Below are 43,363 nucleotides of genomic sequence, written 5' to 3'. Positions count from 1 at the left end.
ACATTCCGAACCCGGAAGCTAAGCCTCACAGCGCCGATGGTACTGCAGGGGGGACCCTGTGGGAGAGTAGGACGCCGCCGAACAATCATTCCAAAAAGCCCCCTTCCCATCCGGGAAGGGGGCTTTTTGCGTTACCCTCTGCCAATGCAGAACCTGACCCTGACCTGGCAGTCCGCCGGGGGCGCCGCCGCCGGCCTCTACGCTGGCGCGTACGTCGCGTCGAGGGTCCGGAAGCCGTCGCTGTCGGCGCTGCTGCGGGAGGCCGGCACGCTGCTGGCGCTGTTCGCGCTGTGGCAGCTGGTCGGGCACCTGTCGGTGATGAGCGCGGACCACGCGTTGGACCGGGCGAGCTGGATCCACCACGCCGAGCAGGTGGTCGGGTTGCCCGACGAGGCCTCCTGGCAGGCGGCGATCACGCCGTACCCGGTGCTGGTGCGGCTGGCGAACTACTACTACGCGGTGATGCACTTCGCGGTGATGCTCGGCGTGCTGCTCTGGGTGTTCGTGCGGCACCGCGAGCGGTACGCGTGGGTGCGGAACACGGTGGTGATCACGACCGCGGTCTGCCTGCTGGTGCAGTTCATCCCGGTGGCACCGCCCCGGATGCTGCCCGAGAGCGGCTTCGTCGACGTGGCCGCGGTGTACGGGCAGTCGGTGTACGGGGGCGCGGTCGGCGGTGTCGTGGTGGCCGACCAGTTGTCGGCGATGCCCTCGGTGCACGTGGCCTGGTGCGTGTTGGCCGCGGTCGCGGTGATCCGGGTGTCGCGCAGTTCGCTGCGGTGGGTCATGGTGCTGCACCCGGTGCTGACGGTCGCGGTGGTCGTCGTGACGGCCAACCACTTCTGGGCGGACGGGATCGTCGCCGTCGTGATCCTCCTCTTCGCGTACGCCGTGCTGGCGTTGGCGGCACGCCGACGGGGTCGGGTCTCCGCCGGAACGGAGGCCCGACCCCGTCGCTCCGCCGAGGGGCGGTTGGAGCAGGTCCGTTGAGCCGTCTCGGGCTCCCCTGGCCGGGCAACCGGCCGGAAGCCCGGTCAGGGGCCCGGTCGGTTGCCCGAAGGATCGCCCGGCAGGTCACTTGACCGGCAGGGCGATCTTCCCCCAGGAGCCGTTGCTCAGGGCGGAGGTGGCCCAGTACCAGGCGGCGAGCCCGGAGAGGGCCGCGACCCAGCCGGCGAGCTTGCCCAGGCCGCTGTAGCCGCCGAAGGTGGCGATGGCGGAGAGCAGCAGGGAGAGCGTCAGCAGGCCGTAGACGGCACGGCTGAGCTGCCCACCGCCCCAGCCGGCCGCGGTGAGGGTGAGTGCGAGCAGGGCCCACAGCAGCAGGAACAGACCGGCGGCGTTCTTGCCCGCCCCGCCGGCCGCCGACCAGGTCGCCCAGAAGGCGCCGAGGCTGGTGAACGCGGTGCCGGTGAAGCCCTCGCCCCCGCGGAGCTGCCAGAGGCCCGCGATGAAGAGGGTGACGCCGCCGAGCAGATGGGCGAGGTGGGCCGCGTCCCCGGTGCCGGCGCCGTGCAGGATGCCGGTGGAGAGCAGACCGTAGGCGAGAAGTGTCAGGCCGAGGGCGAGGTAGCCGAGGTTACCCGCGTCGGCTCCGGTGGAACGGGCGTTCGTTGCCCCGGTAGCGTCGTTGCTCACCGGAGGCTCCTTTCACTCTGGGCGCGCGCAGGGCGCAGTGACGCTGTGGTGTGGTTTCGACGAGTGGATGCGCGCGACCGCGCCGAGGGCGCACGGCTCTGGGCGTGCGCGGGCTGCGGTCAGAATGATGGGCCAGCGGAGAGCCCGCTGGTCACGTCCCCTCCGGGTGGATTCCCCGGTGAGATCGGTCTACCCGGCGGCAGGCGCTTGTACCCTTGTGAAGATAACAATTTGTGACTGCGTCAGTTACCGTGCCAGCTACCGCGTCAGGCCCTGCGCGAGTTGCAGTGCCGGCCGGGGAGGCTCACGGCTGGCGCTGGTTGGGCACCCGCAGGGTCAGGATCGCCATGTCGTCGGACGGCGGCTCGGGGGCGAACCGCTCGACCGCGCGCTGGACGCGGGCGGCCACGGCGCCGGCGGTCAGGCCGGTGCAGCCGGTGAGCACCTCGGCGAGACCGTCGTCGCCCAGCATCCGCCGCCCCTCGCGGCGTTCGGTGACACCGTCGGTGACGCACAGCAGGACCTCGCCGGGGGCGAGTACCAGGGTCTCGGCGGTCAGGTCGAGGTCGTCCATGACACCGAGCAGCGGCTGCGGGGTGGCGGCGCGGTCGACCCGGCCGTCGGTGCGCAGCCGCAGCGGCAGCGGGTGGCCGGCGCAGACCAGGGACAGCTCGGTGCTGCCGTCCGGACGGGGCGTCAGCTCGCCGTAGAGCAGGGTCAGGAAGCGGCTGCGCGAACCCTCGTCCAGGATGGCGGCGTTGAGGCGGCGGAGCACCTGCGGGGCGTCCAGGCCCTCGCGGGCGAGCAGCCGCAGCGAGTGCCGCGCCAGGCCGGTGACCGAGGCGGCCTCGGGGCCGGTGCCGCAGACGTCGCCGATGGCGAAGCCGTAGGTGCCCTCGCGGATGGTGAACAGGTCGTAGAAGTCCCCGCCGACCTCGTTGCCCTCGCCGGCGGCCTGGTAGTACACGTCCACCTCGACGCCCGGGATCTCGGGCAGGTCCGGCGGCAGCAGGCTGCGCTGCAGGGCCTGGCTGGTGGCGGTGCGCTCGGAGTAGAGGCGGGAGTTGTCGAGGGCGAGCGCGGCGCGGCGGGAGAGGTCCTCGGCGAGTTCGAGGATCTCCTGGCGGAACCGGACGCCGGTCGGGACGCCGAGCGCCAGCAGGCCGATGACGCGGTTGCGGGCGGTCAGTGCGATGACGACGGTCTCGCCGAGCAGACCGGCGAGTTCCGGGCTGTTGGCCAGGCCGCCGACCGCGGCGGTCTCGGCGGGCGCCGTCCAGAACCGGACGCCGTGGGTGGGGCCGGCCTCGGGGACGGGGGCCTTGTCGAGGAGGTCGCGCAGGGGGTCGATGCGGTCCTCGTCCTCGTGCAGGACGAAGGCGAGCCGGGCCGGGGAGGTGTGGTCGGCGGTGGTGTAGACGGCGCACCAGGAGGCGAGGGTGGGGACGGCCATCTGGGCCATCAGCGCCAAGGTCTGCTCGTGTTCGAGCGTGCCGGCCAGCAGGTCGGAGGCTTCGACCAGGAAGGAGAGCGAGCCGCGGCGCAGCCGTTCGAGCTCGGTCAGCCGGGTGCTCTCGACGGCCAGGGCGACCCGGTCGGCGGCGAACTGGAGGCGCATCGCGTCCTCGTTGTCGTAGCGGCCGGGCGCGGTGGCGGCGATGCCGAGCGAGCCGATCAGGCGGCCCTCGACCTTGAGCGGGACGGTGAGCAGGGAGCGCATGCCGCTGTCGGAGAGCAGGGTCAGGCCGGTGGGACGGGCGGTGAGGTCCTCGTGGACGGAGGGCAGTCGGGCGGAGTCGTAGCGGTTGCCGGTCTCGACGGGGAAGCGGGCGTGCCGCCGGTGTCCGGTGGTGAGGCCGGTGGCGGCGCGGACCTCGAACTCCGTCTCGTCCTCGGTGGTCAGCAGCAGGTACGCGGCGTCGCCGTCGAGCAGGTCGCGGGCGCGTTCGACGGTGCGCTGCAGCAGGGTGTCGAGGTCGTCGGTGGCGACCGGGCCGGCCAGCAGGTCGAGCCGGGGGCCGGTCTGGTCGGGGCGCTCGCCGGGCAGGGCGCGGGCGGGGGAGCGCAGGACGGCGCGGTCGGGTTCGAGGACGAGCAGACAGAGGGTGGAGGGGACGCCCTCGGTGTCCCGCACGCGCACCTGGACGCCGTACACCTCGACCTCGTGGCCGTCCTGGCGGCGGATCCCGTAGCCGCCCTCCCAACGGGCCAGCCGCAGCGTGTCGGTCAGGCCCAGGCCGCGGTCCGGGGCTTGCGGCCAGACGGCGAGGTCGGCCCAGGGGCGGCCGAGGACGGCGCCGGCGGGGTAGCGGAAGAGGGCCTCGGCGTCCGGGTTCCAAGCCAGGACGCGGCCGTCCTCGTCGATCTGGACGACGGCGACGTGCACCGGGCCGGCGCTGCTCGGCAGGTCGCTGCCGGGGGTGGCGGGCACGGCGTAGCGGGTGCCGAGCACGTGTGCCGGCAGCTGGAGGCGGAACCAGACGGTCTTCCGGCCGGCCGCGTACTCGACGCCCCACCGTTCGGCGAGGGCGGAGCACATCAGCAGGCCGCGGCCGCCCTCGCCGTCGGGGTCGGCGTAGCGGTCGGAGGCGGTGACGGGTCCGTCGCCGAGGGAGGGCAGGCCGCGTTCCGGGTGGTGGTCGGTGACCTCGATCCGGACGGTCTCCTCCTCGCGCAGGCAGCAGACCTCGGCGGCGGTGCCGGCGTGCACGACGGCGTTCGTGACCAGCTCGCTGACCAGCACGACGGCGTCGTCGACGACCTCCGGCAGGCCCCAGCCGAGCAGCGCGTCCCGGACGAACCCCCGGGCGGCGGCCGCGGACCGGCCGTCGGGGTCGAAGGTGGCGGCTGCGCGCGCGGTGACCACGTTGCCACTTCTCCTCTGCTGCTCTTGCCCTGGCTGTCCGGGGTGCGGCGCCGACTTTCCCCGTGCGCGCCGTCGGGGTGAGCGGCGGCGCTGGGTCGGGTCGTGGCCCGGTGCAGCGCTCCACCCTACTTTCCGCTTGGTTCCCCGTGGGGGCGGGGAGCCGAAACAGGCACCAGAGGGTGATTCTGCCCACCTGTTTCGGACGGTGCGGCACCAACCGTGCGCAACCGGCCGTGCACCGGGCGCCGGTGCTGCCAGACTGGGGGGTCCGCGATGACCGGTACGAGCAGTACGGTCGTGTGGGTGCCGGTGCGCTGCAGAGGCCGCCGGTACGCAGCCCAGCCGGGCCGGTGCCCGGGCGCGTGCCGCACCGGCACGGGCGGTCACCGGACAGTTCACGATGTGGGAGGGGCCCGTTGAGTTCGGCCACCAAGGACGCAACCGGTACGACGCCGCCCGCCCAGCGCGGCGGCCGCTCCGGGACCGCGCCGCGGAACGCGGCCGGCCGGCGAGCGAGCCACAACCGCGGCGCGGAGCCCGCCGAGTTGCGCAAGCTGCTGTCCGCGCTGACCGCGATGCGGGACGGCAACTTCCGCCGCCGGTTGACGATTCCGGGCGACGGGCCGCTGGCGGAGATCGCCGCGGTGTTCAACGAGGTCGCCGAGCGCAACCAGCACCTGACCGGTGAACTGGCCCGGGTCCGCCGGGCGGTGGGCCGCGAGGGCCGGCTGAACGAGCGGCTGGAGACCGGTGCGGGCGAGGGCGCCTGGATGGCGGCGGTCGACAACTGCAACGCGCTGATCGACGACCTGGCCCGCCCGATGGCCGAGGTCGGCCGGGTGCTGACCTCGATCGCCGAGGGCGACCTGGACCAGAAGATGGAGCTGCGCTCGCTGCACAGCAACGGGGTGAGCCACCCGCTGCGCGGCGAGTACCTGAAGATCGGGCGGACCGTCAACGGGCTGGTGGACCAGCTCTCGGAGTTCACCGACGAGGTGACCCGGGTGGCCCGCGAGGTGGGCACCGAGGGCAAGCTCGGCGGCCAGGCCAAGGTCCGTAGCGTGTCGGGCAGTTGGAAGGACCTGGCGGACTCGGTCAACACCATGGCCGGCCGGCTGACCGCGCAGGTGCGCAACATCGCCCAGGTGACGACCGCGGTCGCCAAGGGCGACCTGTCCCGCAAGGTCACCGTCGAGGTGGCCGGCGAGATGCTGGAGCTGAAGAACACCGTCAACACCATGGTGGACCAGCTGAACGGCTTCGCCGCGCAGGTCACCGCGGTGGCCCGGGACGTCGGGACGGAGGGGCGGCTGGGCGGTCAGGCCCAGGTGCCGGGCGTGGCCGGGGTCTGGCGGGACCTCACCGACTCGGTGAACTTCATGGCCGACAACCTGACCGGCCAGGTCCGCAACATCGCCCAGGTGACGACGGCGGTGGCGCGGGGCGACCTCTCGCAGAAGATCGAGGTGGACGCGCGCGGCGAGATGCTGGAGCTGAAGAACACCATCAACACGATGGTGGACCAGCTCTCCGGCTTCGCCGAGCAGGTGACCCGGGTGGCCCGTCAGGTGGGCACCGAGGGCCGGCTGGGCGGGCAGGCGCAGGTGCCCTGGGCGGCCGGGGTGTGGCGGGACCTCACGGACAACGTCAACTTCATGGCGAACAACCTCACGGACCAGGTCCGCAACATCGCCCAGGTGACCACCGCGGTCGCCAAGGGCGACCTGTCGCAGAAGATCCAGGTGGACGCGCGCGGGGAGATCCTGGAGCTGAAGAACACCATCAACACGATGGTGGACCAGCTGGGCGCCTTCGCGGACGAGGTGACCCGGGTCGCCCGGGACGTCGGCACCGAGGGCATCCTCGGCGGGCAGGCCAGCGTGCCCGGCGTGGCCGGCATCTGGAAGGACCTGACCAACTCCGTCAACCTGATGGCCAACAACCTGACCAGCCAGGTCCGCAACATCGCCGAGGTGACCACGGCGGTGGCGCGCGGCGACGTGTCGAAGAAGATCACCGTCGACGCCCGGGGCGAGATCCTGGAGCTGGTGACCACCGTCAACACCATGGTCGACCAGCTGTCGGCGTTCGCCGACGAGGTCACCCGGGTGGCCCGCGAGGTGGGCACCGAAGGGATCCTGGGCGGCCAGGCGCGGGTGCGCGGGGTGTCGGGCATCTGGAAGGACCTGACCGACAACGTCAACTTCATGGCGTCCAACCTGACCGGTCAGGTGCGCAACATCGCCGAGGTCGCCGGTGCGGTGGCCCGCGGGGACCTCTCCAAGAAGATCTCCATCGACGCGCAGGGCGAGGTGGCGGCGCTCGCCGCGACCCTCAACACCATGGTCGACCAGCTCTCCTCCTTCGCGGTGGAGGTGACCCGGGTGGCCCGCGAGGTGGGCACCGACGGCACCCTGGGCGGCCAGGCCAGCGTGCCGGGGGTGGCCGGCATCTGGAAGGACCTGACCGACAACGTCAACCTGATGGCCAACAACCTCACCGGCCAGGTGCGGAACATCGCGCTGGTGATCACCGCGGTCGCCCGCGGCGACCTCTCGCAGAAGATCGACGTCGACGCGCGCGGCGAGATCCTCCAGCTCAAGACCAGCATCAACACCATGGTCGACCAGCTCTCCGCGTTCGCCGACGAGGTCACCCGGGTCGCCCGCGAGGTGGGCACCGACGGGCGGCTCGGCGGCCAGGCCCGGGTGCCGGGGGTCGACGGTACCTGGCAGGACCTGACCGAGTCGGTGAACGAACTGGCCAACAACCTGACCCGGCAGGTGCGCGCGATCGCCCAGGTCGCCACCGCCGTGACCAGGGGCGACCTGAGCCTGCGGATCGACGTGGACGCGGCGGGCGAGCTCGACGAGCTCAAGGACAACATCAACCAGATGATCGCCAACCTCCGCGAGACCACCCGCACCAACCAGGAGCAGGACTGGCTGAAGACCAACCTGGCCCGGATCTCCGGCCTGCTCCAGGGCCGCCGGGATCTGGAGGCGGTCGCCTCGCTGATCATGACCGAGCTGACCCCGGTGGTCTCCGCCCAGCACGGCGCCTTCTTCCTCGCCCAGCCGGCCGGCCGCACCGCCGAGCTGATCACCGAGGACGACGACGAGAACGACACCGTGCTGCGCCTGATCGGCAGCTACGGCTACCAGCGGCGGGCGATGCCGACCACCTTCCGCCCCGGCGAGTCGCTGATCGGTCAGGCCGCGGTGGAGAAGCGGGCGATCATCCTCAAGGAGGCGCCCCCCGGGTACCTCAAGATCGCCTCCGGCCTCGGCGAGGCCTCCCCGGCCCACATCGTGGTGCTGCCGGTGCTGTTCGAGGGCCGGCTGCTCGGGGTGATCGAGCTGGCCACCTTCAGCTCCTTCACCACCGTCGCGCTGGACTTCCTGAACCAGATCGCCGACCTGATCGGCGTCACGGTCAACACCATCAGCGTCAACACCAAGACCGAGGGCCTGCTGCTGGAGTCCCAGCGACTCACCGCCGAACTGTCCATGCGGTCGGCGGAGTTGGAGGCGCGCCAGGAGGAACTGGAGCGCACCAACGAGGAGTTGCAGGAGAAGGCCGAGCAACTCGCCCAGCAGAACCGCGACATCGAGATCAAGAACAGTGAGATCGAGGAGGCCCGCCAGGTCCTGGAGGAGCGCGCCGAACAGCTCGCCCTGGCCTCCCGGTACAAGAGCGAGTTCCTCGCCAACATGTCGCACGAGTTGCGCACCCCGCTCAACTCGCTGCTGATCCTGGCCAAGCTGCTCTCCGACAACAACGAGGGCAACCTCTCGCCCAAGCAGGTCGAGTTCGCCGACACCATCCACGGCGCCGGCTCCGACCTGCTCCAGCTGATCAACGACATCCTCGACCTGTCCAAGGTCGAGGCCGGCAAGATGGACGTCCGCCCGGCCCGGATCGCCCTGGTCCAGCTGGTCGACTACGTGGAGGCGACCTTCCAGCCGGTCGCGCTGGACAAGAACCTGGACTTCGCCGTCCGGGTCTCGCCCGCCCTGCCCGTCACCCTGCACACCGACGAGCAGCGGCTCCAGCAGGTGCTGCGCAACCTGATCTCCAACGCGGTCAAGTTCACCGACGCCGGCGCGGTGGACTTCGAGATCAGCCTGGCCGGTCCGGGCGTCCCGCCGCACGTGCGCGAGCGGCTGCTGGAGTCCGGCTCGATCCAGGACCCGGACGACGCCCTGATCGCCTTCGCCGTCTCCGACACCGGCATCGGCATCCCCGGCAACAAGCTGCGGGAGATCTTCGAGGCCTTCAAGCAGGCCGACGGCACCACCAGCCGCAAGTACGGCGGCACCGGCCTGGGCCTGTCGATCAGCCGGGAGATCGCCCGGCTGCTCGGCGGCGAGATCCACGCCGAGAGCGAGCTGGGCGCGGGCTCCACGTTCACGCTCTACCTGCCGCTGCGCACCGAGGCCCCGGAGACCACCGGGGAGCCGCGCCCGGGCGAGCGCCAGTCCGCGGCGGGTGCCCAGGCGCCGCGCGCCTCGGTCGGTGTCACCCCGGTGGGCCTGCCGGTGCCGGTCGGCGAGAACCCCGCCGACCACTGGGCCCAGGAGGTCCGCGAGCTGGCCGAGGAGCGCCGCCGCGGCGCCGTGGAGCGCCGGCGCAGCGCCGCCCTGGAGAGCGCCGCCGGGCCGCGGGCGGTGGAGCCCGTGCCGCTCCGGCCGGTCAACGGCGACCGGCGCTTCGACGGCCAGCAGGTGCTGATCGTGGACGACGACGTGCGCAACGTGTTCGCCCTGACCAGCGTGCTGGAGCAGCACGGCCTGACCGTCCTGTACGCCGAGAACGGGCGCGAGGGCATCGAGATGCTGGAGCAGCACGAGAACGTGGCGCTGGTCCTGATGGACATCATGATGCCGGAGATGGACGGCTACGCGACCACCGAGGCGATCCGGCGGATGCCCCAGTTCGCCGGCCTGCCGATCATCGCGCTGACCGCCAAGGCGATGAAGGGCGACCGGGAGAAGTCCCTGGAGGCGGGCGCCACCGACCACATCACCAAGCCGGTGGAGACCGACCACCTGCTGACGGTGATGAGCGAGTGGCTGAGCGGCGACCGCGGCTGAGCGGGTGGTGGGTGCTCCCGGCCGTGCGGGGGCACCCCGGTGGGTGCGCGGGGACCGGGGGCGGCGTGAACGCCGTCGCGGGCCCCGGGGTTCACGCCTCCCGGGCGGCCGGTTTGCTGGCGGACCGGCCCGGGAACCCGGTAGGGTCACCGATCGTTGCGAACAGTGACCGGATGACGACGCCCTGCTGAGCGTGCGCCGGGGCACTGGCTGTGCGCCGCTCCGGATCGGTCACGACGGGGCGATGTGCCGGGCGAGGGGGTGCGGCTAGCATGACCGGGGTAGCGGTGGGCAGTACGCGGGTGCCTGCACCGGGCGGCAGGCAGGCGACAGGAGGGCGAGCCCTGATGCAGAAGGCGAAGATCCTCCTGGTCGACGACCGACCGGAGAACCTGCTGGCGCTGGAGGCGATCCTCTCGGCCCTGGACCAGACGCTGGTGCGCGCCGCGTCCGGTGAGGAGGCGCTCAAGGCGCTGCTCACCGACGACTTCGCGGTGATCCTGCTGGACGTCCAGATGCCCGGGATGGACGGCTTCGAGACCGCCGCCCACATCAAGCGCCGCGAGCGCACCCGGGACATCCCGATCATCTTCCTGACCGCGATCAACCACGGCCCGCACCACACCTTCCGCGGCTACGCGGCCGGCGCGGTGGACTACATCTCCAAGCCCTTCGACCCGTGGGTGCTGCGCGCCAAGGTCTCCGTCTTCGTCGACCTGTACGTGAAGAACTGCCAGCTGAAGGAGCAGGCCGCGCTGCTGCGGCTGCAGCTGGAGGCGGGCGGCGGCGAGCCGGTCCTCGGCGGGGCGCTGCTGGGCGAGCTGTCCGCGCGGCTGGCGGCGGTCGAGGAGCAGGCGGAGGCGCTCGGCAAGCAGTTGGACGGGGGCGAGGACGCGGGCGTCGCGGCGACCGCCGCGCACCTGGAGCGCAAACTGGTGGCGCTGCGCCGGGCGCTCGACGCGATGCGCCCCGGAAGCTCCTGATCCGCTGCCCCGCGTTCACCCGTCAGGGTGGTCCCGTGCGGCGTCCGGGTGAATCCCGGTCAGCGTGACGGTGTGTCTGCGACACGTCGGGGCGGCCCGGCTCGGGCACATGTGCGCCGGTGGTCCACCCCGGTAGGCTGCTGACCCATGGCCACTCGCACGCCCGGAAACGCAGCACGTAAGACGAGTCCGGGACCGTCCAAGAAGGCCGCGGCGAAAGCCCCGGGCAAGCCGCCCGCGAAGAAGGCGGCGGCGAAGAAGGCGGCTCCCGCGAAGAAGGCCGCGGCCAAGTCGGCCCCACCGCCGGCACCGCCGTCCAGGTCGGTGCTGATGGGCGCCCTCAACGCGATCGCCAGCCCGATCGCCGCGATCTTCCGCGGCTTCGGCGACGGTGCCAAGAACCTCGACCCGGCCCACCGCAAGGACGGCGTCGGCCTGCTGCTGTTCGCGCTCGCGCTGGTGACCGGCGCCGGCACCTGGTTCAGCCCGCAGGGCTGGCTGGGCGAGGCGGCCACCGCCGTGGTGTCCGGGCTCTTCGGCCGGCTCGACGTGCTGGTGCCGTTCCTGCTGGCCGCGATCGCGATCCGGCTCTGGCGCCACCCGGAGCTGCCGGAGGCCAACGGCCGGATCGTGATCGGGCTGAGCACGCTGCTGGTCGGCGTCCTCGGTCTGGTCCACATCGGCTGCGGCGCGCCCATGATGGGCAGCGGCGCCTCCCGGATAAGGGGGGCCGGCGGCATCATCGGCTGGGCCGCGTCCACCCCGATGATGGCCGCCGCGGGGCCCGCGCTCGCCGTGCCGCTGCTCCTGCTGCTGGCCTTCTTCGGCCTGCTGGTGGTCACCGCCACGCCCGTCAACCGGATCGGTGAGCGGGTGCGGTGGATGGGCATACGGCTCGGCGTGGTCGAGCCCGGGCCGGAGGACCAGGTGCGCAGGGGGCGTGCGCCGGGGCGTGAGCCGTCCACCGAGCCGCCGGAGGACGCCGACCCCGACGCGCTGCCGTTCACCGTGGACAGCGGCGCTGACGACCCGACGGACGAGGTCGCCGCCCGCCGACGCCGCCGCCGGCGCAGGCAGGCCGACCCCGACGACCCGGCGGAGGCCGTGCGGGTCTCCCTCGACAAGGAGCCGCTGGACCCGTACACCACCCGCAACCTCGCCGCCGGCGCGGCCGCCGACCTGGACGGCGCACTGGTCTACGGCGTGCCCGCCTCCTCCGCGGTGGCGGACATGATGCACCAGGTGCAGGACCACACCGCACCGCCCGAGGAGCCCGCCGTCCCGGCCGCCCGCAGCGGCGGCCCGGGCGCCCCCGAGGAGCACGGCGCGGCGCCGGTGCGGATGGAGCAGCTCCAGCTCGGCGAGGGCGTCGGCTACGCGCTGCCCTCCCTTGACCTGCTGGAGCGCGGCGGCCCCGCGAAGGCCCGCAGCGCGCTCAACGACGAGGTGGTCGCCCAGCTCACCGGCACCTTCAGCGAGTTCAAGGTGGACGCCCGGGTCACCGGCTTCACCCGCGGCCCGACGGTCACCCGCTACGAGGTCGAGCTCGGCCCGGCCGTCAAGGTGGAGCGGATCACCGCCCTCGCCAAGAACATCGCGTACGCGGTGGCCAGCCCGGACGTGCGGATCATCAGCCCGATCCCGGGCAAGTCCGCGGTCGGCATCGAGATCCCCAACCGGGACCGCGAGATGGTCAACCTCGGCGACCTGCTGCGCTCGCGCACGGCCGCCGAGGACTCGCACCCGATGGTCGTCGGCATGGGCAAGGACGTCGAGGGCCACACCGTGATGGCCAACCTCGCCAAGATGCCGCACATCCTGGTGGCTGGCGCGACCGGTGCGGGCAAGTCGTCCTGCATCAACTGCCTGATCACCTCGATCCTCGCGCGGGCCACCCCCGACGAGGTGCGGATGGTGCTGGTCGACCCCAAGCGGGTCGAGCTGACGGCGTACGAGGGCATCCCGCACCTGATCACGCCGATCATCACCAACCCCAAGAAGGCCGCCGAGGCCCTCCAGTGGGTGGTCCGCGAGATGGACATGCGCTACGACGACCTCGCGGCGTACGGCTTCCGGCACGTGGACGACTTCAACGAGGCGGTGCGGGCGGGCAAGGTCACCCCGCCGCTGGGCAGCGAGCGGGAGCTCCGGCCGTACCCGTACCTGCTGGTGATCGTCGACGAGCTGGCGGACCTGATGATGGTCGCTCCGCGCGACGTCGAGGACTCCGTCGTCCGGATCACCCAGCTGGCCCGCGCGGCCGGCATCCACCTGGTGCTCGCCACCCAGCGGCCCTCGGTGGACGTGGTCACCGGCCTGATCAAGGCCAACGTGCCGTCCCGGCTGGCCTTCGCGACCTCCGCGATGGCCGACTCCCGGGTCATCCTGGACCAGCCCGGCGCGGAGAAGCTGATCGGCAAGGGCGACGCGCTGTTCCTGCCGATGGGCGCGAGCAAGCCGATCCGCATGCAGGGCGCGTTCGTCACCGAGGCGGAGATCGCCAAGGTGGTGCAGCACTGCAAGGACCAGCTGTCCGCCGTCTACCGGGACGACGTGACGGTCGGCGGCGGGCCGAAGAAGGAGATCGACGAGGAGATCGGCGACGACCTGGACCTGCTGATCCAGGCGGCCGAGCTGGTGGTCTCCACCCAGTTCGGCTCGACCTCGATGCTCCAGCGCAAGCTCCGGGTCGGCTTCGCCAAGGCGGGCCGGCTGATGGACCTGATGGAGTCGCGCGGGATCGTCGGCCCCAGCGAGGGCTCCAAGGCCCGCGACGTCCTGGTGAAGCCGGACGAGCTGGACGGGGTGCTGGTGACCCTGCGGGGCTGACGGGCCGTGCCGTCCGGCGCCCCGCGCGCCGGCCGGGTGCGCGGCCGGGGCGGCCCGGGGCGGCCCGGGGCTGTCCGGGGCGCCGGAGTCCCCGTGCCCCGGACGGGGTGTCACTCGTTCGGAGGAGGGTAGGCGCGCTGTCGGGAACCGAACGCCCGCACACCGCGTCACAGGCCGGAAAGCGAACCCCGGGGAGCCCGCGTGCGGCTCCGTTGACGACCGGTCAACGGGCTGCCGGACCCCGGCCGGGGCGGGTGCACGCATTCGGTCCCGTTCCGCTTGAGAAACGATCCGCCCACGCCCCTAGACTGTTCCCCAGCAGGTGGCCATCCGCTCGAAAGGCGTGCCCCGTGACCATCGGCAAGTCCTCCGACCACGAGAACGCCCCGTCGTCCGTCGAACCGACCGACGACGCGGCGCAGGCGGCCGATGCCCCGAGCATCGGCCGGGTGCTGTCCGCCGCCCGGATCGACGCGGGCCTCACGGTGGACCAGGTGAGTACCGCCACCCGCATCCGGGTGCCGATCGTCCATGCCGTCGAGGAGGACGACTTCGGCCGCTGCGGGGGTGACTTCTACGCCCGCGGGCACATCCGCTTGATCGCCCGCGCCGTCGGCGTGGACGGCGACGGGCTGGTGGCCCGCTACGACGCCGCGCACGGCGGCCCGCCCGCCGCCAAGCGCCCGGCGGGCCAGCTGATCGACAGCGGCCCGATCAAGGTGCCCAGCCGCGGCCGGCCGAACTGGGCGGCCGCCATGGTCGCCGCGATCGTCGCGGTGGTCGCCCTGATCGGCTTCAACCTGGTCAGCGGCAAGGACGGGCACGGCACCACCGGCTCCGCCAGCGCGCCGCTGCCCAGCGGCTCAGGCACCGGATCGGTCGCCCCCGTCGCGACGCCCACCGTCCAGCCGCCGGCGCCCGCGCCGAGCGCCGCCGCGATCGCCGCCGTCCCGGCCGACAAGGTCACCGTGAAGCTGGTCGCCGAGGGCACCAGCTGGGTCTCGGCGATGGACGGCAGCGGCAAGTCGCTGTTCCAGAACAACATCAACGACGGCCAGGACCAGACCTTCACCGACCCCAAGCAGATCAAGCTGGTGCTGGGGAACGGCGGGGCCGTGCACGCGTACGTCAACGGCAAGGACCTCGGTCTCCTCGGCAAGGACGGGCAGGTGGTGCACGTCACGTACACCCCCGGAGACCCGCAGGCGGGCTGACCACAGGGGTCGGCGAGGGCCGGTCACGACCGGCCGAATCGAGGCGCGCGGCCTCCGGGGCGAACGGCACCGGAGGCCGCGCGTTAATCTTGGGCCTATGCCTGAACGCCGTACTGTCGCCCTTGTCACGCTCGGATGCGCCCGCAACGAGGTGGACTCCGAGGAACTCGCCGGGCGACTGGAGGCCGACGGCTGGTCGCTGGTCGACGACGCCGCCGAAGCGGACGTCGCCGTCGTCAACACCTGCGGCTTCGTCGAGGCCGCCAAGAAGGACTCCGTGGACGCCCTGCTGGAGGCCAACGACCTCAAGGGGCACGGCCGGACCCAGGCCGTCGTCGCGGTCGGCTGCATGGCCGAGCGGTACGGCAAGGAGCTCGCCGACGCGCTGCCCGAGGCGGACGGTGTCCTCGGCTTCGACGACTACGCCGACATCTCCGACCGCCTGCAGACCATCCTCTCCGGCGGCCACCACGCCCCGCACATCCCGCGCGACCGCCGCAAGCTGCTGCCGATCAGCCCCGCCGAGCGGCAGTCCGCCGCCGAGGCCGTCGCGCTGCCCGGCCACGGCGCCGAGGCCGCCGCCGAGCCGATCGCCGACCTGCCCGACGGCCTCGCCCCGGCCTCCGGCCCGCGCACCCTGCGCAAGCGCCTGGACGACAACCCGGTCGCCTCGGTCAAGCTCGCCTCCGGCTGCGACCGCCGCTGCTCCTTCTGCGCCATCCCGGCCTTCCGCGGCTCGTTCATCTCCCGCCGCCCCTCCGACGTGCTGCACGAGGCCCAGTGGCTGGCCGGGCAGGGCGTCCGCGAGATCGTCCTGGTCAGCGAGAACAACACCTCGTACGGCAAGGACCTCGGCGACATCCGGCTGCTGGAGACGCTGCTCGGCGAGATCTCCGCGATCGAGGGCGTCGAGCGGGTGCGGGTCTCCTACCTGCAGCCGGCCGAGATGCGCCCGGGCCTGATCGACGCGATGACCGGCACCACCGACGTGGTGCCCTACTTCGACCTGTCCTTCCAGCACTCGGCGCCCGCCGTACTGCGCCGGATGCGCCGCTTCGGCTCCACCGACCAGTTCCTGGAGCTGCTGGGCACCATCCGCGACAAGGCCCCGCAGGCCGGCGCCCGGTCCAACTTCATCGTCGGCTTCCCCGGCGAGACCGCGGAGGACTTCGCGGAGCTGGAGCGCTTCGTCACCCACGCCGGGCTGGACGCGATCGGCGTCTTCGGCTACTCCGACGAGGACGGCACCGAGGCCGCGACCTACGACGGCAAGCTCGACGCCGACGTGATCGCCGAGCGGCTGGACCGGCTGAGCCGGTTGGCCGAGGAGATGACCGCCCAGCGGGCCGAGCAGCGGATCGGCACCGAGGTCGAGGTGCTGATCGAGTCGATCGAGGACGGCGTGGTCGAGGGCCGGGCCGGCCACCAGGCCCCGGAGACCGACGGTCTGACCACCCTGGAGGGCGTCGAAGCCCCCGAGGTGGGGCAGTTCTGGCGGGCCAAGGTGGTCGCCAGCGAGGGCGTCGACCTGATCGCCGAGGCGCTGGAGCAGGTGCGGCTCCGTTCGGTCCCGGGAGCCGGGGAATGACCAAGGGGCCCGGCGCCCCGGCCGCGGCCCACCCGGGCAGACCGGTGGCCGCGGCGCCGGCGACCCCGGGGATCTGGAACATCGCCAACGTGCTCACGATGGTCCGGGTGCTGCTGGTCCCGGTCTTCGTGCTGCTGCTGTTCGCCGACGGCGGGCACAACCCCAAGTGGCGCTCGGTCGCCTGGGCCGCGTTCGCCATCGCGATGATCACCGACCTGTTCGACGGGGAACTGGCCCGCCGCAAGGGCCTGGTCACCGACTTCGGGAAGATCGCCGATCCGATCGCGGACAAGGCGATCATGGGCTCCGCGCTGATCGGCCTCTCGCTGCTCGGCGACCTGCCCTGGTGGGTCACCGTGGTGATCCTGGCCCGGGAGCTGGGCATCACGCTGATGCGGTTCTGGGTGATCCGCTACGGGGTCATCCCGGCCAGCCGCGGCGGCAAGCTCAAGACGCTGACCCAGGGCACCGCGGTCGGCATGTACGTCCTGGCCCTGACCGGGTGGCTGGCCACCGGGCGGGCCGTGCTGATGGGACTGGCGGTGCTGCTGACCGTCGGCACCGCGCTGGACTACGTCGGACAGGCGCTGCGGCTGCGCCGCGAGGGACAGGCCGCGGAACGCGCGGGCCGTTGAGCGACAGGGGGGACCGGGTGGCGGAGCACGACTACCGGCTGGCGGAGCGGGCGCACGCCGCGCTGCGGGCCGAGGGCGGCACGCTGGCCGTCGCGGAGTCGCTGACCGGTGGTCTGCTGGCCGCCGCGCTGGTGGACGTCCCCGGGGCCTCCGCGACCTTCCGGGGTTCCGTCACGGCGTACGCGACCGAGCTCAAGGCCTCCGTGCTCGGTGTGGACGAGGGCCTGCTGGACGTCCACGGGCCCGTCCACCCGGTGGTGGCCCGGCAGATGGCCGAGGGCGTGCGGGGGCTGCTGGGGGCCACGTACGGGCTCGCGACGACCGGGGTGGCCGGTCCGGACCCGCAGGACGGACAGCCGGTGGGCACCGTACACCTGGCGGTCGCCGGCCCGGGGGGAACTCTGGTCAGTTCGCTCCTGCTGTCGGGCGGCCGTGCCACAATCCGTCACGGAGCGGTGACCGCCGCACTGGAGCTGCTCGTCGGCCGGCTCGCACGGTAGGGGCCCCTCCGACGGATCTCCACCGAACCGAGATCTGCCGATCTGGCGCCCGGGTATGGCACAGCTGGAGGATCGTGTTACATCCAACAGCCTGGTTGGGCAGAAACCAGGTGGCGAACGAGTTGCGTGACGGTGGCCGGGTGGGCCGCGACGGGTACCACGAGGGGCCCGCGAACCCGGGTACGACACCGGAACGAGGAGGGGGACAGCCTTGCAGCCCAGAGTGAACACGACCAGGGTCCCCGCACGCGAAGCGGGCAAGGCGGTACGGTGGGGGCGTGACATCTCGATCCGCAGTCCGAGGAGGGAGGCACCGATGATCCTGCTCCGTCGCCTACTGGGCGATGTACTGCGTCGGCAGCGCCAGCGCCAGGGCCGCACACTCCGCGAGGTGTCGGCGGCCGCCAGGGTTTCGCTCGGGTACCTCTCCGAGGTCGAGCGGGGACAGAAGGAGGCCTCCTCGGAGCTGCTCTCCGCCATCTGCGACGCACTCGACGTCCGGATGTCCGAGGTCATGCGCGAGGTCAGCGACGAACTGTCGCTCGCCGAACTTGCGGCGATGGCCACCCTCTCCGAAGGTGATCTGCTGAGGCCGGTACTCGAACCGGTTCCGCTTCCCGCCCCCGGCACCGACCGGGCGAACATGTCGCCCAAGGCCGCCGCGATGGACGTGGTCGCCGCCTGATCCCGGCCTCGACCCGGGCATCGCCGCCCGGGGCGAGCGAAGGGAGGGCGATCGTGCGGAGAGACGCGAAGATGCGCCCGGCAGCCCGAATACGGGCGCGGGCGCGGTTGTTGCTCCGGAAACGGCGTCCGGTGCGGTGGGTCCTGGCGGCAGTGGCGGCCGGGCTCGCCTGGTGGCTCCTGGTCGTCCGGGGGCAGGCGGTCGACGGTGCGGCGCTGGGGCTGCTCGCGGCCGGAGGCTGGGGCCTCGGCCTCATCCCGGTCCACGCCGACCGGAACGCGACCGGACCGGCCCGTCGCCGGAGCACTGAGGCGGTACGACCGGTGGAGGCACAACCGCCGCCGATCGGGTGATTCGACGTGGCCGGAGGCCGCGGGGTCCGGGACCCCGCGGCCTCCGCCGTGTCCGGGGGCGGGTGCGCCGACGGACTACGGCCGCAGGCGCAGGCCGCGCGGGGTGGCGTGGAAGCCCGCCTCCTCCAGGGCGCGGCCGAGCTCCGAACCGAGGGCGGGCTCGCCGTTGGCCCGCTCCACCGTGACGCTGCCGAGCGCGCCCCCGCGGACGGCGGCGGCCAGTGCTCCCGCCGCGAGCGCCCGGGTGCCCCCGTCCTCCGGCCAGGCCAGCAGGGACTTGCCGCCGCGCTCCACGTACAGCGCCAGCTCGCCGTCCACCAGGACCACCAGGGCGCCCGCCTTGCGGCCCGGGCGGTGGGCCGTGGACTCCTTGCCGCCGGGGGCGGTGGGCGGCTCGGGCCAGGGCAGGGCGGCGCCGTAGGCGTTCGCCGGGTCGGCGGCGGCCAGCACCAGCGTCTGCGGCGGCTCGGTGGCCGGGGCGGCCGGCCACTCGGTGGCCGCGGTGCGCTCCAACCGGCCGTTGACCGAGCGCAGCCGGTCGGCCGCGCCCTCCATGGCGAACTGGGCGCCGCCCAGGCCCTCGACGAAGTAGCCCCGACGGGCCCGTCCGCGCTCCTCCATCGCCGCCAGCACCCGGTAGACCCCGGCGAAGCCGCCGGGCACCCGCTCGGCCGCGACCGCCCCCCTGGTGAGCAGACCGTGCCGGTCCAGCAGGTTCTGCGCCTGCGCGGTGGCCCGGACCGTCGGGTCGGCGGCGAGGGCGGGCAGCAGCGACCAGCGCCCGGCCACCGTCGGCGGGCCGCTGCGCAGGGCGCCGCCGGGGCGGCCCAGGGCGCGGCCGGCGGTGCCGTAGCGGCCGCGCGGGGTGGACCGGGGCGCGCGGTGGGCGGTGGCGCCCGCCGTCCGACCGGAGCCGAGCAGGGCGCGCAGCGGGGCGAGGGTGTCGTTGGTGACGTAACCGGCCCAGACCAGGTCCCAGAGGGCCTCGACGACCGCGGGCTCCGGGGCCTCCTCCGGCAGCTGCTGGACGAGTTGGCGGAAGAACAGGCCGTAGCCGCCCGCCAGCGCCGACATCAGGGCGCTGTGCAGCGGGGTGAGCGCGGGCGGGACGGGCTCGGGCCGCAGCAGGTGGGCGTTCTCGGTGAGGTGGAGGCTGAGCCAGCCGTCCTTGCCGGGCAGCGCCCCGGCGCCGCACCAGCCGATCTCGCCGGCCGCCGTCAACTCGTCCAGCAGGCCGGGGGAGTAGTCGGCGAGCCGGGCCGGGAGGACCAGCTTCTCCAGGGCGGATGCGGGCAGCGCGGTGCCCTGCAGTTGTTCGACCACCCGGAGCAGACCGTCCGGGCCGCGCAGCCGGTGGCCGGCCAGGTGCTGCCACTGCGGGAGGAAGGCGGCCAGGGCGCGCGGCGGGACCGGCTCGACCTCCTGGCGCAGGGCCGCCAGCGAGCGGCGGCGCAGCCTGCGCAGCACCTCGGCGTCGCACCACTCCGGTGCGGTGCGGTCGACGGGGGCGGCGCCGAGCGCTTCCGGCGAAGGGTGCCGGCGGGCGGTGGGCGGGAGGAACTGGCCCTGGACCAGGCGGCCGGCGGCGGTGAGGCGGTGCAGCGCGCCGGTCACGACGGCGCTGCCCAGGCCGTAGCGGGCGGCGGCCTCGGCGGCGGTGAACGGGCCGTGGGTCCGGGCGTGGCGGGCGATCAGATCGCCCAGCGGGTCCTTGACCGGCTCGGTGAAGGCCTCGGGGACGCCGACCGGCAGCGGGGTGCCGAGTGCGTCGCGCAGCCGCCCGGCGTCCTCGATCGCGGCCCAGCGCTGGTCACCGGCGATCCGGACCTGGATCACCCGGCGGGCGGCCTCCAGCTCCAGCGCCCAGAGCGGTTCGGCGCCGCGGGCGGTCAACTCGGCCTCGGTGAGCGGGCCGAGCAGGCGCAGGGCGTCGGCGACGCCCTCGGCGTCCTTGATCCGGCGCTCCGGGGTGAGGCGCTGGAGTTCGGCCTCCAGCTCGGCGAGCACCCGGGGGTCGAGCAGTTCGCTCAGCTCGGCCTGGCCGAGGAGTTCGGACAGCAGCCGGGAGTCCAGCGAGAGGGCGGCGGCGCGGCGCTCGGCGAGCGGGGAGTCGCCCTCGTAGAGGAACTGGGCGACGTAGCCGAAGAGCAGCGAGCGGGCGAAGGGCGAGGGTTCCGGGGTGGTGACCTCGACCAGCCTGACGGCGCGGGATTCGAGGTCGCCCATCAGCTCGACCAGGCCGGGGACGTCGAAGACGTCCTGCAGGCACTCCCGGACGGCCTCCAGGACGATCGGGAACGAACCGTACTCGGAGGCGACTTCGAGGAGTTGGGCGGCGCGCTGGCGCTGCTGCCACAGCGGGGTGCGGCGGCCGGGGTTGCGGCGGGGCAGCAGCAGGGCGCGGCCGGCGCACTCGCGGAAGCGGGAGGCGAACAGGGCGGAGCCGCCGACCTGGTCGGTGACCAGCTGCTCGATCTCGCCGGGCTCGAACAGGGCGGCGTCGGCGCCGACCGGGGCCTCGTCCGCACCGGGCCGGGCGGACGGGGCGGCGGGGGCGGCGAAGTCGAAGTCGGGGGAGAGCAGGTCGGCGTCGGGCAGGCGGAGCACGATGCCGTCGTCGGCGTGCATGACCTGTGGGTCCAGGCCGTGCTTCTCGCGCAGCCGGGCGCCGAGGGCGAGGGCCCAGGGCGCGTGCACCTGGGCGCCGAAGGGGGAGTGGATGACGATCCGCCAGTCGCCGAGTTCGTCCCGGAAGCGCTCGACCACGATGGTGCGGTCGTCCGGGAGGTGGCCGCAGGCGGCGCGCTGTTCGGCGAGGTAGTCGAGCAGGTTGGCGGCGGCCCAGTCGTCCAGCCCGGCCTGCTTGAGGCGTTCGGTGGCGGCCTCGGGCTGCAGCGCCCCCAGTTCGCGGGTGAACGCGCCGAGGGCGCGGCCGAGTTCGAGCGGGCGGCCGAGGGTGTCGCCCTTCCAGAACGGGAGCCGGCCGGGGATGCCGGGGGCGGGGGTGACGAGCACCTTGTCGTGGGTGATCTCCTCGATCCGCCAGGAGGTGGTGCCGAGGGTGAACACGTCGCCGACGCGGGACTCGTAGACCATCTCCTCGTCGAGCTCGCCGACCCGGCCGCCGCCTTTCTTGGGATCCGTGCCGGCGATGAACACGCCGAACAGGCCGCGGTCGGGGATGGTGCCGCCGGAGGTGACGGCCAGGCGCTGGGCGCCGGGGCGGCCGGTCACGGTGCCGGCCACCCGGTCCCACACCACGCGCGGGCGCAGCTCGGCGAAGGCGTCCGAGGGGTAGCGGCCGGCCAGCATGTCGAGGACGGCGTCGAAGGCGGACTGGGGGAGGGTCGCGAAGGGCGCGGCGCGGCGGACCACGGCGAGCAGGTCGTCCACCGGCCAGGAGTCCAGGGCCGTCATCGCGACCAGCTGCTGGGCGAGCACGTCCAGCGGGTTGCGCGGGATGCGCAGCGCCTCGATCCGGCCGGCCCGCATCCGCTCGGTGACCACCGCCGACTGCACGAGGTCGCCGCGGTACTTGGGGAAGAAGACGCCGGTGGAGACGGCGCCGACCTGGTGGCCGGCCCGGCCGACCCGCTGCAGGCCGGAGGCGACCGAGGGCGGGGACTCGACCTGGACGACGAGTTCCACGGCGCCCATGTCGATGCCCAGCTCCAGGCTGGAGGTGGCGACCACGGCCGGCAGCCGGCCGGCCTTCAGCTCCTCCTCGACCAGGGAGCGCTGCTCCTTGGAGACGGAGCCGTGGTGGGCCCGGGCGATGACCGCGGGCGCGCCCTTGGCGGCGCCGGAACCGCCCATCAGCTGGGCCGGGGCGTGCGCCCCGGGGGTGACGGTGCCGGTGGCGCGCTCGTGGGCGATCTCGTTCAGCCGGTTGCACAGGCGCTCGGCGAGGCGGCGGGAGTTGGCGAAGACGATGGTCGAGCGGTGCGCCTCGACCAGGTCGACGATCCGCTCCTCGACGTGCGGCCAGATCGAGGTCTGTCGCTGCGGGTCGCTGTCGGCGGCGCCGCCGGTGGCCGGTGCGGCGGGCAGGTCGTCCAGGTCGGGGACGGGGACGACCACCGAGAGGTCGAAGTCCTTGTCGGCGGGGGGCTGGACGACGACGGCGCCGCGCTGCGGGCTCAGGAAGCGGGCGACCTCCTCGACCGGGCGGACCGTCGCGGACAGGCCGATCCGGCGCGCCGGGCGGTCCAGCAGCTCGTCCAGCCGCTCCAGGGTGAGCGCGAGGTGGGCGCCGCGTTTGGTGCCGGCGACGGCGTGCACCTCGTCCAGGATCACCGTGTCCACCCCGCGCAGGGCTTCCCGGGAGGCGGAGGTGAGCAGCAGGAACAGTGACTCGGGGGTGGTGATCAGGATGTCCGGCGGGTGGGTCGCGAAGCGGCGGCGGTCGGCGGCCGGGGTGTCGCCGGAGCGGATGGCGACCTGGACCTCGGGCTCGGGCAGGCCGAGCCGGACGGCGGCCTGGCGCAGGCCGGTCAGCGGGGCGCGCAGGTTCCGTTCGACGTCCACCGCGAGGGCCTTGAGCGGTGAGACGTAGAGGACGCGGCAGCGGCGCTTGGTCTCGGCCGGCGGCGGGGTGCTGCTGAGCCGGTCCAGGGCGGAGAGGAAGGCGGCGAGCGTCTTGCCGGAGCCGGTGGGGGCGACCACCAGGACGTCGGTGTCCCGTCCGATGGCGCGCCAGGCCTCGGCCTGGGCGGTGGTGGGGGCGGAGAAGGCGCCGGTGAACCAGGCCCGGGTGGTCGGGGCGAAGCCGGCGAGCGGGTCGTCGGCGGGCGGGATCGGGTGCTGGGGCGCCATGCCCCCATGGTGCCGGGTGGGACCGACAACCGGGCGCGGGGCGGGGCCGGCGGGCGGGAGCGTCCGGGGAGGCGGGGTGCGGCTGGGCCGTCCCGGGAGGCGGGGGGTGCAAGCCAGGGGGCAGAAACGACAATCCGCTCATATGGTGATGATTCGGATGCTTGATCCATTCGTGACCCACCGGAACGACGAGCGGAGACCGTGCGATGGCGCAGGCGCACCCGCCGGGCAGGCCCGCCCGCGCCGCCCGGCGCCGCCGGGTCGGCGGGCCCGCCCGGGCGTTGCTCGCGATGCTGCTCACGGCCCTCGTGCTGGGTGGGGCCGTCCCGTCCGTGTCCGGGCCCGGGCGGTCCTACCTCAGCTACCTGGTGCTGGCCGAGCGGGAGGACGCGTCCGGGGCGGCCCGGGCCGGGGCGGAGAGCCGGGCGGCGGGTGGGCAGGTGGTGCAGGAGTACCCGCAGATCGGGGCCGTCCTGACGTACGCGACCGGGAGGTTCGCGGACAAGGTGCGCAGCCGGCCCGGGATCGCCGCCGTCGGCGCGACCCGCACCGCGCCGGTGGTGGCGCCGCCCCGGGCGGTGGACGGGGCCGGGGACTTCACGGTGGGCGCGGACCGGGGCGCGCACGGGGCCGTCGGTGCGGACGCCCTCGGCGCGGTCCGCGCGGTCCGCGCCGGGGACGACCGGGCGGCCGGGTCGGGCACCGCCACCGTGCCCGACCCCGCCGAGGGCGGCGCCTGGAACCTCGCCATGCTCGGCGCGACCGCGCTCCGCACCGGCGACGCCTCCCCGGGGCCGAACAGCGCCCCCGCGGGCGTCGTGCCGGACCCCGAGGCGCTGCACCGGGTGCTGGTCGCCGTGCTGGACTCCGGCGTGGACGACACCCACCCCGACCTGCGCGCAGCCGTCGACCCGAAGGCCTCCGCCTCGTGCGCCGACGGCCGGCCCGACGCCCGCACCGGCGCCTGGCGGCCCGACCCCGGAGTGGGGGAGAGCGGCCACGGCACCCACGTCGCCGGGATCGTCGGCGCCGCCCGGGACGGCCGCGGCGTCACCGGGGTCGCGCCGGGCGTGCGGATCGCCGCCGTCCGGCTGCTCGGACCGCTCGGGCAGTACTACGCCGAGAACATGGTCTGCGGGCTGCTCTGGGCCGCCGATCACGGCGCCAAGGCGGTCAACAACAGCTACTTCGCGGACCCGTGGAAGTACAACTGCCCCGAGGACCGGGACCAGGCCGCGCTGACCGCCGCCGTCGGACGGGCCGCCGGGTACGCCCGGAGCAAGGGCGCGGTGGTGGTCGCCTCGGCGGGCAACGACGCGCAGGACCTCGGCGCCCCCCGGACCGACGAGCGCAGCCCCAACGACCGGGTCTCCGGCCCGGCGCAGACCCGCTACCTGGGCACCGAGTGCGTCCGGCTGCCCGGCGAACTGCCCGGCGTCGTCACCGTCACCGCCGTCAACCGGGACGGCCACCCGTCCGCCTACACCAACTTCGGGCGCGGCCGGGTCTCGCTGGCCGCCCCCGGCGGCGACCCGGACGGCGGGCCGCAGAACGCGATCGTCTCCGACTGGCCCGGCGGCCAGTACGCGGCGCTGGCCGGCACCTCGATGGCGGCCGCGCACGTGACCGGCGCGGTGGCGGTGGCGGCCGCACTGCACCCGGACTTCGACTCGGACGCGCTGGCGGCGCTGCTCGCGAACACGGCGGCGGCGGGCTGCCCGCCCGGACCGTACGCCTGCGGGGACCGGCAGTACTTCGGGGCGGGGCTGCTGGCACTGCCGCGGTGAGCCCGGGGGCGCACGGGGTCACGGGCCGGGCGGGGTCCGGGGCCGGGCGGAGACGGGCCGGATCGGGCGGGGTCGGGTCTGCGCAGGCGGCCGGGCGGTGGCCGGTCCGGGGCGCGGGTGGCCGGTCCGGGATACTTGGGGCATGAGGCTGACGGAGTTCTGGCGACGGATGCACGCGCACTTCGGGGAGGCGTACGCGGAGTCGTTCGCGAGCGACCACGTGATGAGCGAGCTGGGCGGGCGGACCGTGCGCCAGGCGCTGGAGGCGGGCTGGGAGGCCAAGGACGTCTGGCGGGTGGTCTGCGAGACCCAGGGGGTCTCGACGCTGCTGCGCTGACCTCCGGGGTCCGCTCCGGGCCTCCGGGCATGGGACAGACTGTCCCGGTGACAAGCAGCGCAGAACAGAAGAATTCGGACAGGGCGGTGCGGGCCGCCGGGGGTGCGCGGGCCGGTGACGGTGCGCGGGCCGCCGGAGGGCCCGCCGACGACGCCCGGAGCGGTGGCGAGCGGGAGGGCGGCGGCGCCCTGGGGGGCGGCGGGATGCCGCGCTGGCTGCCCAGGGCGATGGTGCTGTTCCTCGTCCTGGTCGGACTGTTCCAGCTCGCGGACTGGGCCTTCCGGCAGCTGATCGACCTCTTCGTGATGCTGCTGGTGGCCTTCTTCCTCTCGCTCGCGCTGGAGCCGGCCGTCGACCGGATGGCGGCGCGCGGGGTGCGCCGGGGGGTCGGCACCTTCCTGGTGTTCGTTGCCGTCGGGGTCGCGGTGGCCGGGTTCCTCGCCGCGCTCGGCACGCTGCTGGTCGACCAGGTGGGCAAGATCGCCGGAGACCTGCCGCACCTGGTCGACAACCTGATCGGCTGGGTCAACCGGACCTTCCACCAGGACCTCTCGCTGGACGAGCTGCAGAAGCGGCTGCTCAAGGACTCCGGCACCATCGAGAACTACGCCCAGCAGGCCGCCGACAACGTCTGGGGCGTCTCCTCCTCCGTGATCGGCGGGCTCTTCCAGGCCTTCACGGTCGGGCTGTTCACCTTCTACTTCACCGCCGAGGGACCGCGGGTGCGCCGGACGGTCTGCTCGCTGCTGCCGCCCGCCAGGCAGGGTGAGGTGCTGCGGGCCTGGGAGATCGCGCTGGCCAAGACCGGCGGCTACCTCTACTCCCGGGCGCTGCTCGCGGTGGTGTCGGCCGCCGGGCACTGGGTGATGTTCGCGCTGCTGGACCTGCCGTACGCGGTGGCGCTGGCGATCTGGGTGGGCGTCATGTCGCAGTTCGTGCCGACCATCGGGACGTACCTGGCCGGTGCGCTGCCGGTGTTGGTGGCGCTGACCGTGGAGCCGGTGGACGCGCTCTGGGTGCTGGTCTTCGTGGTGGTCTACCAGCAGGTCGAGAACTACCTGCTGCACCCGAGGATCACCGCGCGGACCGTGGACGTGCACCCGGCGGTGGCCTTCGGCGCGGTGATCGCGGGCGCGGCGCTGCTCGGTGCGGTGGGCGCGCTGATCGCGATCCCGGCGGCGGCGACCCTGCAGGGCTTCGTCGGGACGTACGTGCGGCGGTACGAGGTGGCCACCGACCCCCGGATCGACCGGGGCGAACAGCGGCGGGCCCGGCGGGAGCTGCGCCGGGAGGCGGCGCGGCGGCTGCGGCGGATGGTCGGAGGGGACGGGGAGTGAGACGAGGGCGGCGCCCCGGGGGCGGGACCCGGGGCGCCACCCTGCCGACGTGCGACGCTTGAATCGAACAGATGTTCTTTGTACTCTCCGGCGAAGAGTTTTCCACAGGCCGAGCCCGGTCGGACTCGTTTGTCAGTGGGACGCGCTAGCGTCGATGACGATGAAGCGCACAGCACAGAACCCGAGGGAAAAAGCCATGGCAGGTACGGACCGCGAGAAGGCCCTGGAAACCGCGCTCGCCCAGATCGAGCGGCAGTTCGGCAAGGGCTCGGTGATGCGCCTGGGCGAGAAGGCCAATGAGCCCGTCGAGGTGATCTCCACCGGGTCGACCGCCCTGGACGTCGCCCTCGGGGTCGGCGGCATCCCGCGCGGCCGAGTGGTCGAGATCTACGGCCCCGAGTCCTCCGGCAAGACGACCCTGACCCTGCACCTGGCGGCCAACGCCCAGAAGGCCGGCGGCACGGTCGCCTTCGTCGACGCGGAGCACGCGCTCGACCCGGAGTACGCAAAGAAGCTCGGCGTGGACACCGACGCCCTGCTGGTCAGCCAGCCGGACACCGGTGAGCAGGCCCTGGAGATCACCGACATGCTGATCCGCTCCGGCGCGATCGACCTGGTGATCATCGACTCGGTCGCGGCGCTCGTCCCGCGCGCCGAGATCGAGGGCGAGATGGGTGACTCGCACGTCGGTCTGCAGGCCCGCCTGATGAGCCAGGCGCTGCGCAAGATCGCCGGTGCGCTGAACCAGTCGAACACCACCGCGATCTTCATCAACCAGCTGCGCGAGAAGATCGGCGTGATGTTCGGTTCGCCGGAGACCACGACCGGTGGCCGGGCGCTGAAGTTCTACGCCTCGGTCCGGCTGGACATCCGCCGGATCGAGACCCTGAAGGACGGCACCGAGGCGGTCGGCAACCGCACCCGCGTCAAGGTGGTCAAGAACAAGGTCGCCGCGCCGTTCAAGCAGGCCGAGTTCGACATCCTCTACGGCGTCGGCATCAGCCGCGAGGGCGGCCTGATCGACATGGGCGTCGAGCACGGCTTCATCCGCAAGTCGGGCGCCTGGTACACGTACGAGGGCGACCAGCTCGGCCAGGGCAAGGAGAACGCCCGCAACTTCCTGCGGGACAACCCGCAGCTCGCCGACGAGATCGAGCGGAAGATCAAGGGCAAGCTCGGCATCGGCCCGAAGACCGAGGAGCCGGCTGCGGGCGAGGCTGACGCGGCCGCGGCCGCGGACGCAACCGCGAAGCCGATCACCGCGACCGTCGCCAAGACGGCCGCGGCGAAGAAGACGGCGGCGGCCAAGGCCTGAGCCGTTGACGCAGTACGACACGGTGGGCGGCGGCCCGGCGGGCCCGGAGGACGACGACCACGGGCCGCCGGACTGGTTCGCCGCGGTCGCGGAGGAGCCGGAGCCCGCGCCGGAGCCTCCCGCGCCGTCGCGCCCCCGCCGGGGGCGGCGGGAGCGGCCGTCCACCGCGCAGAGGACATCCGGCCGGGAGCCGGAGTTCGACCGGGCCCCGGCCCGGGCGGTGCGCGGCGCGGCGCCCGGGCAGGGGCCGGCGGAGGCCTCGGTCGAGGCGCTCGGGCTGGTCTCAGCCTCCGAATTGCCCTCCGGCCGCCGTCGCCGGCGCTCGGCCCTGGCTGCCGAGGAGCCCGGAGCGGGCCTGCCCGGCCCCGCGTCGACGGGCACGGACCACGGCCGGGACGACGACGAGGCGGCCGGTCACGGGGGTGTGGCCACCTCGGCCCCCCGCTCCGGCGCCCGCCGGGGCCGCACCCGGCGCGGGCGTTCCGCCGAGGGACTGCCGGACGACGGACTGCCGGACGAGGGTCCTGCGGGTGGCGGGCTGCCGGCTGGCGGGCTGTTCGGTCAGGAGCGCGCCGGTCGTGCCTCCCGGAAGCAGGCCGAGGAAGCGGTCGATCCGGAGACCCGCGCCCGGGACATCTGCCTGCGGCTGCTGACCGGCGCCGCCAAGACCCGCAAGCAGCTCGCCGACGCCCTGCGCAAGCGGGAGATCCCGGAGGATGTCGCCGACGAGGTACTCACCCGGCTCGAAGAGGTCGGGCTGATCGACGACGGCGCCTTCGCCGCCGCCTGGGTGGAGTCCCGGCACGCCGTCCGGGGCCTGTCCCGGCGGGCGCTGGCCCAGGAGCTGCGCACCAAGGGGGTGGCCGCCGATCTGGTCGATCAGGCCGTCGCCCAGGTCGACCACGACGACGAGACGGACGCGGCCCGGGCCCTGGTCGAGCGCAAACTGCGGTCCACCCGCGGCCTGGACCGGCAGGTCCGCACCCGGCGGCTGGTCGGCATGCTGGCCCGGCGCGGCTACTCCGAGGGGCTGGCGTTCCGGGTGGTGCGCGCCGCGTTGGACGAGGAGCCGGGCGGCCTGTCGGAAACGGAGTGGGAGTAGTGGCGGTTTCGTGGGCTTCTTGGTGGTGACCAGGCCAAGTCTTGACCGTTTCGTGACCCCCACCTAGCCTCGCCTTCAGTGCCCGGGGCGCCTCCGGACGGCGGCCCGCGCAGGGGACGAGGAGTGGGCGGCATGACGATGTCGGTGGGCGCCGGACCGAGCGGCGCGCTGCCGGCGATCGCCGGTTCGGCGGCTCTCCTCCTGGCCGTGCTCGTGGTGTTCGCCGGGCTGCTCATCAGACGGCTGCGGGCGGACCGGCGCAGCGCGCTGGCCCAGGCCGAGCGGGCCCGGCACCGGGCCGAACAGCAGACCGCCCGGCAGCAGGCCGAACTCACCCGCCGTGAGGAGCAGTTGGCCGAGGAGCTGCGCAGGCTCCGCCGACGCGAGGACGAACTGGCCGAACGCGCGGCCGAGTCGGAGCGCTCCCGGGCCGAGGCCGAGGCGCTGGTGACCCGCCGGGCGGCCGCCCTGGAGCGGGCCGCCGGGCTCTCCGCCGAGCAGGCCCGCGCCGAACTCCTGCACGAGGCCGAGGCCTCGGCCCGGTTGGCGGCCGCGGTCACCGTCCGGGAGATCGAGCGCAAGGCCAAGGAGGAGGGCGAGCGCCGGGCGCGGTCCGTCCTCGCCGTCGCCATCCAGCGGCTGGCGACGGAGCAGACCGCGGAGACCGCCGTCAGTGTCCTGCGGCTGCCGAACGAGGAGATGAAGGGCCGGATCATCGGCCGCGAGGGCCGCAACATCCGCGCCTTCGAGGCCGTCACCGGAGTGAACCTGATCGTCGACGACACCCCGGAGTCGGTGCAGCTGTCCTGCTTCGACCCGGTCCGCCGGGAGACCGCCCGGCTCACCCTGCAGCAGCTGGTCGAGGACGGACGGATCCACCCGACCCGGATCGAGCAGCTCCACGAGCGCAGTCGCGCGGAGATCGAGCTGAGCTGCGTCCGGGCCGGCGAGGACGCCCTGCTGGACGCCCGGGTCGGCGCGATGCACCCCGAACTCGTCCGCACCCTGGGCTCGTTGCGCTACCGGGTCTCGTACGGGCAGAACGTGCTCGGGCACCTGCTGGAGTCCGCGCACCTGGCCGGGATGATGGCCGCCGAGCTCGGCGTGGACCCGGAGCCGGTGCGGCGCGCCGCGCTGCTGCACGACATCGGCAAGGCGCTCACCCACGAGGTCGAGGGCAGCCACGCGGCGGTCGGCGCCGAACTCGCGCGGCGCCACGGCGAGTCTCCGGAGGTGGTGCACGCGATCGCCGCGCACCACAACGAGGTGGAGCCCGAGACCGTCACGGCCGTGCTGACCCAGGCCGCGGACGCCTGCTCGGGCGGTCGGCCCGGGGCGCGCAAGGAGTCGCTGGAGCTGTACGCCCGTCGGCTGGCGCGGCTGGAGGAGATCGCGCGCTCGCACCCGGGCGTGGCCGACGTCTACGCGATGCAGGCCGGCCGCGAGGTCCGGGTGATGGTCCGTCCGGACGCGGTGGACGACCTCGGTGCGGAGCTGATCGCCCGCGAGGTCGCCCGGCAGGTCTCGGCCGAGCTGACCTACCCGGGGCAGATCCGGGTGACCGTGGTCCGCGAGAGCCGCGCGACGGCGGTGGCGAGCTGACGGGTCGGCGGCGGCACTAGCTCGGGCTGTCGACCTGCTGCGGGGCGTGGCGGTCGGCGAGCCGGGGTTCGCGGTCGGACCGGGGTTCGAGGTCGGGCCGGGGCTCGGGTTCGGCCTCGGACTCCGGGGCCGGCGCGAGGGTCGCCGGGCCGCCGCGGGCGCGGTCGGCAAGGGCGAGCAGGTCCTCGGCGACGGCACCCTGGGTGACGCCGACGAGGTGGCCGTCGGGGCGGATCAGCAGGACGGTGTGCGGGCCGGCGCCCGGGTAGTCCTCGGTGACCAGCACCTCGGCGGGGACCGGCAGGGCGGCGGCGACCTCGGCGAGCCGGGGCATCAGCCCGGCGCCGAGCCAGTGCTCGGACGACCAGACGGCGGTGCCGGGGGCGACCAGCAGCAGCAGGAAGGTGGCGCCGAGCCGGGCGTGCAGGTGGTCGGGGGTGCCGTCGGTGGCGAGCACCGGCAGGTCCGGGACGAGCACGCCGGGGGCGGTGGCGGGCAGCAGCTCGCTGAGCGAGGTGGTGCCGCGCGAGCCGCGCTGCACCGGGACCCTCCCGGGGACGCCGGAGGGCGCCGCCGGGTAGGCCGGCGCGCCGCCGAAGCGGCCGGTGCCGAGCTGGCCGTCGGCGAGCAGCGGGGCGTGCTTGCGGAAGCCGCCGACCAGCAGCGAGCGCCGGGTCTGCTGCCAGCCGCGCAGCGGGCGCAGCAGCGGCATGGACTGGTCGACGGCGCGCAGCCGGGCGCCGACCGCGCCGCGCCGTTCGGCCTCGTAGCCGTCCAGCAGCGAGCCGCCGGGCTGCGGGCCGCCGGAGTGGAGGTGCCAGGCGAGGGCGAGCCGCCAGGCGAGGTTGTCGGCGTCGCGCAGCCCGTCCGTGAGGTTCTGCATGCCGAGCGCGCCGTGCAGGTGGGCGGCGTCGCCGGCCAGGAAGCAGCGGCCGACCCGGAAGCGGGCGGCGAGGCGCTGCTGGGCGGTGTGGTCGGCGGCGGCGAGCAGCTCGAAGCGGGGGAGTTCGCCGCACCAGCCGGTGAGGGTGGCGGTGACCCGGGTGAGCAGGGTGTCGCCGGTGACGATGCCCGGCCAGGTGGCGTGCGGGTCGACCGTCTCGGTGGGGGCGGGGCGCCCCGGGGGCAGCCGCCAGTCGAGCCGCCAGATGCCGTCCGGCAGCGGACGGGCAGAGGCCTCGCGGTCGCCGCGCCACGGGGGCTCGCGGTGCAGCCGGGCGCCGTCGAAGGGCAGGTCGACCCGGACGGTGGCGATGGCGTTGCGGTCGACCGCGGGCCGGCCCGGGAAGCGGATCTTGAGGAGCTTGCGGACGGTGGATCTCGCGCCGTCGCAGCCGACCAGGTGGCTGCCGCGCCACCAGGTGGCGGCGCCGTTCTGGGTGCCCACGGTGCGGATGCTGACGCCGTCCCGGTCCTGTTCGAGCTCGACGACCCGGTTGAGCGGGACCAGCTTGATCAGCGGGGTGCCGGTCAGGGCGTCGCGCAGGCCGCGCTGGAGGCGGTGCTGGGGGAGGTGGAAGGTGGGCGAGTCGGTGAGGTCGATCCGCAGCACTTCCTGGCGGCGCCGCCAGATGGTGAAGGAGTCCCAGAGGGCGGAGTCGGAGACCGCCCGCGGGTAGCCGATCCGGGTCAGGAAGGCGGCGGTGTCGGCGCCGACGACGAGGCTGCGCGGGCCTTCGGGGCAGAGCCCGGAGCCCTCGTCCAGGACGATGGTCGGCACCTCGTGCCGGGCGAGGGCGAGGGCCAGGGCCAGACCGACCGGTCCGGCCCCGACCACGATCACCGGGTCCATGAGGGGACCTCCGGGCACGAACCGGCCGATCGGCCGGCGTCAGTTACCGCTGCCGCATATGCCGCGTGGATGCTCCCGGGAGGTGTCACGAAGAGCAATGCAACAGTTCACCTGCGTGTCCGTCAAGCAGCAGCTGAAGTGCGCCGGTTCGCGCCGCGACGACCACGGGCCTCGATCCAGCGCGCGAGCGCGGTCAGCAGGAGGCACATGACGATGTAGATCGGACCGATCACGAGCACCACCGGGATGTAGGGGAACCCGGCGGCGTTCAGCGGCTGGCTGGCGATCTTCTTGCCGATGAACAGCAGCTCGTTGTAGGTGATGATGTACCCGAGCGAGGTGTCCTTGAGGGTGACGACCAGCTGGCCGATCATCGTGGGCAGCATCGAGCGCACGGCCTGCGGCACCAGGATGCCGCTCATCACCTGGGTCTTGCGCATGCCGAGGGCGTACGCCGCCTCACCCTGACCGCGCGGGACGGCGTTGACGCCGCTCCGGATGATCTCCGCCTGGACCGAGCCGTTGTAGAGCGTGAGCCCGAGCACGAGCGCCCACATCGGGTCCTTGGCGAAGAACGCGTAGTAGAGGGCGACGATCAGGATCAGCAGCGGCATCGCCCGGAAGAACTGGACGAAGCCGACGCAGAGCCAGCGGACCGGCCGGTGGTCGGAGAGCTGCCCGGCGGCCAGCAGCGCGCCGAGGGTGAGCGAGAACGCCGCGGCGAGGCCGAAGGCCTTCAGGGTGGCCAGCAGGCCGTCCAGGATCATCTGCTGGACGGTGTTGTACTGGAACGCGTCCCACATGTCCGCGTCGAACTGGCCGTTGTCGGCGAGCGCGCTGAAGACGTACCAGAGGAGGCCGGCGACGCCGATCAGCGAGAGGACGCCGAACAGGCGGTAGCGGGAGCGGGCCCTGGGGCCGGGGGTGTCGTAGAGGACACTGGCCGTCGCGGGGCGCTGGAACAGACTCATGCGCCCACCTCGCTGCGCTCGGCAGGGGCATTCGCCCGTGCGCACCTCTTGATGATTCGCTCGCTGCGCTCACTCATGCGCCCACCTCGCTGCGCTCGGCAGGGGCGTTCGCCCGTGCGCACCTCTTGATGATTCGCTCGCTGCGCTCGCTCATCGGGCCACCGCCAGTCGGGATTCCAGGAAGCGGAAGAACGTGGCGACCGTCGCGCTGATCAGCAGGTAGGCGCAGGCCACCCAGAAGAAGATCGCGAAGATCGAGTAGCCGCGCTCGGAGAAGGTCTGCTGGGAGCTGTACAGCTCGGCGACGCTGAACGCGCCGGCGATCGCCGAGTTCCTCGGCAGGGCGATGAACACGCTGCTCATCGGCGCCAGGACGGTCCGGGCGGCCTGCGGCAGGACGACCAGCGTGAGAGTCTGGCCGAAGGTCATGCCCAGGCTGCGGGCGGCCTCCGCCTGGCCGAGCGGCACGGTGTTGATGCCGGAGCGGATCACCTCGCAGACGAACGAGGCCGTGTACCCGCCGAGCGCCAGCACCGCGAAGGTCATGTGGCTGAAGTGCACACCCAGCGGCGGCAGGCCGAAGGTGACGGCGAAGAACAGCAGGGTCAGCGGGGTGTTGCGGAAGAGCGTCACCCAGGTGGTGCCGAAGGCGCGCAGGACCGGCACCGGGGAGACCCGGAAGGCCGCCAGCAGGGTGCCCAGCAGCAGGGCGAGCAGTGCGCTGAGGGCACTCAGCTCGATCGTCTGCAGGAAGCCGTCGCGGAACAACGCGAAGTTGTCGTCCTCGAACAGGAACCCCATCCGGCGGCCCTCCTCTCAATCAGGGTCGGGAATGTCGTGCGGAGGGCGGATCAGTAGCGGTCGAGGGCCGGGACGTCCGGCGCGGCGGAGCCGGAGGCACCGAGGGTCGCGTCGTACGCCTTCTTCCAGTCGCCGTTGTCCTCGTGGGCCTTGAGGGCGTCGCTGATGGCGTTGCGCAGCACCGTGTCGTCCTTGCCGAGGCCGACGCCGTAGTTCTCCTTGGTGAACGGCTTGCCGACGACCTTGAGCTTGCCGGCGTACTTGGAGGCGTAGCCCTTGAGGATGGCGTCGTCGGTGGTGACGGCGTCGACCTCGCCGGAGAGGAGCTTCTCGACGCAGGCCGAGTAGGTGTCGAACTGCGTGATCTTCGGGTTGTACTGCTGGATGTTCTTGATCGAGGTCGAGCCGGTGGCGGTGCAGACGTTCTTGCCGCCCACGCTCTCCGGGCCGGTGATCGAGGTGTTGTCCTGCTTCACCAGCAGGTCCTGGCCGGCGATGTAGTACGGGCCGGCGAAGGAGACGGTCTTCTTGCGCTCGTCGTTGATGCTGTAGGTGCCGACGTAGAAGTCGATCTGGCCCTTCTGGATGGCGGGCTCGCGCTGCGAGGAGACCAGGGTCTGCCACTTGATCTGCTGGGGGGTGAAGCCCAGGTCGGCGGCGATCATCTTGGCGATCTCGATGTCGAAGCCGCTGCGGTCGCCGCTGGCGACGTCCTCCCAGCCGAGGTTCGGCTGGTCGGCCTTGGCGCCGATGATCAGCTGGCCGCGCTTCTTGGCCTCGGCGATGACCGGCGAGTCGACCTTGGCGTCCGTCTTGACCGTGTAGGCCGGGAGCTTGGGGGCGTTGCTCGCGCTGGCGGCGGCACCGGGGGTGCCGTCCTTGCCGCAGGCGGCGGTGGCGGTGAGCGCGACGGCACAGAGCGCGACGGCGAGGGTGCGGGAAGTCCTCATGAGGGCGTTCTCCTGGGGCTGGGCCGCGGTTTCAACCGGGCTCTGGAGTCTGGAAGTCGTGCGCGGGCAGGGCCGATCGGCACTGTTGCCGGAGGCGGCCCCGCGTGGTCTCGAAGCGTCAGTGGTGCAGGATCTTCGAGAGGAAGTCCTTGGCGCGGTCGGAGCGCGGCGCCGTGAAGAAGGCATCGGGGGTGTTCTGCTCGACGATCTTGCCGTCGGCCATGAACAGCACGCGGTTGGCGGCGGAGCGGGCGAAGCCCATCTCGTGGGTGACCACGACCATCGTCATGCCCTCGGCGGCCAGTCGGCGCATGACCTCCAGCACCTCGTTGACCATCTCCGGGTCGAGCGCCGAGGTGGGCTCGTCGAAGAGCATCACCTTGGGCTTCATGGCCAGTGCGCGGGCGATCGCCACGCGCTGCTGCTGGCCGCCGGACAGCTGGGCGGGGAACTTGTCCGCCTGCGCGCCGACACCGACGCGGTCCAGCAGTTCCCGGGCGGTCTTCTCGGCCTGCGGGCGGGGCACCTTGCGCACCTTGACCTGGCCGATGACGACGTTCTCCAGCACGGTCTTGTGCGCGAAGAGGTTGAAGCTCTGGAACACCATGCCGACCTCGGCGCGCAGCCGGGCCAGCTCCTTGCCCTCGGCGGGCAGCGGCCGGCCGTCGATCGTGATCGTGCCGGAGTCGATGGTCTCCAGCCGGTTGATCGTCCGGCAGAGCGTGGACTTGCCCGAACCGGACGGGCCGATCAGCACGACCACCTCGCCCTGGGCGATCTGCAGGTCGATGTCCTGCAGGACGTGCAGCGCGCCGTAGTGCTTGTTGACGTTGTTCAGCACGACCAGTGGGGCGGCTGCGGGGGTGGAGTCCTGGACCGGGCTCTCGGTCATCGCGCCTGCTCCCTCTGTATCGGATCGTGCCTACCTGAGAAGTCTCAACTCCCTTGGGAGGCAATGGTGGTGCAAATCCGGGAGCCGCGACCGGCGGAGCCGCAGCCCCCGGTGGGCCGACCATAGGAGCCCTGACCGCGCGCCGTCAGCCGATCTGAGCGGAACTTGAGGATCACGAAACGGCCACACGCTCGGTACGTACTGTTCGCGAACGCGTCGACGGGGCATGTCACAGCGGGAATCCGCGCCGGTGCTCCCCGTCCCCCACGAGCCCGGTGCGCGGTCGAACCTGGCGCAGGACCGTCCGCTGGCCCATACTGCGCAGGACCGGGCCGGACCGATCGGCCCGGCGATCACCGGTGATCACGTGGGGGAAGGAGGAGAACAGGATGCGACTGCTGCTCGTCGAGGACGACGAACGCGTGGCCGCCGCGCTCGTCGCGGTACTGGGCCGGCACGGCTTCCAGGTCCGGCACGCGCGAAGCGGGCACGAGGCCCTGGACGCCCTGGTGCCGGACGGCAACGATCCGTACCGGGTGGTGCTGCTCGACCTCGGCCTGCCCGATCGCGACGGCTTCGAGGTGTGCAGCCGGATCAGGGCCGGCAGCGGTGTGCCCGTGATCATGGTCACTGCCCGCGCCGACGTCCGCTCCCGGATCCACGGCCTCAACCTGGGCGCCGACGACTACGTCACCAAGCCGTACGACATGGGCGAGCTGCTCGCCCGCATCCACGCGGTGGCCCGCCGCGGCGCCGCCCCCTCCTCGGCGTCGGTGCCCGCGCCCGACGCCGTGCCGCAGCAGCGCGGCCCGCTGGAGTCCCGCGGCATCCGGATCGACCGGGAGCGCCGCCGGGTCAGCGTGGACGGCCGCGACGTGCCGCTCACCCGCAAGGAGTTCGACCTGCTCGCCCTGCTCGCGCAGAGCCCCGGCGTGGTCTACCGGCGCGAGCAGATCTTCAGCGAGGTCTGGCGCAGCGGCTGGGAGGGCAACGGGCGCACCCTGGAGGTGCACATCGGCTCGCTGCGCAACAAGCTCGCGCTGCCCGGCCTGGTCGAGGCCGTCCGCGGCGTCGGCTACCGCCTGATCCCCGAGTCCCCGGCGCCCGCCGCTGCGGACCCGGCCCCGAACGCCCCCGCGGAGCACTGACCGCACGTGCGCACCCGCCTGCTCGGCATCCTGATCGCCCTCATGCTCTGCGTCCTGGCCGCCCTGGGGCTGCCGCTCGCGGCGGCGGTCGCGGCGGCCGAGCAGACCAGGGTCGTCGTCGACCGGCTCGACGACGCCGCCCGCTTCGCCCAGGACCTGCCCACCTCCGGCGCCGCCGACTCGGCGCGCAAGGGCGATCCGGAACCCGCCCCCGGGGACCTCAGCCGACAGCACTCGATCGACGCCGAGGTCCGCCGCTACTTCGACCTCTACGGCGTGCGCCTGGGCATCTTCCAGCGCGACGGCCTGCCGATCGCCGCCGCGCCCGCCGACTGGCGGGTGCCCACCGCCGGCTGGGGCGCCCAGGCCTTCCAGGAGGCGCTGGACGGGCGGCGCAGCCACAACCCGCCGCAGGTCTGGCCGTGGACGCCGGACCGGACGATCACCGTCGCCGCCCCGGTGGTGCGCGACGGCGACGTGGTCGCGGTGGTGCTGAGCGAGTCCCCCACCGGGGCGCTGCGCACCCGGGTGCTGCACAAGTGGCTGGTGCTGGTCGCGGGCGAGGCCGCCGCGATGATCGTCGCCGTGCTGCTGGCCGTCCGGCTCACCGAATGGGTGCTGCGTCCCGTGCGCACCCTGGACCGGGCCACCCACGACATCGCCACCGGCCGGATGGCCGCCCGGGTCGCCCCCGGCGGCGGCCCGCCCGAACTGCAGCGCCTGGCGCGCTCCTTCAACGAGATGGCGGACCACGTGGTGCTCGCCATGGACCAGCAGAAGGCCTTCGTCGCGGACGCCTCCCACCAGCTGCGCAACCCGCTCTCGGCACTGCTGCTGCGGGTCGAGGTGCTCGGCCTGGAGCTGCCCGAGGGCCACGAGGAGGAGCTCAGCGGCGTACGGGAGGAGGGCACCCGGCTCGCCCGGGTGCTGGACGACCTGCTCGGGCTGGCCACCGCCGAGCACGCCCGCCCCGAACCGGAGCGCACCGACCTGGCCGAGCTCACCCTGGCCCGGGTGGACGCCTGGCGGCCGGTCGCCGAGCAGCGCGGGATCGCACTGCGCTGGGACGGTCCGGCGCTGGCGGTCGGCATGGCGGACCCGATCGGCTTCGGCTCGGCCCTGGACGCCGTGGTGGACAACGCGCTCAAGTTCGGCCCGGCCGGCAGCGAGGTGCGCCTGCGGGTCTCGGTGCGCCGGGACGAGGTCGCGGTCACCGTCACCGACGCCGGGCCCGGCCTCACCGAGGACGAGCTGGCCCGGGCCGGCGACCGCTTCTGGCGCAGCCCCCGGCACCAGAACGTGGACGGCTCCGGGCTGGGCCTGTCCATCGCCCGCACGCTGCTGGCGGCCGGCGGCGGCTCGCTGGGCTTCGCGCCGGTCAAGCCGACCGGGCTCGCGGTGACGCTGGCGGTGCCGCGGCCGGAGAAGTAGCCGGGCCCGGTGGCCGGTGCCGGGCGCGCCCCGTCAAGGGCGGGGCATCGTCAAGGGCGGGGCGTCGTCACGGGCCGGGGGCACCGTCAGGGCTTCACCGAGCGGTAGTAGCGCGCCGCGCCCGTGTGCAGCGGGAGCGGGTCGGTGTAGACGGCGGTGCGCAGGTCGACCAGCTGGGCGGCGTGCACCTGGGCGCCGATCTGGTCGCGGCTGTCGATCACCGCGCGGGTCATGCCCTCGACCAGGTCCGGGTCCGCGTCGTCCCGGGTGATCAGCAGGTTGGGCACGGCCACCGTGGCCACGGCGTCCTTGGGCTCGGCGTTCGGGTAGGTGCCCGTGGGCATGGTGGCCGCCCGGTAGGCGTCGGTGCCGCCGCCCTCGGCCTTGTGCAGCGCCTCGGAGAGGTCGCTCAGCGGCACGATCCGGATCTTGACGTGGTCGGAGAGGTCGGTGAGCGCGCTGGTGGGCAGGCCGCCGGACCAGAAGAACGCGTCCAGCTCGCCCGTGCGCAGGTCGTCGGCGGCCTCGCCGACCCCCTTCGGCACCGGGACGATGTCCCGCTCCGGGTCCAGCCCGGCCGCGGCCAGCAGCCGCTTGGTCACCAGGTTCACCCCGGACTGCGGCAGGCCGACGCCGACCCGCAGGCCCTTGAGGTCGGCGGTGCGGTGCACCGGGGAGGAGGCCGGGACGATCAGCTGCAGGTAGTCGTCGTAGAGCCGGGCGATCGCCCGCAGCCGGCCCTTGTCCGGGCCCTGGTAGTCGGCGACCGCGTCGGCGGTGGCGATCGCGAAGGTGTCCCGGCCGGTGATCACCCGGTTGAGGTTCTCTATCGAGCCCTCGGTGTTGTCCAGGGCCAGCCGCACCCCCGGCATCGTCCCGGAGACGTGTGCCTGCAGCAACTGCCCGTACCGGTCGTAGACGCCGCGCTGCACGCCGGTGGCGAAGCGGACCTCCCCGCGCGGGTACCCGGGCGAGCGGCCCGCCGACAGCCACCAGCCGCCGAAGCCGGCGACCAGCAGCACCAGCACCAGCACCGTCCGCCACAGCGGGCTGCGCGCCGCGGTGCGGACGGCGGCGCCGAGGCGGGACGGGGTGGTGGGGGCCATGCAGGGATACTGCCAGGCGCTCCGGCCGAACGGGAGTGGAACGGGACGGGGAATGTTCGGTGAAAGGGCTGGGGAGGCTCCCGGGACGGGACGGGGAAGCTTCGGGAAAACCGCTGCGCGGCTGCCCGTACCCTGGTCTGGTGAGCGGTGAGAGCGGATTGAAGAGCTACAAGGTCGTCACGCACGGCTGTCAGATGAACGTCCACGACTCCGAGCGGCTGTCCGGGCTGCTGGAGGAGGCGGGCTACGTCAAGGCCGGGCCCGAGGGCGACCCGGACCTGGTGGTGTTCAACACCTGCGCGGTGCGCGAGAACGCCGACAACAAGCTGTACGGCAACCTCGGCCAGCTGGCGCCGGTCAAGAGCCGCCACCAGGGCATGCAGATCGCCGTCGGCGGCTGCCTGGCCCAGAAGGACCGCGACACCATCGTCAAGCGCGCCCCCTGGGTCGACGTGGTGTTCGGCACCCACAACATCGGGCACCTGCCGGCGCTGCTGGAGCGGGCCGCGATCGAGCGCAAGGCCCAGGTCGAGATCCTGGAGTCGCTGGAGACCTTCCCCTCCACCCTCCCGACCCGCCGCGACTCCGCGTACGCCGCCTGGGTCTCGATCTCGGTCGGCTGCAACAACACCTGCACCTTCTGCATCGTCCCCGCGCTGCGCGGCAAGGAGGAGGACCGCCGCCCCGGCGACGTCCTCGCCGAGATCGAGGCGCTGGTGGACGAGGGCGTCATCGAGGTCACCCTGCTCGGCCAGAACGTCAACGCCTACGGCTCCGACCTGGGCGACCGCGAGGCCTTCTCCAAGCTGCTGCGCGCCGCCGGGCAGGTCGAGGGCCTGGAGCGGATCCGCTTCACCTCGCCGCACCCGCGCGACTTCACCGACGACGTGATCGCCGCGATGGCCGAGACGCCGAACGTGATGCACCAGCTGCACATGCCGCTGCAGTCCGGCTCGGACCGCGTGCTCAAGGCGATGCGCCGCTCCTACCGCCAGGAACGCTTCCTCGGGATCATCGCGAAGGTCCGCGAGGCGATGCCGGACGCGGCGATCTCCACCGACATCATCGTGGGCTTCCCCGGCGAGACCGAGGAGGACTTCGAGGACACCATGCACGTCGTCCGCGAGGCCCGCTTCACCAACGCCTTCACCTTCCAGTACTCCAAGCGCCCCGGCACCCCGGCGGCGGAGATGGAGGACCAGGTGCCGAAGGAGGTCGTGCAGGCCCGCTACGACCGCCTGATCGCCCTCCAGGAGGAGATCTCCTGGGAGGAGAACAAGAAGCAGGTCGGGCGGACCCTGGAGATCCTGGTCGCCGAGGGCGAGGGCAAGAAGGACGACCAGACCCGGCGCCTCTCCGGCCGGGCGCCCGACAACCGCCTGGTCCACTTCACCAAGCCCGAGGAGCCGGTGCGCCCGGGCGACATGGTGACCGTCGAGATCACCTACGCCGCCCCGCACCACCTGCTGGCCGAGGGCCCGACGCTCGCGGTGCGCCGCACCCGGGCCGGTGACGCCTGGGAGAAGCGCCAGGCCAAGCCCGCCGCCAAGCCGGCCGGTGTGATGCTCGGACTGCCGTCCGTCGGCGCCCCGGCCGCGCTGCCCCTGGCGGCGCCGGCGGGCGGGGCCTGCTGCGGCGACTGACGCGCTGCCCGTACCGGCGGCCCGGTGGGACTCCCGAGTCCCGCCGGGCCGCCGTCGTCGTTGGCTAGAGTGATCCACATGCTGGTAGCCGCCGCCGTGTGCCCCTGTCCGCCGCTGCTCGTCCCGGAGGTCGCCGCCGGGGCGGCGAGCGAGCTGGACGCGCTGCGCGCCGCCTGCGACGAGGCGCTGGCGGCGCTGGTCGCGGCCGGGCCGCAGCTGGTCGTGGTGGTCGGCACCGGGCCGGAGGCCGAGGTGTGGACCGAGGGCGGGGCCGGCTCCTTCCACCGCTACGGGGTGCCGCTGGTCGCCAAGCTGCCGGGGGAGCGGGTGGAGGGGCCGGAGCTGGCGCCCTCCCTGACCGTCGGCGCCTGGCTGCTGGAGCGCGCCGGGGTGACCCTGCCGACGCACGCCTGCGCGGTGCCCGCCGACGCCCCGGCCGACCGGATGCTCGGCCTCGGCCAGGGCCTGGCCGGGCTCGCCGACCGGGTCGCCCTGCTGGTGCTCGGCGACGGCAGCGCCTGCCGCTCGGTGAAGGCGCCCGGCTACCTGGACGAGCGGGCCGAGGGCTTCGACGCGGCGCTGGCCGCCGCCCTGGGCTCGGCCGACCTGCCCGCCCTGGCCGCGCTGGACGCGGGCCTGGCCGCCGAGCTCAAGGCCGGGGGACGGGCGCCCTGGCAGGTGCTGGCCGGCGCCGCGGAGGGCGCCGGCCTGACCGGGCGGCTGGGCTACCAGGAGGCGCCGTACGGGGTCGGGTACTTCGTGGCGTCCTGGTCCTGACGCGCGTCAGGACCGCGGGGGCTGCCCCGGCTCGCCCGGCTTCGGCTTGTGGGCGAAGTCGCCGACGGCGTCCTTGGCCTTGTCGGCACCGTGCTCGATCTTGTCGCTGTACTTGCCCTTGGTCGCCTTGTCGATCGCGCCGCCGGCCTTGTCCACGGCCCGCTCGATCTGGTCGCTGTGCTTGCCGGCCAGCTCGCTGGCCTTCTCCTTGAACTCCTCGGCCTTGCCCTTGAGGTTGTCCATCAGACCCATGGCGGTCTCACCCTTCCCTGTCGTCCGTCGGTCCCCGTCCCCTGCACAACGTCCGTACCCCGCGAGGCGTTCGCAAACCGGGCATCACCTGGGGAAACGGCCGGAAGCGGTCCGGAGGAGGGCCCCGGGAACGGTCCCGTCGTCGCGCCGCGGCGGGCGACCGGCAGCCCGGTCCCCGGCGCCGCGCGGGTTTTGCGAGACTGGAACGGTGAGCAGCCTCCGCACCCCGCGTGTCATCTCGATCGTCGGCGCGACCGCCGCCGGCAAGTCCGACCTGGCCGTCGCCCTCGCCCGCAGCCTCGACGGCGAGGTGATCAACACCGACTCGATGCAGCTGTACCGGGGCATGGACATCGGCACCGCCAAGCTCACCGTGGACGAGCGCGGCGGAGTGCCGCACCACCTGATGGACGTCTGGGACGTCACCGAGGCCGCCAGCGTCGCCGAGTTCCAGCGGCTGGCCCGGGCCGAGATCGACCGGCTGCTCGCCGCCGGGCGCACGCCCGTCCTGGTCGGCGGCTCCGGGCTGTACGTCCGGGCGGCGATCGACGAGATGGAGTTCCCCGGCACCGACCCGCAGGTGCGGGCCCGACTGGAGGCCGAGCTGGCGGAGGCCGGCCCGTACGTGCTGCACCGGCGGCTTTCCGAGCTGGACCCGGCCGCCGCCGAGGCGATCCTGACCAGCAACGGGCGGCGGATCGTCCGGGCGCTGGAGGTCATCGAGATCACCGGCCTGCCGTTCACCGCCAACCTGCCGACCAACACCGCCGTCTACGACGCCGTGCAGATCGGCGTCGCCGTGCCGCGCCCCGAACTGGACGAGCGGATCGCGCTGCGGGTCGACCGGATGTGGGAGGCCGGGCTGCTCGACGAGGTGCGGGCGCTGGAGCGGATCGGGCTCCGGGAGGGGAAGACCGC

30 protein-coding genes and 1 rRNA gene (1 of these 31 only partly in view) are annotated in these 43,363 nt (G+C 73.5%); 21 read left to right on the top strand and 10 right to left on the bottom strand.

The genetic code is table 11. The annotated features are described in order from the left end of the window. Positions 1–83: ribosomal RNA gene (gene rrf, locus ABT048_RS23460) — 5S ribosomal RNA — on the top strand; the annotation flags it as partial. Between the two features lie 61 nt (positions 84–144). Next, positions 145–990, top strand: a complete 846-nt coding sequence (locus ABT048_RS23455) for a phosphatase PAP2 family protein (protein WP_350523407.1) — start codon at positions 145–147, stop codon at positions 988–990. An 84-nt stretch (positions 991–1,074) separates the two neighbouring features. On the opposite strand, the gene ABT048_RS23450 is transcribed toward ABT048_RS23455, so the two are convergent. Further along, positions 1,075–1,638, bottom strand: coding sequence for an acetate uptake transporter (locus tag ABT048_RS23450; RefSeq protein WP_350523406.1), 564 nt, complete (start codon positions 1,636–1,638; stop codon positions 1,075–1,077). A 304-nt stretch (positions 1,639–1,942) separates the two neighbouring features. Continuing rightward, positions 1,943–4,504, bottom strand: a complete 2,562-nt coding sequence (locus ABT048_RS23445) for a SpoIIE family protein phosphatase (protein WP_350523405.1) — start codon at positions 4,502–4,504, stop codon at positions 1,943–1,945. Positions 4,505–4,920: 416 nt separating this feature from the next. On the opposite strand from ABT048_RS23445, the gene ABT048_RS23440 reads away from it, so the two are divergent. The 8 genes from ABT048_RS23440 to ABT048_RS23405 all read left to right on the top strand — a co-directional run bounded on the left by ABT048_RS23440 (position 4,921) and on the right by ABT048_RS23405 (position 18,034). Next, entirely contained in the window at positions 4,921–9,600 is a 4,680-nt protein-coding gene (locus tag ABT048_RS23440) for a HAMP domain-containing protein (RefSeq protein ID WP_402804820.1), read from the top strand. 344 nt (positions 9,601–9,944) lie between these two features. After that, positions 9,945–10,583, top strand: coding sequence for a response regulator (locus tag ABT048_RS23435; protein ID WP_350523416.1), 639 nt, complete (start codon positions 9,945–9,947; stop codon positions 10,581–10,583). 147 nt (positions 10,584–10,730) lie between these two features. Then, complete coding sequence (locus ABT048_RS23430) at positions 10,731–13,412, top strand: FtsK/SpoIIIE family DNA translocase (RefSeq protein WP_350523404.1); 2,682 nt, start codon at positions 10,731–10,733, stop codon at positions 13,410–13,412. A 350-nt stretch (positions 13,413–13,762) separates the two neighbouring features. Continuing rightward, the gene (locus ABT048_RS23425; RefSeq protein WP_350523403.1) at positions 13,763–14,626 is read left to right on the top strand and encodes a helix-turn-helix domain-containing protein; all 864 of its coding nucleotides are present in this window, start codon (positions 13,763–13,765) and stop codon (positions 14,624–14,626) included. Between the two features lie 97 nt (positions 14,627–14,723). Continuing rightward, complete coding sequence (gene rimO / locus ABT048_RS23420; protein WP_350523402.1) at positions 14,724–16,214, top strand: 30S ribosomal protein S12 methylthiotransferase RimO; 1,491 nt, start codon at positions 14,724–14,726, stop codon at positions 16,212–16,214. Next, positions 16,211–16,849 carry a CDP-diacylglycerol--glycerol-3-phosphate 3-phosphatidyltransferase gene (gene pgsA / locus ABT048_RS23415; protein ID WP_350523401.1) on the top strand — a complete coding sequence of 213 codons (639 nt, stop codon included), beginning with the start codon at positions 16,211–16,213 and terminating at the stop codon, positions 16,847–16,849. The genes rimO and pgsA overlap by 4 nt, the downstream gene beginning before the upstream one ends. Before the next feature lie 38 nt (positions 16,850–16,887). Beyond that, positions 16,888–17,349: a CinA family protein gene (locus tag ABT048_RS23410; RefSeq protein WP_350523415.1), complete on the top strand. Its 462-nt coding sequence runs from the start codon at positions 16,888–16,890 to the stop codon at positions 17,347–17,349. Between the two features lie 316 nt (positions 17,350–17,665). Further along, entirely contained in the window at positions 17,666–18,034 is a 369-nt protein-coding gene (locus tag ABT048_RS23405) for a helix-turn-helix domain-containing protein (protein ID WP_049660741.1), read from the top strand. Positions 18,035–18,462: 428 nt separating this feature from the next. Here ABT048_RS23405 and ABT048_RS23400 read toward each other — a convergent pair whose 3' ends face one another. Further along, positions 18,463–23,202: an ATP-dependent helicase gene (locus ABT048_RS23400; RefSeq protein ID WP_350523400.1), complete on the bottom strand. Its 4,740-nt coding sequence runs from the start codon at positions 23,200–23,202 to the stop codon at positions 18,463–18,465. 206 nt (positions 23,203–23,408) lie between these two features. Here ABT048_RS23400 and ABT048_RS23395 point away from each other — a divergent pair, with 206 nt between their 5' ends. From ABT048_RS23395 to rny, 6 genes are all read left to right on the top strand, one after another. After that, positions 23,409–24,989 (top strand): S8 family serine peptidase, encoded by a 1,581-nt coding sequence (locus ABT048_RS23395; RefSeq protein ID WP_350523399.1) that lies wholly within the window; start codon positions 23,409–23,411, stop codon positions 24,987–24,989. 142 nt (positions 24,990–25,131) lie between these two features. Beyond that, entirely contained in the window at positions 25,132–25,326 is a 195-nt protein-coding gene (locus ABT048_RS23390) for a DUF3046 domain-containing protein (RefSeq protein ID WP_350523398.1), read from the top strand. A 47-nt stretch (positions 25,327–25,373) separates the two neighbouring features. After that, on the top strand, positions 25,374–26,663 hold the full coding sequence (locus ABT048_RS23385) for an AI-2E family transporter (protein ID WP_502894063.1): 1,290 nt from the start codon (positions 25,374–25,376) through the stop codon (positions 26,661–26,663). Between the two features lie 196 nt (positions 26,664–26,859). After that, positions 26,860–27,978, top strand: a complete 1,119-nt coding sequence (gene recA, locus ABT048_RS23380) for a recombinase RecA (protein WP_350523397.1) — start codon at positions 26,860–26,862, stop codon at positions 27,976–27,978. A gap of 4 nt (positions 27,979–27,982) precedes the next feature. Continuing rightward, a complete protein-coding gene (locus ABT048_RS41710) occupies positions 27,983–29,080 on the top strand; it encodes a regulatory protein RecX (protein WP_502894062.1) in 1,098 nt (365 codons plus the stop codon). Between the two features lie 132 nt (positions 29,081–29,212). Then, positions 29,213–30,682, top strand: a complete 1,470-nt coding sequence (gene rny, locus ABT048_RS23370) for a ribonuclease Y (protein WP_350523396.1) — start codon at positions 29,213–29,215, stop codon at positions 30,680–30,682. A 16-nt stretch (positions 30,683–30,698) separates the two neighbouring features. Here the strand turns inward: rny and ABT048_RS23365 are convergent, their stop codons facing one another. From ABT048_RS23365 to ABT048_RS23345, 5 genes are all read right to left on the bottom strand, one after another. Continuing rightward, entirely contained in the window at positions 30,699–32,474 is a 1,776-nt protein-coding gene (locus tag ABT048_RS23365) for an FAD-dependent monooxygenase (protein WP_350523395.1), read from the bottom strand. 122 nt (positions 32,475–32,596) lie between these two features. Then, positions 32,597–33,445, bottom strand: coding sequence for an amino acid ABC transporter permease (locus tag ABT048_RS23360; RefSeq protein WP_350523394.1), 849 nt, complete (start codon positions 33,443–33,445; stop codon positions 32,597–32,599). Between the two features lie 150 nt (positions 33,446–33,595). Further along, positions 33,596–34,246 carry an amino acid ABC transporter permease gene (locus ABT048_RS23355; RefSeq protein WP_350523393.1) on the bottom strand — a complete coding sequence of 217 codons (651 nt, stop codon included), beginning with the start codon at positions 34,244–34,246 and terminating at the stop codon, positions 33,596–33,598. 50 nt (positions 34,247–34,296) lie between these two features. Further along, complete coding sequence (locus tag ABT048_RS23350) at positions 34,297–35,196, bottom strand: glutamate ABC transporter substrate-binding protein (RefSeq protein ID WP_350523392.1); 900 nt, start codon at positions 35,194–35,196, stop codon at positions 34,297–34,299. Positions 35,197–35,314: 118 nt separating this feature from the next. Next, positions 35,315–36,088 (bottom strand): amino acid ABC transporter ATP-binding protein, encoded by a 774-nt coding sequence (locus ABT048_RS23345; RefSeq protein WP_350523391.1) that lies wholly within the window; start codon positions 36,086–36,088, stop codon positions 35,315–35,317. Between the two features lie 389 nt (positions 36,089–36,477). Here ABT048_RS23345 and ABT048_RS23340 point away from each other — a divergent pair, with 389 nt between their 5' ends. Both ABT048_RS23340 and ABT048_RS23335 read left to right on the top strand, forming a co-directional pair. Next, entirely contained in the window at positions 36,478–37,236 is a 759-nt protein-coding gene (locus tag ABT048_RS23340; RefSeq protein WP_350523390.1) for a response regulator transcription factor, read from the top strand. A gap of 6 nt (positions 37,237–37,242) precedes the next feature. Continuing rightward, entirely contained in the window at positions 37,243–38,667 is a 1,425-nt protein-coding gene (locus tag ABT048_RS23335) for a sensor histidine kinase (protein WP_350523389.1), read from the top strand. A gap of 86 nt (positions 38,668–38,753) precedes the next feature. Here the strand turns inward: ABT048_RS23335 and ABT048_RS23330 are convergent, their stop codons facing one another. Beyond that, positions 38,754–39,773, bottom strand: coding sequence for a TAXI family TRAP transporter solute-binding subunit (locus ABT048_RS23330; RefSeq protein WP_350523388.1), 1,020 nt, complete (start codon positions 39,771–39,773; stop codon positions 38,754–38,756). A 140-nt stretch (positions 39,774–39,913) separates the two neighbouring features. Between ABT048_RS23330 and miaB the strand changes: the two genes are divergently transcribed. Then, positions 39,914–41,416 (top strand): tRNA (N6-isopentenyl adenosine(37)-C2)-methylthiotransferase MiaB, encoded by a 1,503-nt coding sequence (gene miaB / locus ABT048_RS23325; RefSeq protein ID WP_350523387.1) that lies wholly within the window; start codon positions 39,914–39,916, stop codon positions 41,414–41,416. 78 nt (positions 41,417–41,494) lie between these two features. Next, entirely contained in the window at positions 41,495–42,193 is a 699-nt protein-coding gene (locus tag ABT048_RS23320; RefSeq protein ID WP_350523386.1) for a class III extradiol dioxygenase subunit B-like domain-containing protein, read from the top strand. A 6-nt stretch (positions 42,194–42,199) separates the two neighbouring features. Here the strand turns inward: ABT048_RS23320 and ABT048_RS23315 are convergent, their stop codons facing one another. Next, positions 42,200–42,445, bottom strand: a complete 246-nt coding sequence (locus ABT048_RS23315; RefSeq protein WP_350523385.1) for an antitoxin — start codon at positions 42,443–42,445, stop codon at positions 42,200–42,202. Between the two features lie 208 nt (positions 42,446–42,653). Between ABT048_RS23315 and miaA the strand changes: the two genes are divergently transcribed. Continuing rightward, positions 42,654–43,363, top strand: the 5' portion of a protein-coding gene (gene miaA / locus ABT048_RS23310) for a tRNA (adenosine(37)-N6)-dimethylallyltransferase MiaA (RefSeq protein WP_350523384.1). 235 nt of this gene lie beyond the right edge of the window; only the first 710 of its 945 coding nucleotides appear in the window; it begins with the start codon at positions 42,654–42,656; the stop codon falls past the right edge of the window.

Source organism: Kitasatospora sp. NPDC096140 (assembly GCF_040303045.1).
Classification (GTDB): Bacteria; Actinomycetota; Actinomycetes; order Streptomycetales; family Streptomycetaceae; genus Kitasatospora.
This window is presented reverse-complemented; position numbering and strand designations above follow the sequence as displayed.

What these genes read in the sequence shown, in the direction of transcription:
- ABT048_RS23455 (WP_350523407.1), top strand. Translation starts at nt 145, where the DNA reads ATGCAGAACCTGACCCTGACCTGGCAGTCCGCCGGGGGCGCCGCCGCC.
- ABT048_RS23430 (WP_350523404.1), top strand. Translation starts at nt 10,731, where the DNA reads ATGGCCACTCGCACGCCCGGAAACGCAGCACGTAAGACGAGTCCGGGA.
- rimO (WP_350523402.1), top strand. Translation starts at nt 14,724, where the DNA reads ATGCCTGAACGCCGTACTGTCGCCCTTGTCACGCTCGGATGCGCCCGC.
- pgsA (WP_350523401.1), top strand. Translation starts at nt 16,211, where the DNA reads ATGACCAAGGGGCCCGGCGCCCCGGCCGCGGCCCACCCGGGCAGACCG.
- ABT048_RS23405 (WP_049660741.1), top strand. Translation starts at nt 17,666, where the DNA reads ATGATCCTGCTCCGTCGCCTACTGGGCGATGTACTGCGTCGGCAGCGC.
- ABT048_RS23400 (WP_350523400.1), bottom strand. Translation starts at nt 23,202, where the DNA reads ATGGCGCCCCAGCACCCGATCCCGCCCGCCGACGACCCGCTCGCCGGC.
- ABT048_RS23395 (WP_350523399.1), top strand. Translation starts at nt 23,409, where the DNA reads ATGGCGCAGGCGCACCCGCCGGGCAGGCCCGCCCGCGCCGCCCGGCGC.
- ABT048_RS23390 (WP_350523398.1), top strand. Translation starts at nt 25,132, where the DNA reads ATGAGGCTGACGGAGTTCTGGCGACGGATGCACGCGCACTTCGGGGAG.
- recA (WP_350523397.1), top strand. Translation starts at nt 26,860, where the DNA reads ATGGCAGGTACGGACCGCGAGAAGGCCCTGGAAACCGCGCTCGCCCAG.
- rny (WP_350523396.1), top strand. Translation starts at nt 29,213, where the DNA reads ATGACGATGTCGGTGGGCGCCGGACCGAGCGGCGCGCTGCCGGCGATC.
- ABT048_RS23365 (WP_350523395.1), bottom strand. Translation starts at nt 32,474, where the DNA reads ATGGACCCGGTGATCGTGGTCGGGGCCGGACCGGTCGGTCTGGCCCTG.
- ABT048_RS23360 (WP_350523394.1), bottom strand. Translation starts at nt 33,445, where the DNA reads ATGAGTCTGTTCCAGCGCCCCGCGACGGCCAGTGTCCTCTACGACACC.
- ABT048_RS23355 (WP_350523393.1), bottom strand. Translation starts at nt 34,246, where the DNA reads ATGGGGTTCCTGTTCGAGGACGACAACTTCGCGTTGTTCCGCGACGGC.
- ABT048_RS23350 (WP_350523392.1), bottom strand. Translation starts at nt 35,196, where the DNA reads ATGAGGACTTCCCGCACCCTCGCCGTCGCGCTCTGTGCCGTCGCGCTC.
- ABT048_RS23345 (WP_350523391.1), bottom strand. Translation starts at nt 36,088, where the DNA reads ATGACCGAGAGCCCGGTCCAGGACTCCACCCCCGCAGCCGCCCCACTG.
- ABT048_RS23340 (WP_350523390.1), top strand. Translation starts at nt 36,478, where the DNA reads ATGCGACTGCTGCTCGTCGAGGACGACGAACGCGTGGCCGCCGCGCTC.
- ABT048_RS23330 (WP_350523388.1), bottom strand. Translation starts at nt 39,773, where the DNA reads ATGGCCCCCACCACCCCGTCCCGCCTCGGCGCCGCCGTCCGCACCGCG.
- ABT048_RS23320 (WP_350523386.1), top strand. Translation starts at nt 41,495, where the DNA reads ATGCTGGTAGCCGCCGCCGTGTGCCCCTGTCCGCCGCTGCTCGTCCCG.
- ABT048_RS23315 (WP_350523385.1), bottom strand. Translation starts at nt 42,445, where the DNA reads ATGGGTCTGATGGACAACCTCAAGGGCAAGGCCGAGGAGTTCAAGGAG.